This window comes from Streptomyces sp. NPDC059010 (genome assembly GCF_042740355.1).
Lineage (GTDB): Bacteria > Actinomycetota > Actinomycetes > Streptomycetales > Streptomycetaceae > Streptomyces.
In genome coordinates this window covers 147,860-198,109 of record NZ_JBHYJA010000003.1, presented here as the reverse complement: position 1 = coordinate 198,109, position 50,250 = coordinate 147,860, and the positions used below count along the sequence as shown (strand labels likewise).

Sequence of the window (50,250 nt, the reverse complement as noted above, 5' to 3'; positions counted from 1 at the left end):
GCCCACCCCACGCCGACCCCCCCCCCTGTCTCCAGCGCCCCCCCCCCCCCCCCCCGCCGCCCCCGGACCCCCGCCCCCCCGCCCCCCCCCCCCTGTCCATGCGGCGGCCTGACCTGCGCAAGTGAAGATCGCTCGCGGGCCGGAGCGGGAGGGTGTGAAGATCGGCCGGGCGGGCGGCACGGACTGATAAACATGCGCACCGACGAGCGTCAATTTCAGGCCCTCGTGATCCTCTCGCCCCGAAACGGAGCCCGCCATGCCCAAGTCCCCCTCCTCCTTGGCCTCTTGGAGCCTCGCCGCCGCAGCCGCCGCCGCGCTGCTGGTGGGCTGCTCGTCGGAGGCCAAGCTGGCCAAGGACGACGTGGCGACCTCGGTGGCCGAGAAGCTCGCCGCGCAGACCGGCCAGCCCAAGCCGGACGTCACCTGCCCCGAGGACCTCGTCGGCAAGGTCGGCACCTCGCTGCGCTGCAAGCTCACCGCGACCGACGGCACCAGCTTCGGCGTGACCGTCAAGGTCACCTCCGTCGACGGCGGCACGATCAAGTACGACATCAAGGTGGACGAGACCGCCTCCTGAGCCGGAGCGGGCCGCCGCGCCCGCTGGACCGTTCTGGCGGGCGCGGGGGAAATGTGTGACCGCGAGGTGCGGATTGTGATGGAGCACCAGGGAGGGGGGCCCGCAGAGAGGCCTCGGGGGATGCTGGCCCCATGAGTGGAATCGAAGCAGTCCTGTTCCTGCTGGCGTGTGGTGGCGTCGTGGCTCTCGTCGTGTGGGACCGCCGGGGCAAGGCCCGCAAGAAGCGTGAGTCCGAAGAGGCGTACACGCAGTTGCGGTCGTTCGCCGAGAGCCGCGGGTGGACCTACGAGGAGGGCGTGCCGAGCCTCGTCGACGCCTACCAGGGGGCCGAGCCCCTCCCGGACAAGGCCAGCAACGTCATGGGGGACAACGTCGTCAGCGGCACTTACCGCGGATTCGGCTTCCGCGCCTTCGAGTACCGCTATTACAACAAGGACATCGACTCGGAGACGACGCATGTCATCGTCCACTCCGTCTGGGCCCTGAACCTGGGCGTGGAGGTTCCGGACCTGCGGATCTACCGCGACGGCTGGTTCGACACCTTCTACCGGGGAAGGGCCATGGAGGTGGGGATCCCCCAGCTCGACAAGGACTTCCACATCGTCTCCCGCGACGAGGAGCGCGCCCGGCCCGTCGTGCTCGACGGCCTGGCGGAGTTCCTCACCTCCGACCCTCGCGCCCTGGAGATGCCGCTCCGCCTCCACGACGGCCAGCTGATCACCGCGCGTTCGCGGACCAAGCTGAGCAGTGAGACGTTCGACGAGCCCCTTGAGTATCTCGCCGACGCCGCGGGCCACTTGGGATCCCTGTCGCCCGCCCGGCCTCCGCAGACGCCGTAGCGCCGCCGTCCTGAGGCGCCTGATGCGGTCGCGCTATGAAGCTTCGCGGTAGGAATCATGTGAGGTCCGGGACCGGCGTCGCCGCGTCTTTGCCTTTGGGAGACCCTCTTTACGTTCTCAACAATCAGGGTGCGGACGCGCGTTCGCGCCCTCTCGAACGTAGAGGGGGGAGCGGATGGGCCAGTTCGACGTGGAGCCGTCCGAACTGCGGTCGGCTTCCAAGAAGATCAAGGACTCCGTGGGCCGGAGCGACAAGGTGAAGCTCGACGAACTCGGGGACTCAAGCGGCGACTTCGGCCACGGCGACGCGGCCGACGAGTTCGCTCAGCTGATGGCCACCTGGATGGAGGCCGTCAAGAGCCCGATGAAGGAGGACGGGGAGAACTCGGCGGCCAAGCTGGACGAGAACGCCGCGTCCTACGAGCGCGCCGAGCAGGAGTCCCAGAACCACTTCACCGGGCCCGCGGTCGCCGGCCCGAGCTACTGACGGGGAAGCAATGGCGGCACAACTCGGCTCCACTCGGGACCCACGCGCACTCGTCCCGGGAAACCCGTCGAAGCTCACAGGCGACGCGGACAAGCTCGACGGACATGCGCAGACCCTCGACGGCATCGGGGACGATCTCGGCTCCGTCCGCATTCCCAGCTGGCACGGACAGGCCAGCGATGCCTTCTGGGAGGACTTCTCGGGCCAGAAGCAGAAGTGGTACCGCGGCTCGGATTCGCTCAGCGCGGCCGCGGGAGCGCTGCGGGACTACGCGAGGGCCCTCTCGTGGGCCCAGGGGCAGGCCGAAGAGGCCATCCGGCTGTACGACGCGGGCGACGAGAGCGGCGGCGAGCAGCTGCTGGAGTCGGCGCGCGCCCATGTCGAGTCGGAGGGCGACGCGGCGGCCGTGAAGTTCAAGGCGCAGGGCGGCGAGGGCGACAACGCGCCCGACTGGCTCTTCTGGGCCGCCGAAGCGACGCAGGACGACACCGGCGCGACGTCCAAGAAGATTCAGCGCACCGAGCTGGAACGGGCACCCGAGACAAGGCCCATCGGGGCCTGGGGCGACCACAAGAACATGACGCAGGCGGAGCGGGAAGCGCTGCGCGAGGGCAAGGGCCCGGGCATCACCGTGGCCGGGCCGTCCGTCACCGCCGACGCCAAGGTGTGGGGCGCCGAGGCCAGGGGCCGCGGTGAGTTCGCGGGCGGCGAGGTCTCCGGCAAGGCCGGCGTCAACCTCCTCGGCGTCGACGCTTCCGCCGGTGTGGGCCTCGTGGACGGCAACGCCACCGCCCAGGCGTCCGGCAAGGCGTATCTCGCCCAGGCCACGGCCGAGGGCAAGTACGGGGTCGGTGTGTTCGAGGCCTCCGGCAAGGGCGAGGCGTACGTGGGCGCCGAGGCCGGCGTCAAGGGCTCCATCGGCACGGACGGTGCCCACGTCGGCGGCGAGGCCTTCGCCGGTGCCAAGGCCACCGCCGAGGGGCATGCCTCCGTCGCCGGTGTCGGCGTCGGTGGCACGGCGGAGGCGTGGGCCGGCGCCGGCGCCGAGGCCCACTTCGACGCCGGCATAAAGGACGGCAAGATCGTCATCGGCGGCGACGTGGGCGTCGCCCTCGGCGTCGGCGGCAAGCTGGGCGGCCAGATCGAGCTCGACCCGGGCAAGATCACCGACACGGCCGGCGACGCGGTCGACGCGATCGGGGACTGGTTCGACTGACCCGTCGCGGGGCGGCCCCGCCCGGGGCTCCCCGCCGCCCCCCTATTCCCCCTCGCTTCCCGTACCGTCGGAACCCGTACCGCAAGGAGTTGATCCACCATGCCGGGCACACTTCCGGTGCCGCTCAACGTCGAGCTCCCGCAGGGCTGGCAGTCCGCGCCCCCGGACGAGGTCGGCGCCCCGCAGGCCGCCTTCGTCGCCGTGCACATGGCCTCCCGGGGCCAGGGCTTCATGCCGAACATCACGGTCACCGGCCACGCCCTCGAAGCCTCGTCGAGTCTGCACGGCCTCGCCGAGGAATCGGTGCGGCGGCTGCGCGAGAACGTCGGTGCCGTCGAGATCGTCAAGCGCACCGAGGTCGGCACCTCGCCCGCGCCGGGCCTCATCGACGCACCGGGGATCGTGCAGAACCTGCGCATCCAGGCCAGCGTCAACGGGCAGCCGATGGAGCTCGCGCAGAGCCAGTTCATCCTGGTGCTGGAGAACGAGCAGCGGCGCGGCGAACGCGCCGAGATCGAGATCGCGCTGACCGCGAGGACGAGCCAGCTCCAGGACGTCCTTGAGGACTTCCAGACCTTCGTCTCCACCCTCCGCCCGGCCACCCCCACCCCGGAGGGCTAGCCGGGAGGCCCGGTCTTCGCGAAAGCATCCGCAGCTGAGCGGGCCGCCGGCGTCGCACGCCGGGCGGTTCATGGGGCCGGTGGATATCATCTTCGGGGTTGTGATGGGCTGCTTTCGGAGGATTGCGGCGGGCCGCAGGGCATGTCGAGGGCCGAGATGGCCGAGAAGCATCGGTATGGCGTGAGAAACGGCTGGCCGTGTTTCTGCAGGTCAGGGGCAACGTGTCCAGAACGCGCAGGTCAGGCGCTCGCGCATACAGATACCCTTGACATGTGACCGACGCCCAAGAGACCGCAGCAGACAGCTCACTGCGAACCACCGGAGGCGCCCCTCCGGACGACGGCGGATCTTCTGTTACGGAGGCGCCGATCCCTTTGCTGGAACCCCGCGAGGGCATTCCGCCCGTGATCGCCGACGAGGCCGCGCTCGCCGAGGTGATCGCCGCCTTCTCCGCGGGCTCGGGCCCCGTCGCCGTCGACGCCGAACGGGCGTCCGGCTACCGCTACGGCCAGCGCGCCTACCTCGTGCAGCTGCGCCGCGCGGGCGCGGGGTCCGCGCTGATCGACCCCGTGGCCTGTCCCGACCTGTCCGGACTCGGCGAGGCGCTGTCCGGTGTGGAGTGGGTGCTGCACGCCGCCACCCAGGATCTGCCCTGTCTGCGCGAGATAGGCATGGTGCCCACCCGGCTGTTCGACACCGAGCTGGCCGGGCGCCTCGCCGGGTTCCCCAGGGTCGGCCTCGGCGCGATGGTCGAGGGCGTGCTCGGGTTCGTCCTGGAGAAGGGGCACTCGGCCGTCGACTGGTCGACCCGCCCGCTGCCCGAGCCGTGGCTTCGGTACGCGACGCTGGACGTCGAGCTCCTCGTCGATCTGCGCGACGCGCTGGAGAAGGAGCTGGACCGGCAGGGGAAGCTGGAGTGGGCGCTGCAGGAGTTCGACGCGATCGCGTCCGCGCCGCCTGCCGAGCCGCGCAAGGATCCCTGGCGGCGGACGTCCGGGATGCACAAGGTACGGCGGCGTCGGCAGCTGGGCGTGGTGCGGGAGCTGTGGCAGACCCGGGACCGTATCGCTCAGAAGCGGGACGTGTCGCCGGGCAAGGTGCTGTCCGACGCGGCCATCGTGGAGGCGGCGCTCGCGCTGCCGGGGAATGTGCATGCCCTTGCCGCGCTGAATGGTTTCGGTCATCGGATGGGGCGGCGGCAGCTGGAGCAGTGGCAGGCCGCGGTCGACCGTGCGAAGGCCCTGACCGAGTCGCAGTTGCCGACGCCCGGGCAGCCCGTCACCGGGCCTCCGCCGCCGCGTGCCTGGGCCGACAAGGATCCGGTCGCCGCGGCTCGGCTGACCGCGGCTCGGACCGCGATCTCGGCGCTGGCCGAGCAGCTCAACATGCCGCAGGAGAACTTGATCACTCCGGATACCGTGCGGCGGGTGTGCTGGGAGCCGCCGAAGGTGGTGAGCGCCGAGTCGGTGGCGGAGGCGCTGGCCGGTCATGGGGCCCGGGGCTGGCAGGTCGAGCAGGTCACGCCGGTTCTGGTGGCCGCGCTGTCCGCCTAGTCGCCGCACGCCCCCAAGGGCCTCTCACCTGGTCGCGCCCTTGGTGAAGCCGTTGTAGATGAAGCGCTGCAGCAGCAGGAAGACGATCAAGGTCGGCAGGATCACCAGCACCGCTCCTGCCGAGATCGTTTCCCAGTGGGCGCCGAACGGGCCCTTGAAGCGGAACAGCGACGTCGAGATCACGCCAAGGTCCTCGGACGGCATGTAGAGGAACGGGATGTAGAAGTCGTTGTAGGTGGTGATGCCCTTGACGATCACCACCGTCGCGATCGCCGGCTTCAGCAGGGGGAAGATGATCCGGCGGTAGATCGTGAAGGCGCTCGCGCCGTCCAGGCGGGCCGCCTCGTCCAGGGATGTCGGGATCGAGCGGACGAACTGCAGGAAGATGTAGATCGAGACGATGTCCGTGCCCATGTAGAGGGCGATCGGCGCCCAGAGGCTGTCGAACATGCCGAAGCTGTTGACGATCTGGAAGGTCGCCACCTGGGTCGTGACTCCCGGGACCAGGGCGGCGATCAGGAACAGGGCCACGACCAGCTTCTTGAAGCGGAAGGTGAAGCGGTCGATGGCGTACGCCGTCATCGAGCCGATGAGGACCGTGCCGCCGATGGCGAAGAGCAGGATGATCGCCGTGTTGGCGAGGGCCGGGAGCATACGGCCGTCCTGGAACGCCGTCGCGTAGTTGTGGAAGTTCAGCGGGTCGTCGGGGAGGGCCAGCGCCCCGCTGTCGTTCGCCATCTCCTTGTCGGACTTCAGGGACGTCAGCAGTACGGCGGCCAGCGGGAGCAGGACCACCACCGTCGCCGCCACCAGGGACAGGTACACCAGCGTGCGGGCCACCGCGCGGCGTGTCATGCGAGGTCCACCTTGTCGTCGGGGACGAGGCGTCGCTGTACCCAGGTCACCGCCAGGACGATCAGCAGCAGCACGACCGCGGCCGCCGAGGCGAGCCCCGTCTTGTTGAACTGGAAGGCCAGCTTCACGGTCTGGATCACGAAGGTCTCGGTGCCGGTGGCCCCGCCCGTCATGATGTACGGGATCTCGAAGACCGACAGCGAGCCGGAGACCGCCAGGATCACGGTGAGGGACAGCACCGGTTTGATGCCCGGCGCGATGATGTGCCGGAACTGGTGCCAGCGGTTCGCGCCGTCCAGTTCGGCCGCCTCGTACAGCTCCCCGGGGATCGACTGGATCGCGCCGAGGAAGAGGACGAAGTTCAGGCCCAGGTAGCGCCAGACGGAGACCGCGGCGAGGGACGTGTTCGCCGAGGCCGGGGTGCCGAGCCAGGCGCGGTCCGTCTGCACGCCGAACAGGCTCAGCACCGAGTCGAGGGTGCCGCCGTCCTGGAAGAAGTAGAGGAAGACGAAGCCGATCGCGACACCGTTGATCAGGTACGGGAAGAACAGCACGCCCTTGAAGAAGTTCCGGAAGCGGACGTTGAAGCTGAGGATCGTGGCGAAGTAGAGGGCCGCGACGATCTGGACGACGGACGCCGCCAGGTAGTAGCCGCTGACCCAGAACACCTCGAACAGGTCGGAGCGGGTGAAGAGTTCGGCGTAGTTCTCGGGGCCCGTGTAGTGCAGCTCAGGGCTCACGCCGTCCCAGTCGGTGAAGCTGTACGCGACCATGTTGGCGATCGGCGCGTAGGTGAAGACGATCAGCAGGGCGAGTGGCGCGAGCAGGAACAGCCAGGGGGTGGCCTTCTTGGTCGTGTCCGTCATCAGGACCCCAGGGAGTCTTGCGTGCCGGTCCATTTCTTCGCGAGGCCGTTCAGGAAGTCGTCCAGGCTGCCCTTGGTGGCGCCGCGGGCGAGGTCGACCAGGTCCTGGCGGTAGTCGGGCTTGTAGATGCCGACCTCGGACTGGTTGTCGATGGACTTGACCTCGGCGCCCTTGCTGTCGTCGAGGTCGAGGATCTTGACGCCCTGCTCCTCGTACGGCTTCAGGACGTCGGGCAGCGGGGCGTCCTTGAGCGGCGACAGGGCCAGGTTGTCCGCCGCGTAGCCGGACTTGTCGGTGAACCAGTCGATCCAGGCGCGGGCCGCCTCCTTGTGCTCGGAGTGGATGTTGACGGCCTGGTTGTAGTCGGGCTTCGCCACCGCGCAGAACGTGCCGTCCTTCTGGGCGGGGAAGGGCATGAACCCGATGTCGTCCGGGTCGGCGCCGGCCTGCTGCGCCGCGCCCCGCATCTGGATGACCGCCCAGGAGCCGAGCCACATCGTGGCGATCTCGCCCTTGGCGATACGGGGCTTGGACGCCTCCCAGTTGGTGGTCGTCGGGTCCTTCTCGATCAGGCCCTCGCGCACGATGTCGTACAGCAGCGTGTCGGCGGTGCGCAGGTCGGCGCCCGCGGCCCACGGGTCGCCCTCGGCGAGCCTGGTGGTGGCCTGTTCGTCGCAGCCGACGGAGCCGTTGACATCCGTCCACTGGGTGAGCGGCCACATGTCCTTGAAGTTGGTGTAGTACGGGATCGCGTCGGTCTTCGACCTGATCGCCTTCAGGTCGTCGAGGAACGCGGCCGGGGTCGTGGGCCAGTCGGTGACCCCGGCTTCCCGCCACACCTTCTTGTTGTAGATGAATCCCGGGACCGCGCCGAGCGGGCTCTGGCCGTAGACCTTGCCGTCGACGGTGGTGTAGTCGGTGAAGCGGTATGTCTTGCTCCGCTCGGCCTGCGTGCCCAGCGAGGCGAAGAACCTGGGGTAGTTCTTCTTCTCGATCACGGCCGGGATCATGAGGACGTCACCGTAGTTCTCGGTGTTCATACGGATCTTGACTTCGCCCTCGTAGTCGGTGATGCCGTCGAATTCGACCTTCACCGCGGGATACGTCTTGTTGAACTCGGCGGCGTACTTCTTCATCGTGCCGTCCTGCACGAGGTCGGTCCGGTGGGTGAGAACGGTGATGGTGCCGTTCACCTTCGACGGGTCGTCGGCGGCCTTGGCCTCCGCGCCCTGCGAGCTTCCTCCGGTGCCGGTGCACGCCGAGAGCAGCAGGGCGGTCGTGGCGATGGCGAGGACTGTACGGCGGTTCATGTGCGTCAGCTCCGTTCGTGGGACGGACGAGCACTGCGGGTTGGCTGGTTCGGAACTCTGACAACGTTTTCTTAACCGGTAAAGTCCCTATCTCGCCAAGGATGCAGAACTGGTTCCCGGCACTGGGATGAATCGGTTTAGGAGTGCGCGCATGCTTCAGGCCACACCGCTCACCGACGGATGGATCCTGCGACACCCGGAGGGCGCGGCAGCCGCACTCCCGGCCACCGTGCCCGGCTGTGTGCACACCGATCTACTGGCGTCGGGCGTGATCCCGGACCCCTTTCTCGGGCGCGCCGAGACCGAGGTGGCGTGGGTGGGGCGGCGGGACTGGACGTACGAGACCGGCCTGGAGGCGGGGGCCGCCCATGCGGCGCACGAGCAGACCGACCTGGTCTTCGACGGGCTCGACACCGTCGCCGAGATCCTGCTCGACGGCCGGCTCCTGGGCCGGGTACGGAACATGCACCGCTCGTACCGCTTCGATGTGACGGGTCTGAGCGGGCGCCTCTCGGTGCGTTTCGCCTCCGCCTACGCCGAGGCCGAGGCCGTGCGCGGCAGGCTGGGCGAACGGCCCGCCGCCTACGCCGAGCCCTACCAGTACGTCCGCAAGATGGCCTGCTCCTTCGGCTGGGACTGGGGGCCGACCCTGGTGACGGCCGGGATCTGGCGTCCGGTGCGTCTTGAGCACTGGTCGACGGCCCGGATCGCACGCGTACGGCCACTGGTGACCGTCGAACAGGGCGCCGGCACGGTCGAGTTGGCCGTCGACGTCGAGCGGACCCGGGTCGAGGTGCCGCTCGCCGTGGAGGCGACGGTCGGCGGCGTGCGGGCCCGGGCGGAGATCGACGGGGCGAGCGGTGTCGTACGGCTCCAGGTGCCGGACGTACGGCTGTGGTGGCCTCGCGGGTACGGCGAACAGCCGCTGTACGACGTCGAGTTGACGCTGCTGCACGGTGACGCCCCGCTGGACGTGTGGCGGCGCCGGATCGGCTTCCGGAGCGTCGAGCTGGACCGCCGGTCCGACGCCGACGGCACCGGGTTCACCCTCGTCGTGAACGGCGAGCGGCTCTTCGCGCGGGGCGTCAACTGGATCCCGGACGACGTCTTCCCGTCCCGGGTCACGCGGGACCGGTACCGCCGACGGCTGCGGCAGGCGGCCGACGCGGGCGTGGACCTCGTACGGGTCTGGGGCGGCGGGATCTACGAGAGCGAGGACTTCTACGACGCCTGCGACGAGCTGGGGCTGCTGGTCTGGCAGGACTTCCCGTTCGCCTGCGCGGCCTACCCGGAGGAGCAGCCGCTGCGCGGCGAGGTGGAGGCCGAGGCCCGCGAGAACGTCGTACGGCTGATGCCGCACCCCTCGCTCGTGCTGTGGAACGGCAACAACGAGAACCTGTGGGGGTTCCGGGACTGGGGCTGGGAACCTCGGCTGGCCGGGGACTCCTGGGGCGAGGGGTACTACCTGGGCGTGCTGCCGCGGGTGGTGGCCGAGCTGGATCCGACGCGGCCGTACACGGCGGGGAGCCCCTGGTCCGGGTCGTGGGAGCGGCATCCGAACGATCCGGCGCACGGCACGCACCACTCCTGGGAGGTGTGGAACCGGGAGGACTACGCCGAGTACCGCGCGCACGTGCCGCGGTTCGTGGCCGAGTTCGGCTGGCAGGCGCCGCCCGCCTACGCCACGCTGCGGCGGGCACTGCCGGGCGAGGAGCTCGCACCGGACTCCCCCGGCATGCTGCACCACCAGAAGGCGGACGACGGGAACGGGAAGCTGAGGCGGGGGCTGGAGCGGCATTTCGCCCGGCCCGGGAAGGACTCCGAAAAGGACTCCGAGAACGAATCCGGGAACGAATCCGGGTGGGATTTCGACCGGTGGCACTACCTCACCCAGGTCAACCAGGCGCGTGCCGTCGCGGCCGGGATCGAGCACTGGCGGTCGCACTGGCCGGTGTGCGCGGGCACGGTCGTGTGGCAGCTCAACGACTGCTGGCCGGTGACGTCCTGGGCGGCGATCGACGGCGACGGGCGGGAGAAGCCGCTCTACCACGAGCTGCGACGGCTGTACGCGGACCGGCTGCTGACGCTTCGAGTACGGGAGCGGGGGCTGGAGTTGGCCGTCGTCAATCAGGCGGCTCAGGCGTGGTCGGGGATGGTGCGGCTGCGGCGGATGTCGGTCGAGGGGGTCGTGGCCGGGGAGGCCGGTGTCGGGTTCGGCGCCGAAGGGCGGCGGGTGGCCCTGGTCGCCGTACCGAAGGAGCTGGAGCCCGCCGGGCCGAAGGAGTTCCTCGTGGCCGACGCGGGCGGGCTGCGTACCGTGTACTTTCCCGTGCCGGATCGCGAAGTACCGTATCCACGGCCGGAGTTCGACGTCGCACTAGTGCCGGGTGGGATCGTGGTGACGGCCCGCACCCTGGTACGGGATCTGCTGTTGCAGGCCGACCGGCTGCACCCGGACGCCCGGGCCGACCGGGGGCTCGTCACACTGCTGCCCGGCGAAGCGGTGACCATCGGTGTGTCCGGCTGGGAGACTCCTGACGCCGAGGCCGCCCGGTCCGCCCTGTACTGCATGGAGCCCTCCCGATGACGACCCCCCGCGTCACCATCAAGGACGTGGCCGCGCGCGCCGGTGTGTCCAAGGGCGCCGTGTCGCTCGCCTTCAACCACAAGCCGGGGCTGTCGGAGGCGACCCGGGACCGGATCTTCCGAGCCGCGCGGGAGCTGGGCTGGGCGCCGAACCTCACGGCGCGGACACTGGCCGGGTCCCGGGTGGACGTGGTGGGGCTGGCGATCTGCCGGCCGGCCCGGCAGCTGGGCCTCGAACCCTTCTACATGGAGTTCATCTCGGGTGTGGAGAGCGTCCTGACCAAGCACTCCTGCTCGCTGCTGCTGCGGCTCGTACGGACCGTGGAGGAGGAGGTCGGGCTGCAGGGGACGTGGTGGCGGGGGCGGCAGATCGGCGGGTCGATCCTGGTCGACTTCCGGGCGGACGACCCGAGAGTGGCGATGGTCCAGCGGCTCGGGATGCCGGTCGTCGCGGTCGGACATCCGTCGCTGACGGGCGGGCTGACCTCGGTGTGGACCGACGACGCCACCGCCGTGACGGAGGCCGTGCGGTATCTGGCCGCGCTGGGGCATCGGCGGATCGCGCGGGTGGGCGGCGCGGCGGCACTCGGGCACACCGCCATCCGTACGGCCGCCTTCGACGAGGCCGCGCGGGGGCTGGGGCTGGCGGGGGCGTCACAGGTCGCGACCGACTTCTCCGGGGACGCGGGGGCGCGGGCGACGAGGTCGCTGCTGACGGCGCCGTCGGCGGACCGGCCGACGGCGATCGTGTACGACAACGACATCATGGCGGTGGCGGGGCTGTCGGTGGCGGCCGAGATGGGGCTCCGGGTGCCGGCCGACGTGTCGCTGCTGGCCTGGGACGATTCGCAGCTGTGCCGGCTCACGCATCCGACGCTGTCCGCGATGAGCCATGACGTGCACGGGTTCGGGGCGGAGGTCGCCCGGACCCTGTTCGGCGAGATCATGGGTGAGGGGCCCGGATCGCATCCCGTACCCACCCCGGTACTGGCCCCGAGAGGGTCCACGGCACCCCCGACGGTGTGACCTTCGCCGCTCCCGCCCCCGGGACTGGGCAGCTACGTTACTCATAAGTAGCATGGCCATGAGCAAGCGCTCAGCGTCCCGCACCTCTGGAGGAGAGCCATCGTGCCTCGTACCGTCAGGGACGTCGTCTTCGTCGACGGCGTCCGCACCCCGTTCGGCAAGGCGGGCCCGAAGGGCATCTACCACGAGACCCGCGCCGACGACCTCGTCGTCAAGGCGATCCGGGAGCTGCTGCGCCGCAACCCGGCTCTGGACCCGAAGCAGATCGACGAGGTCGCCATCGCCGCGACCACCCAGATCGGTGACCAGGGCCTGACCCTCGGCCGTACGGCGGGCATCCTGGCCGGCCTCCCCCAGTCGGTGCCCGGCTACTCCATCGACCGGATGTGCGCCGGCGCCCTGACCGCCGTGACGAGCGTCGCCGGTTCGATCGCCTTCGGTGCCTACGACGCCGTCATCGCCGGTGGTGTCGAGCACATGGGCCGCCACCCGATGGGCGAGGGCGTGGACCCCAACCCGCGGTTCGTGAGCGAGAAGCTGGTCGACGAGTCCGCGCTGTTCATGGGCATGACGGCGGAGAACCTCCACGACCGCTACCCCACCATCACCAAGCAGCGCGCCGACGAGTACGCGGTGCGCTCGCAGGAGAAGGCCGCGAAGGCGTACGCCAACGGCAAGATCCAGCAGGACCTGGTGCCGGTCTCCGTGCGCCGGACCAACGCCGAGGCGGGCGAGACGGGCTGGGGCCTGGTCACCGCCGACGAGCCGATGCGCCCGGGTACGACGCTGGAGAGCCTGTCCGGCCTGAAGACGCCGTTCCGCGTCCACGGCCGCGTCACGGCGGGTAACGCGGCCGGTCTGAACGACGGTGCGACCGCCTCGATCATCGCGAGCGAGGACTTCGCCCGCGAGAACAACCTGCCGGTCAAGATGCGCCTCGTCTCGTACGCCTTCGCGGGCGTCGAGCCGGAGGTCATGGGCTACGGCCCGATCCCGGCCACCGAGAAGGCCCTCGCCAAGGCTGGTCTGTCGATCGAGGACATCAACCTCTTCGAGATCAACGAGGCCTTCGCCGTCCAGGTGCTCGCCTTCCTGGAGCACTACGGCATCGCCGACGACGACGCGCGCGTCAACCAGTACGGCGGCGCCATCGCCTACGGCCACCCGCTCGCCTCCTCCGGCGTCCGGCTGATGACGCAGCTGGCCCGTCAGTTCGAGGAGCAGCCGGAGGTCCGCTACGGCCTCACCACCATGTGTGTCGGCTTCGGCATGGGCGCCACGGTGATCTGGGAGAACCCGAACCACAAGGACGCCGGAGGCAACAAGTGAGCACCACCGAACTCCTGAAGGGCGCGGCCGAGCTGTTCCCGGACGAGGTCGTCACGTCCGCGCACGTACGTCACCTCGACCTGCCGTCCGGCGCCGGGCGCTTCGCCCTGATCACGCTGGACAACGGCTTCGACCACACCAAGCCGACCACCTTCGGCCCGGCCTCGCTGGCGAACCTGAACGCCGCCATCGACCAGGTCGAGAAGGAGGCCGCGGACGGCGACATCGTCGGCGTCGGCATCACCGGCAAGCCGTTCATCTTCGCCGTCGGCGCCGACCTCAAGGGCGTCGAGCTGCTGAAGGAGCACAAGGACGCGCTGGCCATCGGCAAGGGCGGCCACGAGGTCTTCAAGCGGCTGTCGGCCCTCGCCGTGCCGACCTTCGCCTACTACAACGGTGCCGCGATGGGCGGTGGCGTCGAGGTCGGTCTGCACTGCAAGTACCGGACCGTCTCGAAGGCGCTGCCCGCCTTCTCGCTCCCCGAGGTGTTCCTGGGCCTGGTCCCGGGCTGGGGCGGCTGCACGATCCTGCCGAACCTGATCGGCGCCGACAAGGCCGTCTCGGTGATCATCGAGAACAGCCTCAACCAGAACAAGCAGCTCAAGGGCCAGCAGGTCTTCGACCTGGGCATCGCCGACGCCATCTTCGAGGGCGCCGACTTCCTGGAGCAGTCGCTGATCTGGACCGCCCAGGTGCTGAAGGGCGACGTCGAGGTCGAGCGTCCGGTGATCGACCGCGGTGAGGCCTGGGACCAGGCCGTCGCCAAGGGCCGCTTCATCGCGGACTCCAAGGTGCACGGCGCCGCTCCGGCCGCCTACCGCGCCCTCGACATCATCGCCGCCGCCAAGAACGGCGACCTCCAGCAGGGCTACGACGCCGAGGACAAGGCGCTCGCCGACCTGATCATGGGTGGCGAACTGCGCTCCGGCATCTACGCCTTCAACCTGGTGCAGAAGCGCGGCAAGCGTCCCGCGGGTGCGCCTGACAAGAACCTGGCGCGTCCGGTCACCAAGGTCGGCGTGGTCGGCGCGGGCCTGATGGCCTCGCAGCTGGCGCTGCTCTTCCTGCGCCGCCTGGAGGTCCCGGTCGTCCTCACGGACATCGACCAGGAGCGCGTCGACAAGGGTGTGGGCTACGTCCACGCCGAGATCGAGAAGCTGCTCGGCAAGGGCCGTATCAACCAGGACAAGGCCAACCGCCTGAAGGCCCTGGTCACCGGTGTGCTGGACAAGGCCGAGGGCTTCGCGGACGCGGACTTCATCATTGAGGCCGTCTTCGAGGAGATCGGCGTCAAGCAGCAGGTGTTCGCCGAGGTCGAGGCGGTCGCCCCGGCGCACGCGATCTTCGCCACGAACACCTCCTCGCTGTCGGTGTCGGAGATGGCGTCGAAGCTTCAGCACCCCGAGCGGGTCGTGGGCTTCCACTTCTTCAACCCGGTCGCCGTCCTGCCGCTGCTGGAGATCGTCCGCGGCGAGCAGACCGACGACGCCTCGCTGGCCACGGCGTTCGCCGTCGCCAAGAAGCTGAAGAAGACCGCGGTCCTCACCAAGGACGCCCCGGCGTTCGTCGTGAACCGCATCCTCACCCGCTTCATGGGCGAGATCCAGAACGTCATCGACGAGGGCACCCCGGTCGAGGTGGCGGAGAAGGCGGTGGAGCCCCTGGGCCTGCCGATGTCTCCTCTCGTCCTCCTTGAGCTGGTCGGTCCCGCGATCGGTCTGCACGTCTCGGAGACCCTCAACCGGGCCTTCCCGGACCGCTTCACGGTCTCCCCGAACCTCGCGGCCGTCGTCAAGGCGGGCAAGCGCGGCTTCTACGTCTACGACTCCGGGAAGCCGGAGCTGGACCCGGAGGTCGCCGCGCTGCTGAAGCAGGGCGACTCCGTCCTGACCGAGGAGCAGGTCCGCGACCGAGTCCTCGACGCCGTCGCCCAGGAGATCGGGCTCATGCTCGACGAGGGCGTCGTCGCCGAGGCCCAGGACATCGACCTCTGCCTGATCACGGGCGCCGGCTGGCCCTTCCACCTGGGCGGCATCACGCCGTACCTGGACCGCGAGGGTGTCTCCGAGCGCGTGAACGGCAAGAAGTTCCTGGCGCCGGGTGTGGCGTCGGTTCCGGCGTAACACGACTCGTACGCGAGTGAGGGCCCCTGCTCCGGCAGGGGCCCTTTCGTGTGCTGGGCCGCCGGGGCCGGGCCGGGCGGTCAGACCTCCCGCCATGCCTCCAGGGCCAGCCCCGGCTCGTCCTTGCGGCGGGTGACGAGGAGTTGGCCGGTCGACGGTGACAGCGTTGCCGCGACGACCCGGCCGTCCTCGTCCACCGCCATCGCCACCACCGCGTCCGCCGGGAGCTGCGGTCCCGACTCGGTCCACCACGCGCCCGCCGACTCCTGCTCCGTCGGATACGCGGCGAAGGCGACGCGGCCGCTCGCCGAGCGCTGGGCGAGCAACGTGCAGTCGTGGCCGTCGAGTTCGCAGCGGATCGCGGAGACCGGGCCCGGGCCGGCGGACGTCAGCAGGGTGACCGGCTTGGTGCCGGGGCGCCAGGCGCACAGGTCGCCGGAGTCGTCGGCGTAGAAGAGGGTGGTGTGCTCGGCGGAGGTGGCCAGGGCGTGCAGGGTGCCGGCGCGGACCGGGGTCTCCAGCGCCTCCTCCAGGACCGGGACGCTGCCCGGCTTCTCCTGCCGCCAGTGCAGGAGGGCGCCGGGGACGGTCGCGTACAGCTCGACCAGCCCGGACTGCCCCGTGACCGCGGCCGGCCGGTCGTCCACCTCGCTCCCCTTGAGGTCGCGCCACGGCCCCCAGCCGCCGGCCTCCTTCTGACCGCGCATGCTCACGCCGCCCGCCCTGTTGCGGACGAAGACATGGGCCCGCCCCACCGCGTCAACGGTGACGGCGGGTGTGCCGGTGCTGTCGCCGGACTTGTCGGGGTGGCCGATGGAGATCCAGTCCAGGGCGGCGAGCCGCGGCCGGAAGTGCGTGGAGTGGACCAGGCCCGCCTCGCCCGCCCTGGTGGGACGCCAGGCGGCCAGATGGGCGTAGGCGTCGGCACCGTGGCCGACCGCGGAGCCCGGGCGCAGCCGCTGGTCGCCGCCGACCCGGCGCGGGGGTTCCCAGGGGCCGCCGGGTCCGAGTTCCGCCCGGCACAGCACGGCGTCGTCGGTCGGCAGATAGACGCTGAGGCGGCCGTCGCGGCCGCGGATGAGCCAGTCGCCGTTCACCGGTTCACTCTATTCGGGGGTGAACCACCGGGTGGCCCCGCCCCCGGGCAAGCTGGACCACAGCAGCAACGTCCGTACGAGAACAGGAATTCGAGAACAGGAAGTCGACGTCATGACCGACAAGCTCACCGTGAGCGTCCTGGGCACCGGCATCATGGGCGCCGCGATGGCCCGCAATCTGGCGCGAGCCGGACACGGCGTCCGCGCCTGGAACCGCACCCGCGCCAAGGCCGAGCCCCTGACCGCCGACGGCGCGTTCGTCGCCGACACCCCCGCCGAGGCGGTCCGGGGCGCCGACGTCGTCCTGACCATGCTGTACGACGGTCCCGCGACGCTGGACGTCATGCAGGAGGCGGCGCCCGGCCTGCGTGCCGATGCCGTGTGGATGCAGTCGACGACCGCCGGGATCGACTTCATCGCCGACCTGGCCGCGTTCGCCCGCGAGCACGGCCTGGTCTTCTACGACGCCCCCGTGCTGGGCACCCGGCAGCCCGCCGAGGCCGGTCAGCTCACCGTGCTGGCGGCCGGGCCGGTGGAGGGGCGGGACATGGTGACGCCGGTGTTCGACGCGGTCGGCGCCCGTACGGTGTGGACCGGCGAGGACGGCGGGGCGGGCACCGCGACCCGGCTGAAGCTGGTCGCCAACAGCTGGGTGCTCGCGGTGACCAACGCGGCCGGTGAGGTGCTGGCGCTCTCCAAGGCCCTGGACGTGGACCCGCAGCGCTTCTTCGAGGTGATCGACGGCGGCCCGCTCGACATGGGGTATCTGCGGGCCAAGACCGGCCTGGTGCTGAACGACCGGCTGTCCCCGGCCGCGTTCGCGGTGACCACGGCGGCGAAGGACGCCCGGCTCATCGTGGAGGCGGGTGAGCGGCACGGCGCCCGCCTGGACGTGGCCGAGGCGAGCGCGGAACGCTTCGAACGGGCGGCTGCGCTGGGGCACGGGGACGAGGACATGGCGGCGGCGTACTTCGCGAGCTTCGGGGATGCCGAGGACGCCTGATCCGCACGGGCTCAGCGACGGCAGACGAGGATGCCGGCCATGCACCCGACCTCGAAGGCCCCGTACCGGGCGATGTGGTCGACGAGGATCGTGCGGGCCCGCTCGACGGTGGCCTCGAAGGGCACGTCGTGCTGGTCCGCCCACGCCCGGTAGGAGGCCAGGTGCGCGACGACCGGCCCGGGGTCGCGGACCGTGACGGTGCCGGGGAGTTCGATCGTCTCCACCCGGCCGAACTCCTCCCCCAGCAGGGCCGGGGCCTGCTCCAGGGTGAAGCGGGCACCGAGCGGGATACGGGCCGGGCCGCGTCCGGTGCCCAGGACGTCGCCCGCTGCCCGCTGCCACAGGTCTTCGAGTTCGGCCTTGTCCCGGGCACGGGTGGTGGAGGCGACCACCACTCCGTCACGGGCGACCACGCGGGACAGCTCCCTGACCGCCCGGGGAATCTCCGGCACGTGGTAGAGCATGTGCATCGCCAACGCCGCGCCGACACTCCCCGTGGCCAGCGGCAGCCGCATGGCGTCCGCCACGGCGACCGGGCCGGGGACGCCCGCGAGGATGCCGGGCGAGAGGTCCAGACCGAGCAGCGCCAGGTCGGGCCGGTCCTCCCGGAGCCGCTGGAGGAACGTGCCGTTGCCGCACCCGACATCGACCACCCGCCCCCGTACGCCGCTGAGCTGCTCGGCGACGAGACCGGGCAGGTCGTAGCGAGGCGTCTGCCAGCGGTAGAGCGCCTGCCGGGCGGCCAGGTCCCGGTCGCTGCGGTAGGCGCTTTGGGTGAGGCGGGCCCGGTCGGTGACGGCGGCTTCGTGTGCGGCGGACGGTTCGGTCACGTCATCGGCTCCGGTGGTCGTCGTTTCCAGGGTCACCCCACCGGATACCCGGACCGCCCGGGCTCGGCACACGTTGCCGGGTTCGGCACACGTTGCCCGGGCTCCGCACCCGCCGCCCGGCCACCGGCACGTCGCGCCATGGGCCCTTGCCTCCATGGGACCCTTGCCGCATGACTGAGGACGTCCCCCTGCTCGTGATCGTCGACGCCGCGAACGTGGTCGGGTCGGTGCCCGACGGCTGGTGGCGGGACCGGCGGGGGGCCGCGGAGCGGTTGCGGGACCGGCTGGCGGCGGACGGGGTGCCGGGGCGTGCGGGGCCCGTCGAGATCGTGCTCGTGGTGGAGGGGGCGGCGCGTGGGGTGGAGTCGGTGCCGGGGGTGCGGGTGGAGTCCGCCGCCGGGAGCGGGGACGATCACATCGTCGAGCTCGTCGAACGGGCGGGTGACCGGCCCTGCCTGGTGGTGACCGCGGATCGGGAACTGCGGCGGAGGGTGACGGAGTTGGGGGCGGAGGTGGCGGGGCCGCGTACGGTGCGGCCGTAGCCCGCAGCCCGCATCTCATCGTGAACGCTGTCCGGCCCCGCGGTTCCCGCGGAGGCGGGACATACGGGGCCGGAGGCTCGGGTGTCGGCCACCCGTCAGCCGTGCCGCTCGGCTACTCGGCGTCTCCGCGCGGCGGCTTCATCACGTCGCCCACGGTCGTCTCCTCCTGCAGTGCGAGGCGGCTGTGGGAGCGGCCGTAGAGGAAGTACACGACGAAGCCCACCACCATCCAGATGGCGAACCGGACCCAGGTCTCGGCGGGCAGGTTGATCATCAGCCACAGCGAGGCGAGGACCGACAGGATCGGAAGGACCGGCACCCATGGGGTGCGGAAGGACCGGTGCAGGTCGGGGCGGGTCCTGCGGAGGATGATCACGCCGATGGCCACCACGACGAAGGCGAACAGGGTGCCGATGTTCACCAGGGCCGCGAGTTCGGTCAGTGGCGTGAAGCCGGCGAGGATCGCGATGATCACGCCGAGCAGGATGGTCGGCCGGTGCGGGGTCTTGAACCGCGGGTGGACGTGGGAGAAGAAGCGCGGCAGCAGTCCGTCCCGGCTCATCGCGAAGAAGACCCGGGTCTGGCCGAGCAGCAGGATCATGCACACCGTCGTCAGGCCGACCGCGGCGCCGAAGCTGATGAAGCCCGCGAACCAGGGATGCCCGGTGTCCTTGAACGCGTCGGCCAGCGGGGCGTCGACGGACAGCTTGGTGTAGTGCTGCATGCCCGTGACGACGATCGACACGGCCACGTACAGCGTGGTGCAGATGAGCAGGGAACCGATGATGCCGCGCGGCATGTCGCGCTGCGGGTTCTTGGTCTCCTCGGCGGCGGTCGCCACCACGTCGAAGCCGATGAAGGCGAAGAACACCACCGAGGCGGCGGTGAAGATGCCCATCACGCCGAAGTTGGAGGGCGCCCAGCCGAACATGAGCTGGATCAGCGGGGCGTCGAGATTGCTGGCGGCCTCCACCGTCTGGGTCTTGGGGATGAACGGGTCGTAGTTGTCGCCGTCGATCAGGAACGCGCCCGCGACGATCACGGTCAGGACGACGGCCAGCTTGATGGCCACGACCAGGGACGTGATCCGCGCGGACAGCTTCATACCGAGCACGAGGATGAAGGTGAGGACGAGGACCAGGGCGGCGGCGAGGATGTCGAAGCCGAAGGCGTCGGCGCCCTCTCTGCTGCCCAGGGACACGGGCATCTCCCAGCCCGCGTTGTCCATCAGGGACTGGATGTAGCCGGACCAGCCGACGGCCACCACCGCCGTGCCCAGCGCGAACTCCAGGACCAGGTCCCAGCCGATGATCCAGGCGGGCAGTTCCCCCAGGGAGGCGTACGAGAACGTGTACGCGGACCCGGCGACCGGGACCGTGGACGCGAACTCGGCGTAACAGAGCGCGGCCAGCGCACAGGCGACGCCGGCCGTGACGAATGCCAGGGCCACCGCCGGTCCGGCGTTGTTCTTCGCGACGGTGCCGGTGAGAACGAAGATGCCGGTGCCGATGATGACACCGACACCGAAGACGGTCAGGTCCAGCGCGGACAAGGATTTCTTGAGCGCGTGCTCTGGCTCCTCGGTATCGAGGAGGGACTGCTCGACTCTCTTCGTCCGGAAGAGGGTGCTGCTCACGGTCGTACCTCCCACGCTTGTCGTCCCCGACATGATCGAGAGGGGGCGTGGTACGCATGCCCCGGCGTGGGCGGATTCACACAGATGGGCCGGTTTCGCCACCGACAAGGGTGGCGGAACCGGCCCATCCGGCCGTACCGCTGTTGCCGGACCTCCGTGGGCCGGTCCCGGGCGGGTCAGTCCCGGGCGGGCTCCACCGAGTCGACGTCGGCGGTCGTACGGTCGAAGCGGCCGTCCAGCCTGGACACGAGCCCGGTGACCTGGCGGGCGATGTCGGGGGCGGTGAGGCCGATCTCGGCCAGCACCTCGGCGCGGGAGGCGTGGTCGAGGAAGCGCGGCGGGATGCCGAAGTCACGCAGCGGAACGTCGACGCCCGCGTCCCGCAGGGCCTGGGCGACGGCCGAGCCGACGCCGCCGACGCGGCTGTTGTCCTCGACGGTGACGACGACGCGGTGGCGCTCGGCGAGCGGCGCCATGGCCTCGTCGACGGGCTTGACCCAGCGCGGGTCGACGACGGTGGTGGTGATGCCCTGCTTGTCGAGGAGCGAGGCGATCTCCAGGCACATGGGGGCCAGCGCGCCCACCGAGACGAGCAGCACGTCGGGCGTGTCCGTCCCCGGCTCGCGCAGCACGTCCATGCCGCCGACGCGGCCCACGGCGGGTACGGCGGGGCCGACGGCGCCCTTGGAGAAGCGGACGACGGTCGGCGCGTCCTCGACCTCGACGGCCTCGCGCAGCTGCGCGCGCACCTGGTCGGCGTCGCGCGGGGCGGCGAGCCTGAGGCCGGGCACGACCTGGAGGATCGACATGTCCCACATGCCGTTGTGGGAGGCGCCGTCGGTGCCGGTGACGCCGGCCCGGTCGAGCACGAAGGTGACCCCGCACTTGTGCAGCGCGACGTCCATGAGGACCTGGTCGAAGGCGCGGTTGAGGAAGGTGGCGTAGACGGCGAAGACGGGGTGAACGCCGCCGGTCGCGAGGCCCGCCGCGCTCACGGCGCCGTGCTGCTCGGCGATGCCCACGTCGTAGATCCGGTCCGGGAAGGTGTCCGCGAACTTCTTCAGGCCGACCGGCTGGAGCATCGCCGCGGTGATCGCCACGATGTCCTTGCGCTCCTTGCCGAGCTCGACCATCTCGTCGCCGAAGACGGACGTCCAGTCGGCGCCCGAGGCCTTGATCGGCAGGCCGGTGTCGGGGTGGATGGGGCCGATGCCGTGGAAGCGGTCGGCCTCGTCCTGGAGGGCGGGCTGGTAGCCGCGGCCCTTCTCGGTGAGGCAGTGCACGATGACGGGCCCGCCGAACCGCTTGGCCCGCGCGAGGGCCGACTCCAGGGCCTCGATGTCGTGGCCGTCGATGGGGCCGACGTACTTGAGCCCGAGGTCCTCGAACATGCCCTGCGGCGTGATGAAGTCCTTGAGGCCCTTCTTGGCCCCGTGGAGGGTCTCGTAGAGCGGCTTGCCGACGACGGGCGTGCGGTCGAGGATCTCCTTCGTGCGGGCCAGGAAGCGCTCGTACCCGTCGGTCGTCCGCAGCGTGGCCAGGTGGTTGGCGAGACCGCCGATCGTGGGCGCGTACGACCGTTCGTTGTCGTTGACGACGATGACGAGCGGGCGGTCCTTGGCCTCGGCGATGTTGTTCAGCGCCTCCCAGGCCATACCGCCGGTCAGCGCGCCGTCACCGATGACGGCGACGACATGGTCGTCACGTTTGCGCAGCTCGTTGGCCTTCGCGAGCCCGTCGGCCCAGCCGAGGACCGTGGAGGCGTGGCTGTTCTCGATGACGTCGTGCTCGGACTCGGCCTGCGAGGGGTAGCCGGACAGGCCGCCCTTCTTCTTCAGCTTGCTGAAGTCCTGCCGGCCGGTGAGCAGCTTGTGCACATAGGACTGGTGGCCGGTGTCCCAGAGCACCTTGTCCTTGGGCGAGTCGAAGACGCGGTGCAGGGCGATGGTCAGCTCGACCACACCGAGGTTGGGGCCGAGGTGGCCGCCGGTCTTGGAAACCGCGTCGACGAGGAAGGTCCGGATCTCCTCTGCCAGCTGGTCCAGCTGCTCAGGGCTGAGCCGGTCCAGATCGCGCGGTCCCGTGATGCGGGTCAGCAGCGGCACCCGTGCCTCCTTGCAGTAGAGCTGTTCGAGCTGTTGCCGGGCTTGTCGAGTCTAATGTTCCGCTCAGGCGGAAGGTTCCCGGCCCGGGAGTCATACATCACGCAATCGGCTCTACCCAGTAACACCCCGTACTACAACGCCGAGAAGGGGCGCGGGGAACTGCGCGACCGGCCACAACGGACCGGCACCCGCCAGCTCACCCACGCCCCTACGGCGCTACGGCGTCCTGCCGCTGCGCGCTACGCGCGGCCCGCGGTCTTCTGCGTCTTACGGGTGATCGAGTCGATCACGACCGTCGTCAGCAGAACACCCGCGGTGATCATGTACTTCACCGGCTCGGCGATCGACTCCAGCTGGAGCCCGTACTGGATCGACACGATCACCAGCACACCGAGCAGCGCGTTCCAGGTCCGCCCGCGTCCGCCGAACAGCGACGTACCACCGATGACGGCCGCCGCGATGGCGTTCATCAGCAGGTCACCGGTACCGGCGCTCTGGTTGGCGGACGCGATCTTCGAGGCCAGGAACAGACCACCGATGGCGGCGAAGCCGCCCGAGATCGCGAACACGGAGATCCGCACCGCGGTCACGTTGATACCGGCACGACGCGAAGCCTCCACGCTGCCACCGAGCGCGAAGACCTTGCGGCCGTACGAGGTACGCCGCAGCAGGAAGTCCGTGCCGACCAGGAACACCAGGAAGATCACGGTGGCCAGCGGCAGACCCTTGTACTGGTTGTACATGATCGCCGCGGCGAAGGAGACGATGCCGAGCAGCACGGTCCGCATGATGGTGTCGCTCAGCGGCCGGGACGGGATGCCCGCCGCCTCACGCCGGCGGTTGCTCAGGAACGACGTGAGGAAGAACACCGCCGTCATCACGGCCGCGAGGCCGTACGCCGCCGCGACATCCGTGAAGAAGTACGTCGTCAGCTTGCCGATCAGCCCCTCGCTGTCGAGGTTGATCGTGCCGTTCTCGCCCAGTGTCTGGAGCATGAAGCCGAGCCAGAACAGCAGACCGGCCAGCGTGACGGCGAACGCCGGAGCGCCCAGTACCGCGAAGAAGAAGCCGTGCGCCGCGCCGATGACGGCACCCGCCGTGATGGCGAACAGCACGGCCGCCCACTCGGGCCAGCCCTGGTTCACCGCGAGGACGGCGGCGATGGCGCTGGACGCGCCGCTGACCGAGCCGACGGACAGGTCGATCTCGCCGAGCAGCAGCACGAAGACGATGCCGACGGAGATCATGCCCGTGCCGACCATGGTGACGGTGATGTCACTGATGTTCTGCGCGGACAGGAAGGCCGAGTTCAGGCTCTGGAAGATGACGCAGATGACGACCAGGCCGAGGATGACCGGCAGCGAGCCCAGCTCACCGGCCTTCATCTTGCGCCGGAACTCGGTGATGTAGCCGGCCAGCCCCTGCTCCTGCACCAGCAGGCGGGGGTCGACCGCGGTCACCGCGGCGGCGGCCGCCTCGGTGTTGAGCACCTCGTGCTCGTCCTGCGCCGTGGAGGTCTTGTCGATGCTCACTTGGAAGCCTCCCCGTTCCCGCTGCGTGCCGCACGGCGGGTCACGGCGTTGTCGGTGGCGCCGGTGATGGCGGAGATGATCTCCTCCTGCGAGGTCGTCTTGACCTCGAAGACGCCGTTGTTCTGACCCAGCCGCAGTACGGCGACCTTGTCGGCGACGGCCTTCACATCGGCCATGTTGTGGCTGATGAGGATGACCGCGTGGCCGCGCTCGCGCAGCCGCTCGACCAGGTCGAGGACCTGGGCGGTCTGCTCGACGCCGAGGGCGGCGGTGGGCTCGTCGAGGATGACCAGCTTGGGCTCGCCGAGCATGGAGCGGGCGATGGCCACGGTCTGGCGCTGACCGCCGGAGAGCGAGGCGATCGGGATACGCACGCTGGGGATGCGGATCGACAGCGTCTGGAGCAGCTCGCGTGAGCGGCGCTCCATCTCGACCTCGTCGAGGACACCCCACTTGCGGACCTCACGGCCCAGGTAGAGGTTGCCGACGACGTCGATGTTGTCGCACAGCGCGAGGTCCTGGTACACCGTCGCGATGCCCAGGCTCTGGGCGTCGTGCGGCCGGTTGATCGAAACGGCCTTGCCTTCCCATTCGATGACGCCCTCATCGATGGGGTGCACGCCGGCGATCGTCTTGACCAGCGTGGACTTTCCGGCGCCGTTGTCGCCCACCAGGGCGACCACTTCACCGGCGTGGACCTCAAGCTCTACGTCGGTGAGCGCCTGAACGGCACCGAACCGCTTGGAGACCCCGCGCAACGCCAGCACGGGCGTAGCGGACACGTGAACCATCTCCTTCGCCGCCTGACCCGGCGGAAGGGTTGTACAGAGAGATTGGGGGGTTCCGTCCGGCGCCCCGCGCCGAGCTTGCGGGGCTGTCTTATGCGCGGGGCGCCGGAGGAGTCTGGAGCGAGCAGTCATGTCCCGTGCGGGAATTCAAGGACGAATTCCCGCACCTGGAAAGGGACCGGTACTGCTTGGCTGGTACCGCTTTACTTGAGGCCGGCCTTCGCGCAGGCGTCCTTGTACTTGCCCGTGCAGATCTCGTCGACCGTGTAGAAGCCTTCCTTGATGACCGTGTCGTTGATGTTCGCCGTGGTCAGCGACACGACCGGGATCAGGGCGGCGGGGATGTCCTGCGCGCTGCCGCTGGAGACCTTGTCCTTGGCGATGGAGTCCAGCTTCTCGCCCTTGGCCAGCGCGACGGCCATCTCGGCGACGACGTTGGCTTCCTGCGGGTAGGACTTGAACACGCTCATGTACTGGTCGCCGGCGACGATGCGCTGCACGGCGGCGAGCTCGGCGTCCTGGCCGGTGACCGGGACCTTGAGGCCGGCGGCCTGGAGGGCGGTGATGGCACCGCCGGCCATGCCGTCGTTGGCGGAGTAGACGCCGGCGATGTTGTTCTTGCCGACCGCCGAGATCGCGGCCTCCATCTCGGAGTTGGCGTTCTCCGGCTTCCACTCCTTGGTGTCGTACTCCTTGGCGATGGTGACCTTGCCGTCGAGGGCGGAGTGGGCGCCCTTCTTGAACTGGGCGGCGTTCGGGTCGGTGACCGAGCCGTTGATCATGACGATCTTGGAGTCCTTGGTGGCCTTGTCACCCAGGGCCTTCAGCAGGGCCTCGCCCTGGGTCCTGCCGACCTCCTCGTTGTCGAACGAGGTGTAGCCGCTGATCGGGCCCTCGGCCAGGCGGTCGTAGGCGACGACCTTGATGCCCTGGTCCACGGCCTTCTGCACGGAGTTCTTGATCGCCTTGGCGTCGACCGCGTCCAGGATGAGGACGTCCACCTTGTTGGTGATCATGGTGTCGACCTGCTGCGCCTGCAGGTTGGCGTCCTGCTTGGCGTTGTTGTAGTCGATCTTCGCCTTGCCGTTCGTCAGCTCCTTGATCTTCTGCTCGATCAGGGGCCGGTCGAACTTCTCGTAGCGAGCGGTCTGGTTCTCCGGGAGCAGGAGACCGACCTTGATGTCGTCGCCCTTGGCGGCGCTGGCGGTGGAGTCGTTGTCGCCGCCGGCTTCCTCGGCGCTGCCACAGGCAGCCAGCGAGATGGCCATCGCACCTGCGGCAACGGCAACGGCGGCACGACGCATACGCGTGTTCACTTCAGAAACCTCCCTGACGAGGCCGCGACGTTGCGGCCGAGGTGGCTGGAAGTCAACTCGGCCACACGTGCGACGTCAAGAAGTAAATCCTTAACGGGTTGGCAACGGTGCCATCCGTTCTCTAAGTGAAGGCAGGCGCAGCCGCATGCGGCGCGCCGGCCGCACTCCCGTCCAAAAGCGCCGAATCACCCATCTCGCTCAGTGCGAGCGCAAGGGCCCCGAGCACCTCCGCACGACCGCCAAGTGCCCCCGGGAGCACGGAGAGTTGGCGGGCCGCGCTGGGGATGGCGTAGCGCCCGACGGACTCCCGGATGGGCCCGAGGACCAGCTCGCCGGCCTCGGCGAGATCACCGCCCAGGACCACTCGGCTCGGGTTCAGAAGGTTGCAGAGGTTGGCGACTCCACTGCCGATATGGCGGCCGACGTCGGCGATCACCCGACGGCAACCCGGGTCTCCGTCCCTGGCCAGCCGTACGACGCCCTCCATGGTGAGGTCGGTGCCGTGACTGGACTGGAGGAGCGGGAGCACATAGCGGGCGGCCGCGAAGGTCTCCAGGCAGCCCCGGTTTCCGCAGCGGCAGACCGGGCCGGATTCATCCAGAGTAATATGCCCGATTTCTCCGGCTGTGCCACCCGGGCCGCGATAGATCTTGCCGCTGATGACGAGACCGGCGCCGACACCGCTGGCGACCTTGATGTACGCCAGGTCCCGCACGCCCCGTCCGCTGCCCCACACCAGCTCGCCCAGGGCGCCCAGGTTGGCGTCGTTGTCCACGTGCACGGGCACACCGAGCCGGCCGCGCATCTCCTCGGCGGGCTTGGTGCCGGTCCAGCCCGGCAGGATGGCGGTGGAGCCGAGGGTGCCGGACTCGACGTCGATCGGGCCGGGCACACCGAGGCCCACCCCGGCGATCTTGGAGCGGTCGACGCCGGTCGCCGCGATCAGCCGGTTGACCAGCTCCTCGGCCCGGTCGAAGCCCTGCGACGAGGACGCGTCGACGTCCAGCGGCTCGGACTCCTCGGCCAGCACCTGATGGGCGAGGTTCCCGACCGCGACCCGCAGATGCGTATGGCCGAAGTCGACCCCTATGACGATCCCGGCGTCCCCGCTCAGCGAGACGCTGCGGGCCCGGCGGCCGCCCGCCGAGGTGGGTGTGACCTCGACCGTTCCGCCGTCCTTGAGTTCACGGACGATATTGGAGACAGTGGCCGCGGACAGACCCGTCGTCCGCGCGATCTCCGCCTGGGTGAGAGATCCGGCCAGCCGTACGGCCCGCACGACCCGCTCCAGATTGGCTCGGTGCAGCGACGACTGCGACCCCGGAGTCTCCACGACGACCTCCTGCGCGCGGGACCGCTTCGATGAGGCCCCGTCCGTGTCCAACTAGTGAACTCTAAGCTGAGCCGTTCGGGTTGCCTCCCGTCAAGAGGTTGAACCGGATCCGGGATTGTGTACACGCACACGTGAGCCACCCCTGTGTGGGTGGCTCACGGTCGACGCGGAGTGACACGGTCCTCACGCTGGGGCCAACAGACAGCGTTTACTTCATGGCTTCAACGCCCCGGCGGCTACTTCAGCGCCCCCGCCGTCAGCCCCGCGACCACCTGCCGCTGGAACACGATGTACGCGGCGAGCACCGGCAGCATCGCCATCACCAGACCGGCGAAGAGCCCCGACCAGTCGCCCTTGTAGCCCTGGCTGACGGCCAGCTGCACCAGGCCCTGGGTGAGGACCCGCTTGTCGGGGTCGGTGTTGAGGACCGTGGGCAGCATGTACTGGTTCCACTGGCCCAGGAAGTTGAAGATACCGACGCTGATCAGACCCGGCTTGGCCATCGGAAGCATGATCTGGAAGAACGTGCGGGTGTGCGAGGCACCGTCGACGAAGGCCGCCTCGGCCACCGATGTGGGCAGCGTGCGGAAGAACGCCGTGAGGAAGAACACCGTGAACGGCAGCGAGTACGCGATGTAGACCAGGATCAGGCCGTGGATCGTGTTGAGCAGCCCCATGTTGTTCACGACGTAGAACAGCGGGACCAGCGCGAGCATGATCGGGAAGCTCATGCCGCCGATGAAGAGGAAGTAGATGAAGCGGTTGCCCGGGAAGTCGAAGCGGGCGAGCACATAGGCGGCCATCGAGCCGAGCACCAGGGTGCCGATGAGCGAACCCCCCACCACCAGGATGGTGTTGAGGAAGTAGTCGCTCATGTTGGCCTCGGTCCACGCCCGCGACCAGTTCGAGAAGTGCAGGGTGTCCGGCAGTGACCAGGGCGAACCGAAGATGGAGGCGTCGTCCTTGAAGGACGTCATGACCGCCCAGAGCAGCGGCATGGCGACCATGAACGCCCAGATGACGAGTACTCCGTGGGAGAAGACGTTGAGGACGCCGCCCTCCTTCTTCTCCCTCCTCGGCGATTTCGTCGGTACGTCGATCTTGGTGACGGGCATACCGGACTCGGCCGGTACGGGAGCGGTGGTCTCGGTCGTCTTCATCTGTCAGAACTCCAGCCGCTCGCGACGCCCCAGCCGCATGACGACCGCGGCGAAGGCCAGCGTGACGACGAGCAGGGCCACGCCGATCGTGGTGGCGTAGGCGGCCTGCCCGTCACGGAACGCTTTCTGGTACACGTACAGGACCATGACCGTGGTCGAGTAGTCGGGACCGCCGGGCCCGGTCGTCATGATGTGTACGACCGCGAACGACTCGGCGCCGAGGGCGAGGATGCCCATATAGACCCAGCCGGACTGCACGGTGTCCCACAGCAGCGGCAGGGTGATCCGGAAGAAGGTGCTGGCGCGGCCGGCGCCGTCGAGCAGCGCGGCCTCGTACAGATCCGCCGGAATGGAGGCCATACCGGCGGAGAACAGGACCACGAAGAAGCCGACCGTCGACCAGACGATCACCCCCATCACGGCCCACAGGGCGAGGTTCGGGTCGCCGAGCCAGAGCGGCTGGACGCTGTCCAGTCCGATTCCGCGCAGGATCGAGTTGATCGCGCCGCTGTCCGGGTTGTACGCGAAGGCGAACAGCAGCGCGACGATGGCGATCGACAGCACCTGCGGGAAGAAGTAGACGATCTTGTAGAAGGAGGAGCCGCGGACCCCGGTGATGGCCGGGCCGCCTTTTCTCCGCCGACCGCCCACATTGATCATGAAGGCGAGGAACAGCGCGAAACTGAGTGTCACCAGCGGCAGCAACAACGCGAACAACAGGCTGTGCTGCAACGACTTCCAGAAGATGTCGTCGTCGAGCATTCTCTCGTAGTTGTCGAAGCCGACCATCTTGAATTCGGGGCTCAGCCCCGTCCAGTCCGTGAACGAGTAGTAGATGGACTGGATGAACGGCCAGACGACGAAGAGCGCGTACAGCCCCAGGGGCACCGCGAGGAACCCCACGATGAACCGGTACTTGCCGTGCTGCATTGCTATCGACCCCGATCTGCGCGCGGGTGCAGCCGCTGGTGACAGGTCCTCAAAGGGACCTACTGGTGCTTGTAGTGCTTGATCGACGTGTCCTTGGCCGCCTCGTCGGCGAATCCCTGGATCTTCTTGATGGCCTCGGCCGGGGTGAGACGGCCGGCCATCATCTCGCCGAGACCGGCCACACCGATCTTCTCCTTCTGCAGCTGCACGTACCAGTCCTGCAACCGCGGGTTCACGACGTTCTGGCCGGCCTTTTCCAGCGCCGCGACGCCGGACTTGAGACCCGGGGTGAGGGTGATGCCGTCGGTGCCGCCGTTGTACGCGGTGAGCGACTTGACCTTGCTGGTGAAGTTCTTGGAACTCGCCTCGCTCAGCATGATCCGCAGCTGCTCCATACCGCCGGCGGTGTTCTTCGCCTTGGCCGGGACGATGAACGGCTCACCGCCGGAGGCCCAGATCGTGCCGAAGGGCAGCTTGTCGGAGCTGTCGATGCCGGTCGGCGCGGAGACGGCGAGGGCGAAGTCCTTGGGGATGACCTTCGCCGACTCGTTCTCCACCCAGGAGCCGTTCGGGATGAACAGCGCCTTGCCCTGGGCCCACGCGGTCTGCGACTGGATGTGGTCCAGACCCGGGGTGCCCTTGAGGACGTAGCCCTTCTTGTAGAGCTCGTAGTAGGCCTCGAAGCAGGCCTTGACCGCCGGGTGCTTCCAGGCGTTCGCCTCCAGGTTGTCGATGGCGTCGAGGACCTCGACACCGCCCACCTTGGCGATCATCGGGTAGAGCGAGAAGGGCAGGTAGTACGGGTACTTGCCCGCGTAGGTCCAGCCCGCCATGCCCTTCTTCTTGGCCTTCTCGCAGACCGCGAGCATCTGGTCCCAGGTCTCGGGGTACTGCTCGTCCAGCGAGTCCAGGGCCTTCTGCGAGTACCAGACGCCGTACACCGTGTAGGCGTAGTACATGATCCAGACCGGGTCGCCGTCGAACTGGCCCATCTCGACGATGCCGGGGCGCAGCGTGTCGCGGACCTTCTTGTTCGGGTCGTCGTACGACGGGGAGTCCAGCAGGGGCGTGAGGTCGGCGAGCTGGTCCTTGCCGACGAGGACGCCCATGTCCATCTGCTCGGCGCCGGAGTTGTCGATGAGGTCCGGCGGGGTGCCCTGGTTGAAGCGGGGCTGGAGGGTGGACTGGATCTTCTGGGTGGCGGAGAACTTCACGTCCACCTTGGGGAAGTTCGTTTCGTAGATCTTCACGGCGTCCTCGGCGTACTCCTTGCCGAAGCCGCCGTCGAACAGCACGAACTCCATCTGCGCGGTGTCATTGACGCCGAGCGGGTTCTTCTCGGTCTTCTTGCCTTCCTTGGCCTTGTCGCCGTTGCCGCCGCCCCCGCTGCTGGCACACGCGGAAAGGAAGCTCATCGTGGGGACGGAGATCAGGCCGAGCGCGGCGGACCGCTTGATCAGATCGCGGCGCCCCACACCGGTGGAGCCGTTGTTCCCAGGGTTTCGTGCGGAAGTGGATCCCATGCTCAAGTCCTCGCCTTCTCCAGGACTCAGGCGGTGAACCGGATCCTCCCGGCACCGCGATCGGGTCAAGCTGGGGTCGTGCAGGAAGTGCGGAATCATGTGAAGTGCCGACAGGTATAGTCCACTTCCCGCCAGCGGAGCAAGATCGAATGCAAGGTTGGCCGATGGTCTTTTCCGAGTTGAGACCTCACGGAAATATGAGTGGCCTGTGCGTCGCTTGCCCGAAAAATCCGCGACATAAGCCCCGAACGCCCCAGCCAACGCCCTTGACAATACTTGGCACTTGAGCCACAACTGATCCTTGCGCAGCGAAGTTGACAACGTTGTCCCGTGCGCAGGGAGGGTACCCGTTGAAGCAGCAGAGAGCTCGGCACAGATGGGGTACGGCGGTCGTGTCGGCGACCGCCTTTTGTTTGGCCGTGGGCTCGCAGGGCGCGGCGGTCGCCCTGCCCGAGGCGCCTGCGGCGGCCGACCGGGAGTTCGCGTCCTCGTTCGAGACGGGCGACCCGGCACCCGACTGGCTCAATACCGTCGACACGGAACCGGACGGCACCAAGCGGGCCTCGGGTGTCGACGGCGGCTACAGCAGCGGCATTCCGGGCAATGTGACCGACCATGTCACGGACGTACGCGCGAATGGCGAGAACACCGGCGGCGGGGAGGTGAAGGAGAACCTCGTCGACGGGGAGTCGAGCAGCAAATGGCTGGTCTTCGCATCCGCCGGGTGGGTGGAGTTCGACCTGGACAAATCACTGAAAGTCGCGAAATATGCACTCACTTCGGCCAATGACTACGCCGAACGTGATCCCCGCGACTGGACCCTGAAGGGTTCCACGGACGGCAAGGACTGGAAGACCCTCGACACCCGCTCCGGTGAGGCGTTCGCCGAACGGTTCCAGACAAAGACGTACGACATCGCGGAACCGGCCGAGTACCAGCACTTCCGGCTGGAGGTCACCAAGAACAACGGCGCCTCCGACATCCTCCAGCTCGCCGACGTCCAGTTCTCCACGGGCGGCGGCGACGGCCCGGTCCCGCAGGACATGCTCTCCCTGGTCGACCGCGGCCCGAGCGGCTCGCCGACCGCGAAGGCGGGCGCGGGCTTCACCGGCAAGCGGGCGCTCAGGTACGCCGGCCGGCACACCGCGGACGGGCGGGCGTACTCGTACAACAAGGTCTACGACGTGAACGTGGCCGTCGGCCGCGACACCCGCCTCTCCTACCGGATCTTCCCGTCGATGGCGGACGGCGACCGCGACTACGACGCCACGAACGTCTCCGTCGACCTCGCCTTCACCGACGGCACCCACCTCAGTGACCTCGGCGCCACCGACCAGCACGGCTTCCCGCTCTCCCCGCGCGGGCAGGGCGCGGCCAAGGTGCTCTACGTCAACCAGTGGAACCACGTCGCCTCGCGGATCGGGTCGGTCGCGGCGGGCAGGACGGTCGACCGGATACTCGTGGCGTACGACTCCGCCAAGGGCCCGGCGAAGTTCCGGGGCTGGCTGGACGACATCGCGCTGAAGACCGTGGCCCCCGAGAAGCCGAAGGCCCACCCCTCGGACTACGCGCTCACCACGCGCGGCACCCTCTCCAGCGGCGGCTTCTCGCGCGGCAACAACTTCCCGGCGACCGCCGTGCCGCACGGCTTCAACTTCTGGACGCCGGTGACGAACGCAAGCTCGCTGAGCTGGCTGTACGACTACGCACGTGCGAACAACGACGACAACCTGCCGACGATCCAGGCGTTCAGCGCCAGCCATGAGCCCAGCCCCTGGATGGGTGACCGGCAGACCTTCCAGGTGATGCCGTCGGCCGCCGCCGGCACCCCGGACAGCGGGCGTGAGGCGCGCGAGCTGGCCTTCCGGCACGAGAACGAGACCGCGCGGCCGTACTACTACGGAGTGCGGTTCGAGAACGGGCTCAAGGCGGAGATGGCGCCCACCGACCACGCGGCGGCGCTGCGCTTCACCTACCCGGGCGACGACGCGAGCGTCCTCTTCGACAACGTGACCGACCAGGCCGGGCTCACCCTCGACAAGGAGAACGGCCTCGTCACCGGCTACTCGGACGTGAAGTCCGGACTGTCGACGGGCGCGACCCGGCTCTTCGTCTACGGCGTCTTCGACAAGCCGGTGACCGAGGGTTCCTCCAGTGGGGTGAAGGGACACCTCCGCTTCGACGCCGGGGACGACCGGACCGTCACGCTCCGCCTCGCCACCTCGCTGATCAGCATCGACCAGGCGAAGGACAACCTGCGCCAGGAGATCCCCGACGGCACCTCCTTCGACTCCGTGAAGTCACGCGCCCAGCGTCAGTGGGACCGGCTGCTCGGCAAGGTCGAGGTGGAGGGCGCCACGCCGGACCAGCTGACCACGCTGTACTCCAGCCTGTACCGGCTGTACCTGTACCCCAACTCCGGCTTCGAGAAGGTCGGTTCCAAGTACCAGTACGCGTCGCCGTTCTCACCGATGCCGAACCCCGACACGCCTACGCACACCGGTGCGAAGATCGTGGACGGCAAGGTGTACGTCAACAACGGCTTCTGGGACACCTACCGGACGACCTGGCCCGCGTACTCGCTGCTCACGCCGAGCCAGGCGGGTGAGATGGTCGACGGCTTCGTGCAGCAGTACAAGGACGGCGGCTGGACCTCCCGCTGGTCCTCCCCCGGTTACGCCGATCTGATGACCGGCACCTCCTCGGACGTCGCCTTCGCGGACGCCTACGTCAAGGGCGTCGACTTCGACGCGAAGTCGGCGTACGACGCGGCCGTGAAGAACGCCACGGTCGTGCCGCCGTCCTCGGGCGTGGGCCGCAAGGGCATGGAGATCTCGCCCTTCCTCGGCTACACCGGCGCCGAGACGCACGAGGGCCTGTCCTGGGCGCTGGAGGGCTACCTCAACGACTACGGCATCGCGAAGATGGGCCGGGCGCTCTACAAGAAGACCGGCGACAAGCGCTACAAGGAGGAGTCGCAGTACTTCCTCAACCGCGCCCAGGACTACGTGAACCTCTTCGACTCGAAGGCCGGCTTCTTCCAGGGCCGGGACGCCAAGGGCGACTGGCGCGTCGACTCCTCGAAGTACGACCCGCGCGTGTGGGGCTACGACTACACGGAGACGAACGGCTGGGGGTACGCCTTCACGGCACCCCAGGACAGCCGGGGCCTCGCCAACCTCTACGGTGGCCGCGGCGGTCTCGCGGACAAGCTCGACGAGTACTTCGCCACCCCGGAGACGGCCTCCCCCGACTTCGTCGGCTCCTACGGCGGCGTCATCCACGAGATGACGGAGGCGCGGGACGTCCGGATGGGCATGTACGGCCACTCCAACCAGGTCGCCCACCACGTCACCTACATGTACGACGCGGCCGGGCAGCCCTGGAAGACGCAGAAGAACGTCCGTGAGGTGCTGTCGCGGCTGTACGTCGGCAGCGAGATCGGACAGGGCTACCACGGCGACGAGGACAACGGCGAGCAGTCGGCCTGGTTCCTGTTCTCCGCGCTGGGCTTCTACCCGCTGGTGATGGGCAGCGGCGAGTACGCCATCGGCTCGCCCCTGTTCACCAAGGCGACCATCCATCTGGAGAACGGCCGTGAGCTGGTGGTGAAGGCGCCGAAGAACAGCGCCCGCAATGTGTACGTCCAGGGCGTGAAGGTCAACGGCGTTCCCTGGAGGTCGACTTCGCTGCCGCACTCGCTGATCGCGAAGGGCGGAGTCCTGGAGTTCGACATGGGGTCGAAGCCCTCGTCCTGGGGCACCGGCAAGAACGCGGCGCCCGTCTCGATCACCGAGGACGACGAGGTACCGACGCCACGGGCGGATGTACTCAAGGGTGACGGGGCGCTGTACGACAACACGTCGGGGACGGAGGCGAGCGTCACCTCGGTGGACCTGCCGTTGTCCACCGACGCCAAGGCCGTGCAGTACACCCTCACCTCGCCGTCGGACCGGACGAAGGCGCCGACCGGCTGGAAGCTCCAGGGGGCCGAGGACGGCACCACATGGCGGACCCTCGACGAGCGCTCCGGGCAGTCCTTCACCTGGGACCGCCAGACACGGGCGTTCACCGTGGGGTCTCCGGGTACGTACGGGAAGTACCGCCTGGTGCTCGATGGCGAGGCGGTGGTGTCGGAGGTCGAACTGCTCGCCTGAGAAGGGGCGTTGGCGCATTGGAGGTCTCATGCTGGGTGTCGATCCGGCCTGGCTGCCGGACGAGGCGTTCCGGCCGATCGGCACCCGGCGGACCCTGATCCGCGGCTCGGGTCCACTGGTGGACACCGTGCACGGGGAGGTGGCAGAGGCCTGCGTACGGTTCGGGGGAAGCGTCTCGCGTGAGACGTCCCCCGAACCGTACGACCTGCTGCTGGAGCTGACCGGCACCGACGGAGGTGACGGCGGCGAGGCGTTCACCTTCGAGCGCGAAGGCGGCCGTACGACGGTGACCGCGTCCGGCGGGCCCGGCCTGCTGTACGGCCTCTTCCATGTCGTACGGCTCGGGGAGACGGCGTTCCAGGGCTCGCTCGAACGCTCGGCGCACCGGCCCGAGCTGGCGCTGCGGATGCTCGATCACTGGGACAACGTGGCCGTGCATCCGGTGATGGGCCAGGTGGAGCGCGGATACGCCGGAGGGTCGCTGTTCTGGGCGGACGGGCGGGCGCGCGGCGAGACGGACCGGATCCGGGCGTACGGCAGGCTGCTGGCGGCGTGCGGGATCAACGCCGTGGCCGTGAACAACGTCAACGTGCACGCGGCCGAGGCACATCTGCTGACCGACCGGATCGGTGAAGTGGCCGACATCGCGGGCGCGTTGCGGCCGTACGGCATCCGGACCCATCTGTCGGTGACCTTCGCCGCGCCGATGGTGCTCGGGGGCCTGGCGACCGCCGATCCGCTGGACGAGGCGGTGCGGGCGTGGTGGGCCGAGGCGACCGCGCGGGTGTACGAGGCGATCCCCGACTTCGGCGGGTACGTCGTGAAGGCCGACTCCGAGGGGCAGCCGGGGCCCTTCGCCTACGGCCGCAGTCACGCGGACGGCGCGAACATGCTGGCCGCCGCATTGGAGCCGTTCGGCGGCACGGTGCACTGGCGGGCGTTCGTCTACGACCACCGCCAGGACTGGCGGGACCGGACGACGGACCGGGCGCGGGCGGCGTACGACCATTTCGTGCCGCTGGACGGGGAGTTCGCCGACAACGCCGTGCTCCAGGTGAAGCACGGCCCCATGGACTTCCAGGTACGGGAACCGGTCTCGCCGCTGATCGGTGCCATGCCGCGCACTCGGCTCGCGGTGGAGATGCAGGCCACGCAGGAGTACACCGGGCAGCAGCGGCATGTGTGCTGGCTGGGGCCGATGTGGAGCGAGGCGTTGCGCTTCCGGCCCGAGGAGGGCGGGTCCGGCCCCGTGGGCGAGTTGGCGCGTGGCGGGCTGGTCGCCGTGTCGAACGTCGGTGACGATCCGTTCTGGACCGGGCATCCGCTGGCCCAGGCGAACCTGTACACCTTCGGGCGGCTCGCCTGGCAGCCGGACTCGGATCCGGGCCGGATCCTGGACGAATGGATCGGGCTCACCTTCGGGACCGGGGACGCGCGCCTGCACACGGGGCTGCGGGCCGTCCTGGACGGCTCGTGGCGGACGTACGAGAAGTACACCGCGCCCCTCGGTGTGGGCTGGATGGTGCAGCCCGGCCATCACTACGGGCCGAGCGTGGACGGCTACGAGTACAGCCCCTGGGGCACCTACCACTTCGCCGACCGCGACGGCATCGGCGTCGACCGCAGCGTGGCGACCGGCACCGGGTACGCGGGGCAGTACGCCAAGCCGTGGGCCGAGGTGTACGAATCACCCACCTCCTGCCCCGACGAGCTGTTGCTGTTCTTCCACCACGTGTCCTACGACCATGTACTTCGCAGCGGGAAGACAGTGATCCAGCACATATACGACACGCACTTCGAAGGCGTGGAAGAGGTGGAGGCGGCTCAGCGGGAGTGGCAGGGGCTGGCGGGCCTGGTGGACCCCGCGCGCCACGCGCGGGTCGCCGAGCGCTACGAGGAGCAGCTCCGCGGTGCCCGCGAGTGGCGCGACCAGATCAACAGCTACTTCTTGCGCAAGTCGGGTGTGCCCGACGCACATGGGCGGCGCATCTACTGAACTCGCAGGACCGCCGTGCCGAGCGGGTCCAGGGTGAGCGGTTCGCCCTCCTCGACCCGTTTGCCGGTGAGCAGGTCGGTGGCGGTGGTGTGGGCGGTCAGGTGGGCCGGTTCGGGGGCGTGGTTGAGGAGGAAGAGCAGGCGGGTGCCGTCGGGGGCGATACGGGTCGCCGTCTCGACGGCCGGGTGGTCGGCGTAGGGGCCGAGCAGGTCGTGGCGGGCGAGGATCCGGCGGACGACCCGGTCGACACCCGGCTGGTCGAGAGCGGTGGCCACGTACCAGCCCTCTCCCCCGCGGTCACCGAAGCCGTGCCGGGTGACGGCCGGGGTGCCCGCGTAGAAGTCGGCGCCGTAGGTGCCGACCGGCTCGGCGCCGCGCGGTTGCACCAGCTCGAAGACGAGCCGGGCCTGCGCCTCGTACTCCCCCATCCGCACGGGCTGGACGAAGTCCCGCGGCCGGGAGTCCCATTCGTCGACGCGGACGCCCATGAGGGGCGCGAGCGGGCCGGGCACGTCGGCGGGGAACGCACGGTCGTGTTCGTCGACGCGGCCCGAGAGGAACGTCGTCAGGACCGTGCCGCCGCGTGCGGCGACGGCTTCCAGGCGCTCGGCCAGGTCGCCCTTGACCATGTGCAGGACCGGCGCGAGGACCACGTCGTATGCCGTGAGGTCGGCCGTGACCGCGATGACGTCGACATCCGCGCCGGCCTCACGCGCGGCCCGGTAGTAGCTGTGGACCACCTCCTGGTACTTGACCAGCCGGGACGGGCCGTCGGAGATCTCCAGGGCCCACCAGCTGTCCCAGTCGAAGAGGAGGGCGGTGCGGGCGGGAGTGCGGGCACCGAGAGTCGCGTCGCCGAGGGCCGCCAGCTCCCGCCCCAGCTCGGCCACTTCACGGAACACGCGGGTGTCATCGCGGCCGGCGTGACCGATGACGGCGCCGTGGTACTTCTCGCAGGCGCCCCGGGAGGCACGCATCTGGAAGTAGAGGGCGGCGTCGGCGCCGTGGGCGACGGCCTGGAAGGTGGCGAGCCTCAACTCCCCCGGTCTGCGCAGCGGGTTGACGTCCCGGCAGGCCGTCGTGGACGGCGTCTGCTCCATCAGCCAGAACGGGGCGCCGTCCTTGAGGCCGCGCATCAGGTCGTGGGCGAGGGCGGGCCAGGTGGGCGGGGCGTCGAGGGGCGGGTAACTGTCCCAGGAGGCGAAGTCGAGGTGGGGTGCCCAGCGGTGGTAGTCGAGGGGGCGAAACATGCCCATGAAGTTGGTGGTGACGGGCGTGTCCTGGTCGTGGGCGCGGATCACCTCCTTCTCGGCGAGGAAGCAGCCGAGGAGGGCGTCGGTGGTGAAGCGGAAGTAGTCGAGGGTGATGCCCTGGAACGCGGTGTGGTCGGGCCCGCGCCAGTGCTCGGTGAGGGCGCTCGGCGGCTCGATCTCGGCCCAGTCGGTGTAGCGGTGGGACCAGAAGGTGGTCCACCAGGCGTCGTTGAGGGCGTCGAGGGTGCCGTACCGGTCCTGGAGCCATGCCCGGAACGCCTCGGCGCACAGGTCGCAGTAACAGGCGCCGCCGTACTCGTTGTTGATGTGCCAGGCGAGCAGCGCGGGATGGTTCGCGTAGCGCTCGGCGAGGCGGGCCGCCATCGCCGTGGCGTGGTCGCGGTACGCCGGTGAGCTGGGGCAGAAGTTGTGGCGCTGGCCGTAGCGGTGGCGGCGGCCCTCGAAGTCGGTGCGGTTGACCTCCGGGTGCCGCTTCGCCAGCCAGGGCGGGAGGGCGGCGGTGCCGGTGGCCAGACAGACCTGGCGGTTCTCGGCGGCGGCGCGGTCCAGGAAGCGGTCGAGAAGGGTGAAGTCGTAGGTTCCGGGGGCGGGTTGGGTGAGGGACCAGGAGAAGACACCGACGGTGAGGGTGTCGATGCCGGCCCGCGTGAACAGACGGTGGTCCTCGTCCCACACCGGCTCCGGCCATTGCTCGGGGTTGTAGTCGCCGCCGTACGGGATCCTCGGGGTGCGCGGCGCGCTCATGCGGTGAAGTCCTCCTGGGTCTCGGCGATCACCGGGCGGCCGCTGTGCAGCAGGGAGAGCAGCAGCGGGGCGGCCAGCAGGGCGGGCAGGGCCTCGGTCAGCAGGGCGGTCGACGCGGCCGTCAGCAGGAGCAGCGAGGCGGCGCCGAGGGTGGCGCGGGCGTGCCGGAAGAGGAAGTACCCGGCGAGTCGAGCCGTGTCACGGGCACGGAACGTGAACAGCGAGGTCAGGAGCAGCGCGTGCGCGCCCCACAGCAGGGAGCCTGCGCCGACGGCCGTGAGCAGTACCGCCCACCAGCCGGGCAGGCCGGTGGCCGGGAAGTGGGTGAGGGTGAAGGCGATGACGGTCAGCCAGGCGAGCAGGGGCACCCAGAGCTTCAGGGCCGGGAGGGCGTTGAGCCGCCAGCCTCGCGCATAGGTGCGGGCCGGGTGCAGGTCGGTGAGGTCGTGGCCCCGGTGGTGCAGGGCGTACAGGGCGGCGGACAGAGCCGGGCCGAGGGGGACGAGGCATACGGCGGCCAGGGGCAGGTTGGCCGGGTCGGGGCCGAGGAGGAGCAGCCCGGCGAGTCCGGGTGCGGCGGCCAGGAGCAGCATCACCTCGACGGTGACGAGGGTGTGGATCAGACCGGCGGCACGGGAGAGGACTCCGGTGCCGAAGCCGGCCGCGCGTACGCCGCTCTGGGCGCCGCTCACCCGTTCTCCTTCTTGAAGCGTTCGTAGGCCTTGTTGTGCAGGTCGACGAGCTGGTCCATGTTCTTGGCCTTCAGCTCGGCGAGGAAGGCGTCCCACTCGGACATCGGGCGCTTGCCGAGGACGAACTTGAGGGTGTTCTGGATGGTGTGGTCCTTGAGCGGGGTGTCCCAGAGGGTCGCCTGCTCCTGCTCCATGGACTGCAGGGGGTGGGCGGGGTCGATGGGGAGTTCCTCGCGCTGGGCCATGGCGTCCTGGAACTTCTTCTCGTCCGGGCCGAAGTTGGAGGAGACCAGGGCCCAGCTGCCGCCGTAGGTGAAGACGCCGTTGAAGAAGCCGTAGTCCTTCTGGAGGTCCTTCGGCGCGTCCGGGTCGGAGCCCATGAGGGAGATACCGGGCTTGAGCTCGTAGGTGCCGCCGGACTCGGTGTAGGTGACGCCGGGGACGCCCCACTTGCAGAACTTCTGGCCCTCGTCGGAGTACCAGAGCCAGTCCACGAACTGCATCATCGCGACGAAGGAGTCGCTCTTGAGGGCCTTGCCGGCGATCATCATGCCGTTCTCCAGCCGGGACCCGCCGAGGACGACCGGTCCCGCCGGGCCGAGCGGCACCGGCACCATCTCGATCTTCGAGCCCTTGACCTGCTTCTCCAGGTTGTAGCGGTAGTCCTGCACCAGTACCTGCGGGTTGGCGCTGATGACGTAGGACTTCTCGGCCAGCAGCTTCTGCAGCGCCTGGTCGTCCTGCTGGGTGAAGCTCTCCGGGTCGAGCAGTTTCTCGGCGACGAGCTTGCGCACGTATTCGACCATCCGGCGGTAGCCGTCGGTCGTGGCGGTGAAGACGAACTTCCGCGCCTCGGTGTCGAAGCTGATGTTGTCGTACGTCCAGCCCGACTTCACCCCGTACGCCTGCCCGAGATAGCTGAACAACGCCCCGCACGGGAAGGGGGTGTTGGTGCTCCAGCGGTCGGTCCAGGGGTACTTGCCGGGGTACTCGGCCTTGAGGGCCTTGAGGACGTCGTACACCTCGTCCCAGCTGGTGGGCAGGGTCAGACCGAGCTTGTCGAGGACGTCCGTGCGGAAGGACAGCGAGTAGCCGGACTTGACCTTCTCGTGCAGGCCGGGCAGCAGGTAGTACTTGCCGTCGGACTGGCGTATGGAGTCGAGCTCGGGCTCCAGCTTCCATCTCCGCACCTTGTCCCGGAAGTTGGGCATGAGGTGCACATAGTCGCTGACCGGGAGGATCGCGCCGGACGACACGAACGCGACCTCGGAGGGGTGGTACGTCTTGGGGATCAGGAAGGGGGCGTCGCCCGCGCCGATGAGGACGCTGCGCTTCTTCTCGTAGTCGGCGAGGGGGACGTCGACGGGCTTCAGGGTGATCCCGGTGCGCCGGGTGACCTCCTTCCAGAACAGCCAGTCGCCCTTCATCGGATAGACCGGGTTGTTGTTGTGCAGCAGCGAGAAGGAGAGCGGCTTGGCCGCCTTGAACTGCTGCCCGGCGCGGTACTCCTTCATCGCGCCGTTCTGTTTCTTCGACAGGTCCTTGGAGTCGCCCCCGTCGTCGCCGCTGCCGCAGCCGGTGAGGGTCGCCAGGCCGATGAAACCGGCGGCGGACAGGATCTGACGCCGCGACAGCTGTCCTGAGTTCTGCACGGATACTCCCTTGTTCCGTAAGTGGGATGACGGAGCGTCAGCCCTTGACGGCGCCGAGCATCACGCCCGAGACGAAGTAGCGCTGGACGAACGGGTACACGCAGAGGATCGGCAGCGCGGTGAGCACGATCGTGACGGCCTGGATGTTGGCCCCGACCTGGCTGAGCTGGTCCGTGGTGGCGCCCGCGTTGGAGCCGCCGGTGGCGCCCTGGATCATGTTCCGCAGATAGACGGTGACCGGCATCAGGTCGGAGCTGTCCATGTAGAGGAAGGCGCTGAACCAGGAGTTCCAGAAGGCCACCGAGTAGAAGAGCACCATCGTGGCGACGACCGCCTTGGACAGCGGCAGCACGATCCGCAGCAGGATGCCGTAGGTACTCAGCCCGTCGATCTGCGCGGCCTCCTCCAGCTCGGTCGGCAGGCTCTCGAAGAAGGCCTTCATGACCAGGAGGTTGAACACACTGATCGCGTTGGGCAGGGCGATCGCCCACACACTGTTCTTCAGGCCGAGACTGGTGATCAGCACATAGTTCGGGATCAGGCCGCCGGTGAAGAACATGGTGAACACGGCGATGCCCACCAGCACCCCGCGCCCCCTGAGGTGCTTCTTCGACAGGACGTAGGCGTAACAGGTCGTCAGCACCATGGCGACGGCGGTGGCGACGACCGTGTACAGCACGGTGTTGCCGTAGTTGCGCCAGAACATGTGGTCCCGGAACACGATCTCGTACGTGGTGAGGTTGAACCCCTTGGGCCACAGGGTCACTTCACCGGCCCGGATCTGCCGCTCCCCGCTGAAGGACCGCGCCACGATGTTGAGGAAGGGGTACAGGGTGACGGCCACGACGAGGGTGAGGATCACCCCGTTGACACCCTGGAAGACCCGGTAGGAACGGCTCGGCTTCACCACAGGCTGGTCCCCACTGTGCGGCGCGAGAGCTGGTTGGCGGAGGTGATCAGGACCAGGCCGATGACCGCCTCGAACAGGCCGATGGCGGCGGCGTAGCTGAAGCTGTTGGACTCCACTCCGGTCCGGTAGACGTATGTCGAGATCACGTCGGAGGTCTGGTAGGTCAGCGGGTTGTACAGCAGCAGGACCTTCTCGAAGCCGACGGCCATGAAGGTGCCGATGTTGAGGATCAGCAGCGTGATCATGGTGGGCCGGATGCCGGGCAGGGTGACGTGCCGGATCTGCTGCCAGCGGTTGGCGCCGTCGATGCGCGCGGCCTCGTACAGGTCCTCGTCGATGGTGGTGAGCGCGGCGAGGTAGAGGATCGTGCCCCAGCCGGCGGTCTGCCAGATCTCCGAACCGACGTAGAGGGCGCGGAACCACTCGGGTTCCTGGATGAAGCGGATCGGGTCGTGCCCGAACCATCCGAGGGCGTGGTTGACCGGGCCGTCCGTGGCGAGCATCTGCATGGTGATGCCGGCGACGATCACGATCGACAGGAAGTGCGGCAGATACGACACCGACTGGACGAACCGTTTCAGCGCACGCCGCCGCACCTCGTTCAGCAGCAGGGCGAGCACGATCGGGATCGGGAAGCAGAGGACGAGCGTCAGTCCGCCGAGCCACAGGGTGTTGCGGAACACCTGCCAGAAGGTGGGGTCACTGAGGAACATCTCGACATAGCGCAGGCCCACCCACTGCTCGCCGAAGATCGAACCGCCCGGCTCGAAGCGCCGGAACGCGATCACGTTGCCGATCATCGGCAGATAGCGGAAGACCAGGAAGAACAGCAGCGGCAGCACGGCCAGCGAGTACAGCTGCCAGTCCCGGCGCAGCGCCCGCCGCCTGCCGGTACGCGCCGGACGCCGCCCGCGGCGGGGTGGGGAGTTCGTCGACGGCGGCCCCTGGGTGCCGGGCGGTGGAGCCGACGTGGTGGAGGTGCTCATGCGGTGGCCTCCCGTTGACACCGAAAGTTTCGGGGTCGTACCGGCAACTTTGCGGCGAGGTTAGGGGCGGGTGTAATGGCTGTCAATGGGGCTGACGGGGAAGGCCAGTTGAGGAGGTAGGGACAGGGACCAGCCGGGAGACACGAAACATTCTGACGTAGAAGCGCAACAATCGGAGGCAGTTGATGCCCGCGTTCGACATGCCGTTGACGGACCTGGAGCGCTACAGTCCGGACCCTCAGGAGCCCGCGGACTTCGACGAGTTCTGGCACGACACCCTCAAGGAGGCGGCCCAGCCAGAGGTGTTGGTGTCGGCGCACCCGGCGAAGACCGGGCTGCGGCTGACCGACACCTGGGACGTGACCTTCCGGGGCTACGGCGGCGACCCGGTGCGGGCCTGGTTCAGCAGACCGGCCGGGGTGCGCGCACCGCTGCCCGCCGTCGTCGAGTACGCCGGCTACGGCCGTGGCCGCGGCCTCCCGCACGAGCGGCTGACCTGGGTGAACGCCGGGTACGCGCATCTGCTGATGGACAACAGGGGCCAGGGCGACCAGTACGGCAACGGCGGCGCCACCCCGGACCCGCACGCCACGGCACCGGGCGGCCCGGGCCCGGCGGTGCGCGGCCTGCTCTCTCCCCGGGACCACCACTACCGCCGGCTGATCACGGACGCGGTACGGGCAGTCGCGGCGCTGCGCTCACTGCCGGGCGTGGACGCCTCACGGATCGCGGCCGTCGGCAACAGCCAGGGCGGCGGACTCGCCCTCGCCGTCGCGGGACTCGTCCCCGACCTCGCGGCAGCCGTGGTCACCGCCCCGTTCCTGTGCGGCATCCGACGCGCACTCGACCTCACCGACGCGGGGCCGTACGGCGAGATCGCCGCCTACCTCTCCGTGCACCGGGGAGCCGAGCGGGCCGCCTACGACACGCTCGGCTACCTGGAGGGGATCGCCTTCGCCCGGCGCGCCCATGCTCCGGCCCACTTCGGGGTGGGCCTGCGCGACACGGTGTGCCCGCCCAGCGGGGCGTACGGCGCCTTCAACCGGTATGCGGAACTGTCGGGTTCCGCGCCGCGCAAGGAGATCCACGCCTACCCGTTCAACGGCCACGAAGGCGGCGACGCGGTGCAGGTCCGCCGTCAACTTGACTGGTTGCGGGAGGTGTTGGGGTTCTAACCTCGGACTTCCACGGAGAGGTCGTTGTCGACCGTGTAGTAGGGACGCACGACGACATCGCCGGCCACGGCCTCCGGATGGACAAAGATCTCCTTGCGGTCCGCCACGTCGTCGAAGAGCCGGCCGATCCGGACCGGAGGGGTATCGGCAGCGGGCCGAGGCCGGGGCTGGGGCTGGGGCTGGGGCTGGACGGAGAGGTCCCAGACGCGGGTTCCGTGGCCGTGGTCCGCGGCCAACTCCCCGTAGTCCACGGTGAAGGAGAACTCCCGGCCGTCGCTCGCGACCCGTGGCGAGAGGGTCCGTACGACACCGTCGCCGCCCCGCAGTCGCAGCCGTACGGCGGCTTCGGCGGCTTCCTCGGCGAAGGTGGTGCCGTGCAGTCGGGCCCTGACGGTCATCGAACGGTCGGTGACCTCGACGCCCTCGACCTCCGCATGGGCGCGGCGCAGCCAGGCCCGCACGGCGAGGTAGCCGTCCTTGGTGGTGTACGGGATCCGGACGGCCACCGGTGCGGGCCAGTCACGGCTCTGTCCGTCGACGAGTGCCCGTAGGTCACGCAGGCCGGGGCGGACGCGTCGCCGTTCCCCGGACTCGCCGGGCTCCGGGAGCAGGTACACGTCCCAGCGGCCCTCGGTCAGCGTGGGCCGCGGCTCCAGAACGGCGTGCAGGCGGCCGTCGTCGGAAGGCTCCAGGTCGAGGGGGCGCAGGATCTTCTCGGGCTGCCCCTTCTTGGGACGCAACCGCAGAAGCAGCCGGGGCGACGCGGACTCGATGGCGGCCGGTGGCCGAAGGGTGAAGGTGATCCGGCCGTCCGTGTCGATGGTGCAGTCGGCACGGAGAGGCGTGTCATGTGTGGCGCCGGACCATGTCGTCATCGCGGCTGCCTCCTTACGGTGCGCAGGGCGCGGGAGGCCGCGGCGTGGGCGGTGTCGCGTGCGGCGAAGCCCTGGCTGACCAGGGCGTTGCGTATTCGGCCGGGTTCGGGGGGAAGCCGTCGCACCGCCCCGCGGGCGGTCAGCGCCTCGTCGATCAGGCGCTCGGCGTGTTCCACGACCGGGACCGGGGCGAAGCGCCGGGCGTTCGCCATGGCGGTGCGGCCCATGTGCCGGCGGCGTTCGTCGTCGCGGACGAGGTCCAGCAGTGCGGTGCCCAGCGCGGCACGGTCCCCGACCGGCACCAGTCGGCCGTCGACGCCGTCCTCGATGATCTCGCCGGGTCCGTAGGGGCAGTCGGTGCTCACCACCGGCAGACCGCAGCGCATCGCCTCGACGATGGTCATGCCGAACGGCTCGAAGTTGGAGGCGGCCACACCGATGGAGCCCTTGACCCACTCCGCCTCCATGGGGGCGGCGGCGCCCATCAGGAGGACGTTCTCGCCGAGGCCGAGACGGTGGATGAGCTGCCGCAGCCGTGCGTGTTCCTCCCCCTTGCCGTAGATGCGCAGCTGCCAGTCCGGGCGTTCGGCGGCCACCAGGGCGAACGCCTCGATGAGCAGGTCGTACCGCTTGACCGGGACCAGCCGGCCCGCCGCGACGACCACCTTCGCGGTGCCGTCCGCGGCGGGCAGCACGGGGTCCGGGACGCTGTTCGGGAGCGCCTCCACCCGCACCCCGGGCAGCCGCATCTTGCGCCGGTAGGCGGTGGCGTCGGCCTCCGTGACCGTGGTGAGCACGTCGAGCCGGCGGTAGGCCCGGCGCAGGGCGGTGCGCAGCCGGGGCGGATGGTTGTCGAGGGTGAGGTGCTCCTGCCCGACGCGGACGACGCGCTCCGGCGCCTGGAGCGCGAGGTGCACGTTGAGCCCCGGCCGGGTGCCGATGACGACGTCGGCGTCGGTCTCCGCCAGACACGCGCCGATCCGTTGGTCGGTCAGCTCGCTGTACTGCCGGTGCCGGTACTCGGCGACGGGGAACACCCTCGCCGGCCTCAGATGCAGCGGATGGTCCTTCTCGTGCCGCAGATCCACCAGTGGCCGTAAGGAAACCTTCGGGTCCAGGGCGAAGTTGGGGCGCTCCCGGTGCCGCAGCACGGAGACGATCTCCACCTCGTGCCGCTCGGCCAGCGCCTGGGCCAGGTTGAAGGTGGTGGTGATGGTGCCGCCGATGCCGTAGGCGTTGTGCAGCAGGAAGGAGATCTTCATGCGGGGCTAGACCACACCCGACCCCCTGGGAGTTGCCCGCTGTTATCAGTTTGTTTCCCTGTCAATCATTCATGTGACACGCTTCCGGCGCCGCGGGCCCGGTGGGCGGCAGCTCTCGCCCACCGGGTCCGGGCCGTACGCCGGTTCAGCCCACCCGGCAGGGCAGGGTTGTCGCGCTGTCGCCGCCGGAGCCGGAGACGACGTAGCCGAATGTCGCGGTCTGGCCTGGACTCAGGGAGCCGTTCCAGTCGGCGTTGTGGACCATCACGGCCTGGCCGTTGTAGGTCGCGTTGCCGCTCCAGAGGCTCTCGACCTTCTGGCCGGCGGGGAGCGTCCAGTCGACCATCCAGCCGAGCATGGGGACGTCGCCGGTGTTGGTGACGGTCACCTCGGACTGGTAGCCACCGGTCCAGCTGCCGGTCGTACGACGGGTGGCGGAGCACTTGCCGGGCACCGGGTCGGTGGGGTTGCCGGGCTCCTTGACGCCGGTCACCTCGCCGTTGCCGCCGTCGAAGACGACATCGGAGCAGGAGTAGAAGGTTTCCTGACTGTCGGAGCGCTGCCAGACCATGTAGATGATGTGGCGGCCCGACTTGTTGTCAGGAAGCTTTCCCGTCCAGGAGTAGTTGGCCTCGACCGTGCCCGGGGATCCGTTGAGCGGCGGGTGGTCGACGGAGAGGAAGGGCCGCTCCTCCATGTCGTCCCAGGTGAGAGTCCGGGTCGGGTCGAAGCCGTCCTTGGTGATGTAGACGTAGAACCAACCCGGGTGCGCGGCCCAGGCGTTGTACGAGAAGTCGACCGTCGCACCCGAGGTGAGATGGGTGAGCGGCCAGTCCTTGCTGGGCGTGTTGAAGCCGGTGAAGTTGGTGTTGCCGCCGCTGCACAGCTCACCGTCGGGCACGAAGCCGCGGGTGCGGCCGGCGCCGTCGGAGCGGAGCACGGAGAACCAGTTGTAGAACGGCGTGGTCCCGCTGACCTGCTGGGCCGTCCGGCAGGCCGGGTTGACCGGCTTGATCTCACCGGTGTCGGTCAGCCCGTCCTGCCAGCACAGGAAGGTGCGGCTGCCGGGCTTCATGGGGGTGCCGTGGGCCTCCGCCCGACCGCCGGTGCTCATGACGAGCGCCACCGCCGGGATGGTCGCGAGCAGGGAGACCAGGACGAGGAAGAGGGCCCTGGCGCGTGTGGGGAGGGTTAATCGACGGGGCGGGGCGCCCGCCGACGCTGATTTTGTCAGGATCATGACAGTCCAGTCCGTTCCTTGGGGTACGGGCCGTGTGGATGCGTATGTGGATGCGTGCAGAGATGCACGGGCGCTGGTGCCGTGCGGACAGGTGGGGTGGGAACGGCACATGGGCGGGTTCCGGTCCACCGGATGGGAGCGCTCCCACCCTCACCTGTTCGGAAAGTAGCGCCGAGTGGCGTGGTTGTAAACGGCTGACGCAGGAGGCGTCGAAGGCCGGTCGGTGGTTGCCCGTCAGCAGTTCCCCGCCAGCGTCCGCGAGGGTCGCACCGGAGCCGGAGCCGGGGCGGACGGGCCCGACAGAGTGTCCAGTGGGGGTGGTTCGGCGGTCACGGGTGGCAGTTCGATCGTGAACTCCGTGCGCCCGGGCTCGCTCTCGACGTCGATACGGCCGCCGTGGGCCGACACGATCGCCGCCGCGATGGCGAGGCCGAGACCGGATCCCCCGTCGTGCGGGCCGCTGCGGGCCCGGGAGGTGTCGGCTCGGGTGAAGCGTTCGAAGACGGTGGGGAGGAAGGCGGGCGGGATGCCGGGACCGTTGTCGCGGATGCGGATGCGGATGACGATGCCGGAGGTGTCCGAGGCGTCCGAGGTGCCTCCTGCCGCCGGACCCGCCTCCACCGCGGCCACGACCCTGGTGCCGGCCGGTGTGTGGACGCGGGCGTTGACCAGGAGACCCGCCACCACCTGGCGCAGACGGGCCTCGTCGCCCAGGACCAACGGGAGCGCGTCGAGGCGGAGTTCGAGCTGCCAGTCGTGGCTGCCGCCCGCCGCCCGCGCGTCCCAGACCGCCTCGGCGACCAGCGCCGCCAGGTCCACCTCCGTCGACTGCAGCGGTCGCCCCTCGTCCAGCCTGGCCAGCAGGAGCAGGTCCTCCACCAGCCCCGTCATCCGGGCCGACTCGGCGGAGACGCGGCGCCAGGCGAGCAGCGGCTCGATCCGGTCCGCGCCCCGGCTCATGAGTTCGGCATAACCGGCGATCGAGGCGAGCGGGGTGCGCAGTTCGTGGCTGGCGTCGGAGAGGAAGCGGCGCATGCGCTCCTCGGCTCGTCGGCGGGCGGTCGCGGAGGACTCGACGTGGTCGATCATCCGGTTGAGCGCGGCACCGACCTGGCCGGTCTCGCTGCCGGGGTCGGTGTCCCCGGCCGGGACCCGGGTGAGGCCGGTGACCTCACCCCGGTCGAGCGGCGCGCGGGAGACCTCGGCGGCGGTGGCGGCGACCCGGCCGAGGGGGCGCAGTTGGCGTCGTATGACCACGGCGCAGACGCACCCCGCGACGGCGAGGCCGGCCACCGCGACGACGGCCTCGGCGGCGACCAGTGCGCCGATCATGCGCTGGACGTCGTCCATGGGCAGCCCGGTGAGGACCCGGACGCCGCCGCTCTCGACCGCGGTGACCCGGTAGGTGCCGAGGCCCGGGAGGGTGCGGGTGTGTTTGGCGCCGTCCATGGCGATGTCCGACAGGACGGCGGTCTGCTCGGCGGTGAGCGACTTCGGCGCGGCGTCGTGTCTGACGACCTCGGCGGCGACGATCCCTCCGTCCTCGTCCAGGCGGGCGGCCAGCAGGCCGGCCGGGTGGCCGTTGTCCGCGAGAAAGCCCAGGTCGTCCTCGCTCCCCGGGTGCAGCGCGGCTCCGCCCACGCTGCGTGCGACGGCGTCGGTGACCCGGCCGTCCAGGTCGCCCATCAGATAGGAGCGTTGGACGAAGGCCATGGTGAACGCCATCGCGGCGCAGACGAGGATCAGGGTGACGCTGACGAAGAGCAGCAGGCGGGTGCGCATGGAGCGGGAGCGCGGGCCCGGGCGCGGGCGGGTGCTCATCTGCCGTCACCCACCGGCTGGATGGCGTGGCTCGACGTCGACGATGAGCCCACGGACGCGGCCGTTTCGGAACCCTGCGGTTGCGGTCATGTCCCGATCCTGTCCGCGTCCGCTGAGGGAATCCTGTGCTCCACCTGAGGGTGGGTGATGACCTGGGGTTTCTTCACGCGGACACGGCGAGGGGGGCGGCCCCCCCCCCCCCCGCCCGGCGCGGGGCCCCCCCCCGCCACAGACAAGTGAGGCCGAGGTGGACGTTAGGGCTAGCGATCTGTATGATTGATGT

At 69.4% G+C, this 50,250-nt stretch carries 38 protein-coding genes; 15 read left to right on the top strand and 23 right to left on the bottom strand.

From position 1 onward, the window contains the following. The first annotated feature begins 256 nt into the window (after positions 1-256). The 6 genes from ACFWYS_RS04610 (at position 257) to ACFWYS_RS04585 (ending at position 5,293) form a co-directional block, all read left to right on the top strand. Complete coding sequence (locus ACFWYS_RS04610) at positions 257-577, top strand: DUF4333 domain-containing protein (protein ID WP_384763237.1); 321 nt, start codon at positions 257-259, stop codon at positions 575-577. A 131-nt stretch (positions 578-708) separates the two neighbouring features. Continuing rightward, positions 709-1,416, top strand: coding sequence for a hypothetical protein (locus ACFWYS_RS04605; protein ID WP_384763234.1), 708 nt, complete (start codon positions 709-711; stop codon positions 1,414-1,416). A gap of 175 nt (positions 1,417-1,591) precedes the next feature. Beyond that, a complete protein-coding gene (locus ACFWYS_RS04600) occupies positions 1,592-1,903 on the top strand; it encodes a WXG100 family type VII secretion target (RefSeq protein WP_384763231.1) in 312 nt (103 codons plus the stop codon). Positions 1,904-1,913: 10 nt separating this feature from the next. Further along, positions 1,914-3,119 carry a putative T7SS-secreted protein gene (locus ACFWYS_RS04595; protein ID WP_384763228.1) on the top strand — a complete coding sequence of 402 codons (1,206 nt, stop codon included), beginning with the start codon at positions 1,914-1,916 and terminating at the stop codon, positions 3,117-3,119. Between the two features lie 99 nt (positions 3,120-3,218). Next, a complete protein-coding gene (locus ACFWYS_RS04590; protein ID WP_384763226.1) occupies positions 3,219-3,740 on the top strand; it encodes a hypothetical protein in 522 nt (173 codons plus the stop codon). A 272-nt stretch (positions 3,741-4,012) separates the two neighbouring features. Then, positions 4,013-5,293: a ribonuclease D gene (locus ACFWYS_RS04585; protein WP_384763223.1), complete on the top strand. Its 1,281-nt coding sequence runs from the start codon at positions 4,013-4,015 to the stop codon at positions 5,291-5,293. A 24-nt stretch (positions 5,294-5,317) separates the two neighbouring features. On the opposite strand, the gene ACFWYS_RS04580 is transcribed toward ACFWYS_RS04585, so the two are convergent. Genes ACFWYS_RS04580 through ACFWYS_RS04570 form a run of 3 tightly spaced genes read right to left on the bottom strand, consistent with a single transcriptional unit; the run spans position 5,318 to position 8,324 of the window. Continuing rightward, positions 5,318-6,148 (bottom strand): carbohydrate ABC transporter permease, encoded by an 831-nt coding sequence (locus ACFWYS_RS04580; RefSeq protein ID WP_384763221.1) that lies wholly within the window; start codon positions 6,146-6,148, stop codon positions 5,318-5,320. Next, positions 6,145-7,047 carry a carbohydrate ABC transporter permease gene (locus ACFWYS_RS04575; protein ID WP_384763218.1) on the bottom strand — a complete coding sequence of 301 codons (903 nt, stop codon included), beginning with the start codon at positions 7,045-7,047 and terminating at the stop codon, positions 6,145-6,147. The genes ACFWYS_RS04580 and ACFWYS_RS04575 overlap by 4 nt, the downstream gene beginning before the upstream one ends. Beyond that, the gene (locus tag ACFWYS_RS04570; protein WP_384763215.1) at positions 7,014-8,324 is read right to left on the bottom strand and encodes an ABC transporter substrate-binding protein; all 1,311 of its coding nucleotides are present in this window, start codon (positions 8,322-8,324) and stop codon (positions 7,014-7,016) included. Before ACFWYS_RS04570 ends, ACFWYS_RS04575 begins: the two co-directional genes overlap by 34 nt. Before the next feature lie 151 nt (positions 8,325-8,475). Between ACFWYS_RS04570 and ACFWYS_RS04565 the strand changes: the two genes are divergently transcribed. From ACFWYS_RS04565 to ACFWYS_RS04550, 4 genes are all read left to right on the top strand, one after another. Then, complete coding sequence (locus ACFWYS_RS04565; protein ID WP_384763212.1) at positions 8,476-10,911, top strand: glycoside hydrolase family 2 protein; 2,436 nt, start codon at positions 8,476-8,478, stop codon at positions 10,909-10,911. Further along, positions 10,908-11,936 carry a LacI family DNA-binding transcriptional regulator gene (locus tag ACFWYS_RS04560; protein ID WP_384763209.1) on the top strand — a complete coding sequence of 343 codons (1,029 nt, stop codon included), beginning with the start codon at positions 10,908-10,910 and terminating at the stop codon, positions 11,934-11,936. The genes ACFWYS_RS04565 and ACFWYS_RS04560 overlap by 4 nt, the downstream gene beginning before the upstream one ends. Before the next feature lie 102 nt (positions 11,937-12,038). Further along, on the top strand, positions 12,039-13,265 hold the full coding sequence (locus tag ACFWYS_RS04555; protein WP_384763206.1) for a thiolase family protein: 1,227 nt from the start codon (positions 12,039-12,041) through the stop codon (positions 13,263-13,265). After that, positions 13,262-15,388 carry a 3-hydroxyacyl-CoA dehydrogenase NAD-binding domain-containing protein gene (locus tag ACFWYS_RS04550; protein WP_384763204.1) on the top strand — a complete coding sequence of 709 codons (2,127 nt, stop codon included), beginning with the start codon at positions 13,262-13,264 and terminating at the stop codon, positions 15,386-15,388. Before ACFWYS_RS04555 ends, ACFWYS_RS04550 begins: the two co-directional genes overlap by 4 nt. A gap of 80 nt (positions 15,389-15,468) precedes the next feature. Here the strand turns inward: ACFWYS_RS04550 and ACFWYS_RS04545 are convergent, their stop codons facing one another. Beyond that, complete coding sequence (locus ACFWYS_RS04545; protein ID WP_384763201.1) at positions 15,469-16,485, bottom strand: hypothetical protein; 1,017 nt, start codon at positions 16,483-16,485, stop codon at positions 15,469-15,471. A gap of 112 nt (positions 16,486-16,597) precedes the next feature. On the opposite strand from ACFWYS_RS04545, the gene ACFWYS_RS04540 reads away from it, so the two are divergent. After that, positions 16,598-17,488, top strand: a complete 891-nt coding sequence (locus tag ACFWYS_RS04540) for an NAD(P)-dependent oxidoreductase (RefSeq protein WP_384763198.1) — start codon at positions 16,598-16,600, stop codon at positions 17,486-17,488. 11 nt (positions 17,489-17,499) lie between these two features. Here the strand turns inward: ACFWYS_RS04540 and ACFWYS_RS04535 are convergent, their stop codons facing one another. Next, positions 17,500-18,318: a class I SAM-dependent methyltransferase gene (locus ACFWYS_RS04535; protein WP_384763195.1), complete on the bottom strand. Its 819-nt coding sequence runs from the start codon at positions 18,316-18,318 to the stop codon at positions 17,500-17,502. Between the two features lie 170 nt (positions 18,319-18,488). Here ACFWYS_RS04535 and ACFWYS_RS04530 point away from each other — a divergent pair, with 170 nt between their 5' ends. Further along, the gene (locus tag ACFWYS_RS04530) at positions 18,489-18,860 is read left to right on the top strand and encodes an NTP pyrophosphohydrolase (protein ID WP_384763192.1); all 372 of its coding nucleotides are present in this window, start codon (positions 18,489-18,491) and stop codon (positions 18,858-18,860) included. A 112-nt stretch (positions 18,861-18,972) separates the two neighbouring features. Here the strand turns inward: ACFWYS_RS04530 and ACFWYS_RS04525 are convergent, their stop codons facing one another. The 9 genes from ACFWYS_RS04525 to ngcE all read right to left on the bottom strand — a co-directional run bounded on the left by ACFWYS_RS04525 (position 18,973) and on the right by ngcE (position 31,183). After that, positions 18,973-20,496 (bottom strand): amino acid permease, encoded by a 1,524-nt coding sequence (locus ACFWYS_RS04525; RefSeq protein ID WP_384763190.1) that lies wholly within the window; start codon positions 20,494-20,496, stop codon positions 18,973-18,975. Positions 20,497-20,672: 176 nt separating this feature from the next. Then, positions 20,673-22,601 carry a 1-deoxy-D-xylulose-5-phosphate synthase gene (dxs, locus tag ACFWYS_RS04520; RefSeq protein ID WP_384763187.1) on the bottom strand — a complete coding sequence of 643 codons (1,929 nt, stop codon included), beginning with the start codon at positions 22,599-22,601 and terminating at the stop codon, positions 20,673-20,675. A gap of 239 nt (positions 22,602-22,840) precedes the next feature. Next, positions 22,841-24,133, bottom strand: a complete 1,293-nt coding sequence (locus ACFWYS_RS04515) for a sugar ABC transporter permease (RefSeq protein WP_384763184.1) — start codon at positions 24,131-24,133, stop codon at positions 22,841-22,843. Then, positions 24,130-24,924, bottom strand: a complete 795-nt coding sequence (locus tag ACFWYS_RS04510; protein ID WP_272116025.1) for an ATP-binding cassette domain-containing protein — start codon at positions 24,922-24,924, stop codon at positions 24,130-24,132. Before ACFWYS_RS04510 ends, ACFWYS_RS04515 begins: the two co-directional genes overlap by 4 nt. 200 nt (positions 24,925-25,124) lie before the next feature. Then, complete coding sequence (locus tag ACFWYS_RS04505) at positions 25,125-26,237, bottom strand: sugar ABC transporter substrate-binding protein (RefSeq protein ID WP_384763182.1); 1,113 nt, start codon at positions 26,235-26,237, stop codon at positions 25,125-25,127. 121 nt (positions 26,238-26,358) lie between these two features. Further along, the gene (locus ACFWYS_RS04500) at positions 26,359-27,570 is read right to left on the bottom strand and encodes an ROK family transcriptional regulator (RefSeq protein WP_384763179.1); all 1,212 of its coding nucleotides are present in this window, start codon (positions 27,568-27,570) and stop codon (positions 26,359-26,361) included. Positions 27,571-27,806: 236 nt separating this feature from the next. Then, on the bottom strand, positions 27,807-28,730 hold the full coding sequence (locus ACFWYS_RS04495; protein ID WP_384763176.1) for a carbohydrate ABC transporter permease: 924 nt from the start codon (positions 28,728-28,730) through the stop codon (positions 27,807-27,809). A gap of 3 nt (positions 28,731-28,733) precedes the next feature. Next, on the bottom strand, positions 28,734-29,660 hold the full coding sequence (locus ACFWYS_RS04490; protein WP_272116019.1) for a carbohydrate ABC transporter permease: 927 nt from the start codon (positions 29,658-29,660) through the stop codon (positions 28,734-28,736). Positions 29,661-29,719: 59 nt separating this feature from the next. Further along, positions 29,720-31,183, bottom strand: a complete 1,464-nt coding sequence (ngcE, locus tag ACFWYS_RS04485) for an N-acetylglucosamine/diacetylchitobiose ABC transporter substrate-binding protein (RefSeq protein WP_384763173.1) — start codon at positions 31,181-31,183, stop codon at positions 29,720-29,722. Positions 31,184-31,596: 413 nt separating this feature from the next. Between ngcE and ACFWYS_RS04480 the strand changes: the two genes are divergently transcribed. Next, a complete protein-coding gene (locus tag ACFWYS_RS04480; RefSeq protein ID WP_384763439.1) occupies positions 31,597-35,340 on the top strand; it encodes a GH92 family glycosyl hydrolase in 3,744 nt (1,247 codons plus the stop codon). 28 nt (positions 35,341-35,368) lie between these two features. Next, positions 35,369-37,336: an alpha-glucuronidase gene (locus ACFWYS_RS04475; RefSeq protein WP_384763170.1), complete on the top strand. Its 1,968-nt coding sequence runs from the start codon at positions 35,369-35,371 to the stop codon at positions 37,334-37,336. Here ACFWYS_RS04475 and ACFWYS_RS04470 read toward each other — a convergent pair. The 5 genes from ACFWYS_RS04470 to ACFWYS_RS04450 are packed head-to-tail and all read right to left on the bottom strand — an operon-like array spanning position 37,330 to position 43,594. Continuing rightward, on the bottom strand, positions 37,330-39,354 hold the full coding sequence (locus ACFWYS_RS04470) for a beta-galactosidase (RefSeq protein WP_384763168.1): 2,025 nt from the start codon (positions 39,352-39,354) through the stop codon (positions 37,330-37,332). The genes ACFWYS_RS04475 and ACFWYS_RS04470 overlap by 7 nt on opposite strands. After that, complete coding sequence (locus ACFWYS_RS04465) at positions 39,351-40,046, bottom strand: hypothetical protein (RefSeq protein ID WP_384763165.1); 696 nt, start codon at positions 40,044-40,046, stop codon at positions 39,351-39,353. The genes ACFWYS_RS04470 and ACFWYS_RS04465 overlap by 4 nt, the downstream gene beginning before the upstream one ends. Next, on the bottom strand, positions 40,043-41,698 hold the full coding sequence (locus ACFWYS_RS04460; protein WP_384763163.1) for an extracellular solute-binding protein: 1,656 nt from the start codon (positions 41,696-41,698) through the stop codon (positions 40,043-40,045). Before ACFWYS_RS04460 ends, ACFWYS_RS04465 begins: the two co-directional genes overlap by 4 nt. A gap of 37 nt (positions 41,699-41,735) precedes the next feature. Next, positions 41,736-42,608, bottom strand: a complete 873-nt coding sequence (locus tag ACFWYS_RS04455) for a carbohydrate ABC transporter permease (protein ID WP_384763161.1) — start codon at positions 42,606-42,608, stop codon at positions 41,736-41,738. Then, the gene (locus ACFWYS_RS04450; RefSeq protein WP_384763158.1) at positions 42,602-43,594 is read right to left on the bottom strand and encodes an ABC transporter permease; all 993 of its coding nucleotides are present in this window, start codon (positions 43,592-43,594) and stop codon (positions 42,602-42,604) included. The genes ACFWYS_RS04455 and ACFWYS_RS04450 overlap by 7 nt, the downstream gene beginning before the upstream one ends. A 185-nt stretch (positions 43,595-43,779) precedes the next feature. Between ACFWYS_RS04450 and ACFWYS_RS04445 the strand changes: the two genes are divergently transcribed. Continuing rightward, positions 43,780-44,769, top strand: a complete 990-nt coding sequence (locus tag ACFWYS_RS04445; RefSeq protein WP_384763155.1) for an acetylxylan esterase — start codon at positions 43,780-43,782, stop codon at positions 44,767-44,769. On the opposite strand, the gene ACFWYS_RS04440 is transcribed toward ACFWYS_RS04445, so the two are convergent. From ACFWYS_RS04440 to ACFWYS_RS04425, 4 genes are all read right to left on the bottom strand, one after another. Next, a complete protein-coding gene (locus ACFWYS_RS04440) occupies positions 44,766-45,644 on the bottom strand; it encodes a transferase (protein ID WP_384763153.1) in 879 nt (292 codons plus the stop codon). The genes ACFWYS_RS04445 and ACFWYS_RS04440 overlap by 4 nt on opposite strands. After that, complete coding sequence (locus ACFWYS_RS04435; protein ID WP_384763150.1) at positions 45,641-46,906, bottom strand: glycosyltransferase family 4 protein; 1,266 nt, start codon at positions 46,904-46,906, stop codon at positions 45,641-45,643. The genes ACFWYS_RS04440 and ACFWYS_RS04435 overlap by 4 nt, the downstream gene beginning before the upstream one ends. A 145-nt stretch (positions 46,907-47,051) precedes the next feature. Beyond that, positions 47,052-48,146, bottom strand: a complete 1,095-nt coding sequence (locus ACFWYS_RS04430; RefSeq protein WP_384763148.1) for a lytic polysaccharide monooxygenase — start codon at positions 48,144-48,146, stop codon at positions 47,052-47,054. Between the two features lie 234 nt (positions 48,147-48,380). After that, a complete protein-coding gene (locus ACFWYS_RS04425; protein ID WP_384763145.1) occupies positions 48,381-49,967 on the bottom strand; it encodes an ATP-binding protein in 1,587 nt (528 codons plus the stop codon). Between the last annotated feature and the right edge of the window lie 283 nt (positions 49,968-50,250).

Excerpts from the sequence above, each read along its gene's own strand:
- ngcE (WP_384763173.1), bottom strand. The coding sequence starts at position 31,183 with ATGGGATCCACTTCCGCACGAAACCCTGGGAACAACGGCTCCACCGGT.
- ACFWYS_RS04510 (WP_272116025.1), bottom strand. The coding sequence starts at position 24,924 with ATGGTTCACGTGTCCGCTACGCCCGTGCTGGCGTTGCGCGGGGTCTCC.
- ACFWYS_RS04590 (WP_384763226.1), top strand. The coding sequence starts at position 3,219 with ATGCCGGGCACACTTCCGGTGCCGCTCAACGTCGAGCTCCCGCAGGGC.
- ACFWYS_RS04565 (WP_384763212.1), top strand. The coding sequence starts at position 8,476 with ATGCTTCAGGCCACACCGCTCACCGACGGATGGATCCTGCGACACCCG.
- ACFWYS_RS04570 (WP_384763215.1), bottom strand. The coding sequence starts at position 8,324 with ATGAACCGCCGTACAGTCCTCGCCATCGCCACGACCGCCCTGCTGCTC.
- ACFWYS_RS04540 (WP_384763198.1), top strand. The coding sequence starts at position 16,598 with ATGACCGACAAGCTCACCGTGAGCGTCCTGGGCACCGGCATCATGGGC.
- ACFWYS_RS04610 (WP_384763237.1), top strand. The coding sequence starts at position 257 with ATGCCCAAGTCCCCCTCCTCCTTGGCCTCTTGGAGCCTCGCCGCCGCA.
- ACFWYS_RS04595 (WP_384763228.1), top strand. The coding sequence starts at position 1,914 with ATGGCGGCACAACTCGGCTCCACTCGGGACCCACGCGCACTCGTCCCG.
- ACFWYS_RS04440 (WP_384763153.1), bottom strand. The coding sequence starts at position 45,644 with ATGACGACATGGTCCGGCGCCACACATGACACGCCTCTCCGTGCCGAC.
- ACFWYS_RS04475 (WP_384763170.1), top strand. The coding sequence starts at position 35,369 with ATGCTGGGTGTCGATCCGGCCTGGCTGCCGGACGAGGCGTTCCGGCCG.
- ACFWYS_RS04575 (WP_384763218.1), bottom strand. The coding sequence starts at position 7,047 with ATGGACCGGCACGCAAGACTCCCTGGGGTCCTGATGACGGACACGACC.
- ACFWYS_RS04445 (WP_384763155.1), top strand. The coding sequence starts at position 43,780 with ATGCCCGCGTTCGACATGCCGTTGACGGACCTGGAGCGCTACAGTCCG.
- ACFWYS_RS04470 (WP_384763168.1), bottom strand. The coding sequence starts at position 39,354 with ATGAGCGCGCCGCGCACCCCGAGGATCCCGTACGGCGGCGACTACAAC.
- ACFWYS_RS04495 (WP_384763176.1), bottom strand. The coding sequence starts at position 28,730 with ATGAAGACGACCGAGACCACCGCTCCCGTACCGGCCGAGTCCGGTATG.
- ACFWYS_RS04600 (WP_384763231.1), top strand. The coding sequence starts at position 1,592 with ATGGGCCAGTTCGACGTGGAGCCGTCCGAACTGCGGTCGGCTTCCAAG.
- ACFWYS_RS04560 (WP_384763209.1), top strand. The coding sequence starts at position 10,908 with ATGACGACCCCCCGCGTCACCATCAAGGACGTGGCCGCGCGCGCCGGT.
- ACFWYS_RS04605 (WP_384763234.1), top strand. The coding sequence starts at position 709 with ATGAGTGGAATCGAAGCAGTCCTGTTCCTGCTGGCGTGTGGTGGCGTC.
- ACFWYS_RS04580 (WP_384763221.1), bottom strand. The coding sequence starts at position 6,148 with ATGACACGCCGCGCGGTGGCCCGCACGCTGGTGTACCTGTCCCTGGTG.
- ACFWYS_RS04530 (WP_384763192.1), top strand. The coding sequence starts at position 18,489 with ATGACTGAGGACGTCCCCCTGCTCGTGATCGTCGACGCCGCGAACGTG.
- ACFWYS_RS04490 (WP_272116019.1), bottom strand. The coding sequence starts at position 29,660 with ATGCAGCACGGCAAGTACCGGTTCATCGTGGGGTTCCTCGCGGTGCCC.
- ACFWYS_RS04430 (WP_384763148.1), bottom strand. The coding sequence starts at position 48,146 with ATGATCCTGACAAAATCAGCGTCGGCGGGCGCCCCGCCCCGTCGATTA.
- ACFWYS_RS04425 (WP_384763145.1), bottom strand. The coding sequence starts at position 49,967 with ATGAGCACCCGCCCGCGCCCGGGCCCGCGCTCCCGCTCCATGCGCACC.
- ACFWYS_RS04435 (WP_384763150.1), bottom strand. The coding sequence starts at position 46,906 with ATGAAGATCTCCTTCCTGCTGCACAACGCCTACGGCATCGGCGGCACC.
- ACFWYS_RS04450 (WP_384763158.1), bottom strand. The coding sequence starts at position 43,594 with ATGAGCACCTCCACCACGTCGGCTCCACCGCCCGGCACCCAGGGGCCG.